Origin of the sequence: Mesorhizobium sp. M1006, from assembly GCF_040318825.1 — a bacterium.
Lineage (GTDB): Bacteria > Pseudomonadota > Alphaproteobacteria > Rhizobiales > Rhizobiaceae > Mesorhizobium.
This window is the reverse complement of record NZ_JAMYMZ010000008.1, coordinates 56,359-112,503: the sequence shown is the minus strand read 5'-3', so window position 1 is coordinate 112,503 and position 56,145 is coordinate 56,359. Positions and strand designations below refer to the sequence as shown.

General features: G+C 62.6%; 54 protein-coding genes and 3 tRNA genes (2 of these 57 cut by a window edge). 22 read left to right on the top strand and 35 right to left on the bottom strand.

The window, feature by feature from the left end; all coding sequences use genetic code 11:
* From NKH60_RS10235 to NKH60_RS10220, 4 genes are all read left to right on the top strand, one after another.
* Positions 1-589, top strand: the 3' portion of a protein-coding gene (locus NKH60_RS10235) for a cytochrome c oxidase subunit 3 (protein WP_352470446.1). The gene continues 116 nt to the left of window position 1, outside the view; 589 of the gene's 705 nt are visible here — the last part of the coding sequence; the start codon falls outside the window, past its left edge; it ends in the stop codon at positions 587-589.
* Positions 590-602: 13 nt separating this feature from the next.
* Entirely contained in the window at positions 603-1,325 is a 723-nt protein-coding gene (locus tag NKH60_RS10230) for a heme-copper oxidase subunit III family protein (protein ID WP_023678903.1), read from the top strand.
* Positions 1,326-1,335: 10 nt separating this feature from the next.
* Positions 1,336-1,740: a cytochrome C oxidase subunit IV family protein gene (locus NKH60_RS10225; protein ID WP_352470444.1), complete on the top strand. Its 405-nt coding sequence runs from the start codon at positions 1,336-1,338 to the stop codon at positions 1,738-1,740.
* A 144-nt stretch (positions 1,741-1,884) separates the two neighbouring features.
* Positions 1,885-2,358, top strand: coding sequence for an aminoacyl-tRNA deacylase (locus NKH60_RS10220; protein ID WP_352577606.1), 474 nt, complete (start codon positions 1,885-1,887; stop codon positions 2,356-2,358).
* Between the two features lie 66 nt (positions 2,359-2,424).
* On the opposite strand, the gene NKH60_RS10215 is transcribed toward NKH60_RS10220, so the two are convergent.
* The 5 genes from NKH60_RS10215 to tig form a co-directional block, all read right to left on the bottom strand.
* Positions 2,425-3,237, bottom strand: coding sequence for a DUF2189 domain-containing protein (locus NKH60_RS10215; protein ID WP_352831546.1), 813 nt, complete (start codon positions 3,235-3,237; stop codon positions 2,425-2,427).
* 315 nt (positions 3,238-3,552) lie between these two features.
* Positions 3,553-4,485 carry a heme o synthase gene (locus NKH60_RS10210; RefSeq protein ID WP_352500859.1) on the bottom strand — a complete coding sequence of 311 codons (933 nt, stop codon included), beginning with the start codon at positions 4,483-4,485 and terminating at the stop codon, positions 3,553-3,555.
* A 147-nt stretch (positions 4,486-4,632) separates the two neighbouring features.
* The gene (locus NKH60_RS10205) at positions 4,633-4,986 is read right to left on the bottom strand and encodes a c-type cytochrome (RefSeq protein WP_502893720.1); all 354 of its coding nucleotides are present in this window, start codon (positions 4,984-4,986) and stop codon (positions 4,633-4,635) included.
* A gap of 212 nt (positions 4,987-5,198) precedes the next feature.
* On the bottom strand, positions 5,199-5,720 hold the full coding sequence (locus NKH60_RS10200) for a hypothetical protein (protein WP_352470439.1): 522 nt from the start codon (positions 5,718-5,720) through the stop codon (positions 5,199-5,201).
* 160 nt (positions 5,721-5,880) lie between these two features.
* Positions 5,881-7,356, bottom strand: a complete 1,476-nt coding sequence (gene tig / locus NKH60_RS10195; RefSeq protein ID WP_352470469.1) for a trigger factor — start codon at positions 7,354-7,356, stop codon at positions 5,881-5,883.
* A gap of 343 nt (positions 7,357-7,699) precedes the next feature.
* Here tig and NKH60_RS10190 point away from each other — a divergent pair.
* Positions 7,700-7,784 (top strand) — tRNA-Leu (locus tag NKH60_RS10190).
* Positions 7,785-7,873: 89 nt separating this feature from the next.
* Here the strand turns inward: NKH60_RS10190 and NKH60_RS10185 are convergent.
* A complete protein-coding gene (locus NKH60_RS10185) occupies positions 7,874-8,458 on the bottom strand; it encodes a GDYXXLXY domain-containing protein (protein WP_352850152.1) in 585 nt (194 codons plus the stop codon).
* On the bottom strand, positions 8,455-9,573 hold the full coding sequence (locus tag NKH60_RS10180) for a DUF2157 domain-containing protein (protein ID WP_352539749.1): 1,119 nt from the start codon (positions 9,571-9,573) through the stop codon (positions 8,455-8,457). Before NKH60_RS10180 ends, NKH60_RS10185 begins: the two co-directional genes overlap by 4 nt.
* A gap of 222 nt (positions 9,574-9,795) precedes the next feature.
* Here NKH60_RS10180 and NKH60_RS10175 point away from each other — a divergent pair, with 222 nt between their 5' ends.
* From NKH60_RS10175 to trmFO, 3 genes are all read left to right on the top strand, one after another.
* Positions 9,796-9,936 (top strand): DUF1127 domain-containing protein, encoded by a 141-nt coding sequence (locus tag NKH60_RS10175; protein ID WP_091596947.1) that lies wholly within the window; start codon positions 9,796-9,798, stop codon positions 9,934-9,936.
* Positions 9,937-9,984: 48 nt separating this feature from the next.
* Positions 9,985-10,125, top strand: coding sequence for a DUF1127 domain-containing protein (locus NKH60_RS10170; RefSeq protein ID WP_023678914.1), 141 nt, complete (start codon positions 9,985-9,987; stop codon positions 10,123-10,125).
* A 363-nt stretch (positions 10,126-10,488) separates the two neighbouring features.
* The gene (trmFO, locus tag NKH60_RS10165) at positions 10,489-11,898 is read left to right on the top strand and encodes a methylenetetrahydrofolate--tRNA-(uracil(54)-C(5))-methyltransferase (FADH(2)-oxidizing) TrmFO (RefSeq protein WP_352831542.1); all 1,410 of its coding nucleotides are present in this window, start codon (positions 10,489-10,491) and stop codon (positions 11,896-11,898) included.
* Positions 11,899-11,924: 26 nt separating this feature from the next.
* Here trmFO and NKH60_RS10160 read toward each other — a convergent pair whose 3' ends face one another.
* From NKH60_RS10160 to yajC, 4 genes are read right to left on the bottom strand one after another with little or no spacing between them, the layout of a single operon-like run.
* The gene (locus tag NKH60_RS10160) at positions 11,925-12,752 is read right to left on the bottom strand and encodes a phytoene/squalene synthase family protein (protein ID WP_502898556.1); all 828 of its coding nucleotides are present in this window, start codon (positions 12,750-12,752) and stop codon (positions 11,925-11,927) included.
* Between the two features lie 25 nt (positions 12,753-12,777).
* On the bottom strand, positions 12,778-13,167 hold the full coding sequence (locus tag NKH60_RS10155; RefSeq protein WP_352470434.1) for an Mth938-like domain-containing protein: 390 nt from the start codon (positions 13,165-13,167) through the stop codon (positions 12,778-12,780).
* A gap of 15 nt (positions 13,168-13,182) precedes the next feature.
* Entirely contained in the window at positions 13,183-15,735 is a 2,553-nt protein-coding gene (gene secDF / locus NKH60_RS10150; protein ID WP_352470433.1) for a protein translocase subunit SecDF, read from the bottom strand.
* Between the two features lie 52 nt (positions 15,736-15,787).
* Positions 15,788-16,129 carry a preprotein translocase subunit YajC gene (yajC, locus tag NKH60_RS10145; protein WP_352451381.1) on the bottom strand — a complete coding sequence of 114 codons (342 nt, stop codon included), beginning with the start codon at positions 16,127-16,129 and terminating at the stop codon, positions 15,788-15,790.
* Positions 16,130-16,422: 293 nt separating this feature from the next.
* Here yajC and NKH60_RS10140 point away from each other — a divergent pair, with 293 nt between their 5' ends.
* A complete protein-coding gene (locus NKH60_RS10140; protein ID WP_352539745.1) occupies positions 16,423-17,298 on the top strand; it encodes an ATP-binding protein in 876 nt (291 codons plus the stop codon).
* A gap of 96 nt (positions 17,299-17,394) precedes the next feature.
* Here NKH60_RS10140 and NKH60_RS10135 read toward each other — a convergent pair whose 3' ends face one another.
* The 13 genes from NKH60_RS10135 to NKH60_RS10075 form a co-directional block, all read right to left on the bottom strand.
* Positions 17,395-18,927: a peptidoglycan DD-metalloendopeptidase family protein gene (locus tag NKH60_RS10135; protein WP_352539744.1), complete on the bottom strand. Its 1,533-nt coding sequence runs from the start codon at positions 18,925-18,927 to the stop codon at positions 17,395-17,397.
* A 189-nt stretch (positions 18,928-19,116) separates the two neighbouring features.
* Complete coding sequence (locus NKH60_RS10130; protein WP_352500868.1) at positions 19,117-19,782, bottom strand: protein-L-isoaspartate(D-aspartate) O-methyltransferase; 666 nt, start codon at positions 19,780-19,782, stop codon at positions 19,117-19,119.
* Positions 19,779-20,537, bottom strand: a complete 759-nt coding sequence (gene surE, locus NKH60_RS10125) for a 5'/3'-nucleotidase SurE (protein ID WP_352539743.1) — start codon at positions 20,535-20,537, stop codon at positions 19,779-19,781. The genes NKH60_RS10130 and surE overlap by 4 nt, the downstream gene beginning before the upstream one ends.
* A complete protein-coding gene (serS, locus tag NKH60_RS10120) occupies positions 20,537-21,841 on the bottom strand; it encodes a serine--tRNA ligase (protein WP_352850151.1) in 1,305 nt (434 codons plus the stop codon). The genes surE and serS overlap by 1 nt, the downstream gene beginning before the upstream one ends.
* Positions 21,842-22,135: 294 nt before the next feature.
* Complete coding sequence (gene tatC, locus NKH60_RS10115; RefSeq protein ID WP_023678927.1) at positions 22,136-22,999, bottom strand: twin-arginine translocase subunit TatC; 864 nt, start codon at positions 22,997-22,999, stop codon at positions 22,136-22,138.
* Positions 22,996-23,673, bottom strand: coding sequence for a Sec-independent protein translocase protein TatB (gene tatB / locus NKH60_RS10110; RefSeq protein WP_352850150.1), 678 nt, complete (start codon positions 23,671-23,673; stop codon positions 22,996-22,998). Before tatB ends, tatC begins: the two co-directional genes overlap by 4 nt.
* A gap of 28 nt (positions 23,674-23,701) precedes the next feature.
* A complete protein-coding gene (locus tag NKH60_RS10105; RefSeq protein WP_352490594.1) occupies positions 23,702-23,923 on the bottom strand; it encodes a twin-arginine translocase TatA/TatE family subunit in 222 nt (73 codons plus the stop codon).
* 178 nt (positions 23,924-24,101) lie between these two features.
* Positions 24,102-24,881 (bottom strand): SMC-Scp complex subunit ScpB, encoded by a 780-nt coding sequence (scpB, locus tag NKH60_RS10100; RefSeq protein ID WP_352831530.1) that lies wholly within the window; start codon positions 24,879-24,881, stop codon positions 24,102-24,104.
* Positions 24,878-25,678, bottom strand: a complete 801-nt coding sequence (locus NKH60_RS10095) for a segregation and condensation protein A (RefSeq protein ID WP_352482297.1) — start codon at positions 25,676-25,678, stop codon at positions 24,878-24,880. The genes scpB and NKH60_RS10095 overlap by 4 nt, the downstream gene beginning before the upstream one ends.
* A 58-nt stretch (positions 25,679-25,736) precedes the next feature.
* Positions 25,737-26,756, bottom strand: coding sequence for a beta-N-acetylhexosaminidase (gene nagZ, locus NKH60_RS10090; RefSeq protein WP_352831528.1), 1,020 nt, complete (start codon positions 26,754-26,756; stop codon positions 25,737-25,739).
* Positions 26,757-26,872: 116 nt separating this feature from the next.
* Positions 26,873-30,535 (bottom strand): SPOR domain-containing protein, encoded by a 3,663-nt coding sequence (locus NKH60_RS10085; protein ID WP_352831526.1) that lies wholly within the window; start codon positions 30,533-30,535, stop codon positions 26,873-26,875.
* A gap of 103 nt (positions 30,536-30,638) precedes the next feature.
* Complete coding sequence (gene argS, locus NKH60_RS10080; protein WP_352850148.1) at positions 30,639-32,396, bottom strand: arginine--tRNA ligase; 1,758 nt, start codon at positions 32,394-32,396, stop codon at positions 30,639-30,641.
* Between the two features lie 61 nt (positions 32,397-32,457).
* Positions 32,458-33,672 (bottom strand): deoxyguanosinetriphosphate triphosphohydrolase, encoded by a 1,215-nt coding sequence (locus tag NKH60_RS10075; RefSeq protein ID WP_352831522.1) that lies wholly within the window; start codon positions 33,670-33,672, stop codon positions 32,458-32,460.
* A gap of 73 nt (positions 33,673-33,745) precedes the next feature.
* On the opposite strand from NKH60_RS10075, the gene erpA reads away from it, so the two are divergent.
* The 4 genes from erpA (at position 33,746) to NKH60_RS10055 (ending at position 35,705) form a co-directional block, all read left to right on the top strand.
* On the top strand, positions 33,746-34,093 hold the full coding sequence (erpA, locus tag NKH60_RS10070) for an iron-sulfur cluster insertion protein ErpA (protein WP_254818314.1): 348 nt from the start codon (positions 33,746-33,748) through the stop codon (positions 34,091-34,093).
* Between the two features lie 2 nt (positions 34,094-34,095).
* Positions 34,096-34,485 (top strand): VOC family protein, encoded by a 390-nt coding sequence (locus tag NKH60_RS10065; protein ID WP_352470415.1) that lies wholly within the window; start codon positions 34,096-34,098, stop codon positions 34,483-34,485.
* A 30-nt stretch (positions 34,486-34,515) separates the two neighbouring features.
* A complete protein-coding gene (xth, locus tag NKH60_RS10060; RefSeq protein WP_023678937.1) occupies positions 34,516-35,310 on the top strand; it encodes an exodeoxyribonuclease III in 795 nt (264 codons plus the stop codon).
* Positions 35,311-35,387: 77 nt separating this feature from the next.
* A complete protein-coding gene (locus NKH60_RS10055) occupies positions 35,388-35,705 on the top strand; it encodes a hypothetical protein (protein WP_023678938.1) in 318 nt (105 codons plus the stop codon).
* A gap of 24 nt (positions 35,706-35,729) precedes the next feature.
* Here NKH60_RS10055 and NKH60_RS10050 read toward each other — a convergent pair whose 3' ends face one another.
* From NKH60_RS10050 to NKH60_RS10015, 8 genes are all read right to left on the bottom strand, one after another.
* On the bottom strand, positions 35,730-36,566 hold the full coding sequence (locus tag NKH60_RS10050) for a tetratricopeptide repeat protein (protein ID WP_023678939.1): 837 nt from the start codon (positions 36,564-36,566) through the stop codon (positions 35,730-35,732).
* Positions 36,553-38,277, bottom strand: a complete 1,725-nt coding sequence (gene ilvD / locus NKH60_RS10045; RefSeq protein ID WP_352816843.1) for a dihydroxy-acid dehydratase — start codon at positions 38,275-38,277, stop codon at positions 36,553-36,555. The genes NKH60_RS10050 and ilvD overlap by 14 nt, the downstream gene beginning before the upstream one ends.
* 280 nt (positions 38,278-38,557) lie before the next feature.
* Entirely contained in the window at positions 38,558-39,778 is a 1,221-nt protein-coding gene (locus NKH60_RS10040) for an OmpP1/FadL family transporter (RefSeq protein WP_352500879.1), read from the bottom strand.
* A gap of 460 nt (positions 39,779-40,238) precedes the next feature.
* Positions 40,239-43,022 carry a valine--tRNA ligase gene (locus tag NKH60_RS10035; RefSeq protein ID WP_352831520.1) on the bottom strand — a complete coding sequence of 928 codons (2,784 nt, stop codon included), beginning with the start codon at positions 43,020-43,022 and terminating at the stop codon, positions 40,239-40,241.
* Positions 43,023-43,414: 392 nt separating this feature from the next.
* The gene (locus NKH60_RS10030; RefSeq protein ID WP_352831518.1) at positions 43,415-44,275 is read right to left on the bottom strand and encodes a DUF2497 domain-containing protein; all 861 of its coding nucleotides are present in this window, start codon (positions 44,273-44,275) and stop codon (positions 43,415-43,417) included.
* A gap of 199 nt (positions 44,276-44,474) precedes the next feature.
* The gene (locus NKH60_RS10025) at positions 44,475-45,866 is read right to left on the bottom strand and encodes a TolC family outer membrane protein (protein ID WP_023676398.1); all 1,392 of its coding nucleotides are present in this window, start codon (positions 45,864-45,866) and stop codon (positions 44,475-44,477) included.
* A gap of 187 nt (positions 45,867-46,053) precedes the next feature.
* Positions 46,054-46,722, bottom strand: coding sequence for a protein-L-isoaspartate O-methyltransferase family protein (locus NKH60_RS10020; protein WP_352500882.1), 669 nt, complete (start codon positions 46,720-46,722; stop codon positions 46,054-46,056).
* Between the two features lie 89 nt (positions 46,723-46,811).
* Positions 46,812-46,885: transfer RNA gene (locus NKH60_RS10015), tRNA-Cys, on the bottom strand.
* A 217-nt stretch (positions 46,886-47,102) separates the two neighbouring features.
* Here NKH60_RS10015 and NKH60_RS10010 point away from each other — a divergent pair.
* Entirely contained in the window at positions 47,103-47,303 is a 201-nt protein-coding gene (locus tag NKH60_RS10010; RefSeq protein ID WP_156937330.1) for a hypothetical protein, read from the top strand.
* 62 nt (positions 47,304-47,365) lie between these two features.
* On the opposite strand, the gene NKH60_RS10005 is transcribed toward NKH60_RS10010, so the two are convergent.
* Positions 47,366-47,626: a hypothetical protein gene (locus tag NKH60_RS10005; RefSeq protein ID WP_023676401.1), complete on the bottom strand. Its 261-nt coding sequence runs from the start codon at positions 47,624-47,626 to the stop codon at positions 47,366-47,368.
* A 220-nt stretch (positions 47,627-47,846) separates the two neighbouring features.
* On the opposite strand from NKH60_RS10005, the gene NKH60_RS10000 reads away from it, so the two are divergent.
* Positions 47,847-47,921 (top strand) — tRNA-Asn (locus NKH60_RS10000).
* A 256-nt stretch (positions 47,922-48,177) separates the two neighbouring features.
* Here NKH60_RS10000 and NKH60_RS09995 read toward each other — a convergent pair.
* Entirely contained in the window at positions 48,178-49,083 is a 906-nt protein-coding gene (locus tag NKH60_RS09995; protein ID WP_352771454.1) for a LysR family transcriptional regulator, read from the bottom strand.
* A gap of 186 nt (positions 49,084-49,269) precedes the next feature.
* Here NKH60_RS09995 and NKH60_RS09990 point away from each other — a divergent pair, with 186 nt between their 5' ends.
* The 7 genes from NKH60_RS09990 to NKH60_RS09960 all read left to right on the top strand — a co-directional run bounded on the left by NKH60_RS09990 (position 49,270) and on the right by NKH60_RS09960 (position 55,435).
* Positions 49,270-49,497 carry a hypothetical protein gene (locus NKH60_RS09990; protein ID WP_352470377.1) on the top strand — a complete coding sequence of 76 codons (228 nt, stop codon included), beginning with the start codon at positions 49,270-49,272 and terminating at the stop codon, positions 49,495-49,497.
* 50 nt (positions 49,498-49,547) lie between these two features.
* Positions 49,548-50,594, top strand: a complete 1,047-nt coding sequence (locus NKH60_RS09985) for an alpha/beta hydrolase (RefSeq protein ID WP_352830969.1) — start codon at positions 49,548-49,550, stop codon at positions 50,592-50,594.
* A gap of 66 nt (positions 50,595-50,660) precedes the next feature.
* Positions 50,661-50,864: a cyclophilin-like fold protein gene (locus NKH60_RS09980; protein ID WP_352470375.1), complete on the top strand. Its 204-nt coding sequence runs from the start codon at positions 50,661-50,663 to the stop codon at positions 50,862-50,864.
* 62 nt (positions 50,865-50,926) lie between these two features.
* Positions 50,927-51,073, top strand: coding sequence for a hypothetical protein (locus NKH60_RS09975; RefSeq protein ID WP_352766966.1), 147 nt, complete (start codon positions 50,927-50,929; stop codon positions 51,071-51,073).
* A gap of 671 nt (positions 51,074-51,744) precedes the next feature.
* Positions 51,745-52,230, top strand: a complete 486-nt coding sequence (locus tag NKH60_RS09970; RefSeq protein WP_352830971.1) for a (2Fe-2S)-binding protein — start codon at positions 51,745-51,747, stop codon at positions 52,228-52,230.
* A complete protein-coding gene (locus tag NKH60_RS09965; RefSeq protein ID WP_352830973.1) occupies positions 52,227-53,216 on the top strand; it encodes an FAD binding domain-containing protein in 990 nt (329 codons plus the stop codon). Before NKH60_RS09970 ends, NKH60_RS09965 begins: the two co-directional genes overlap by 4 nt.
* Positions 53,213-55,435 carry a xanthine dehydrogenase family protein molybdopterin-binding subunit gene (locus NKH60_RS09960; protein WP_352830975.1) on the top strand — a complete coding sequence of 741 codons (2,223 nt, stop codon included), beginning with the start codon at positions 53,213-53,215 and terminating at the stop codon, positions 55,433-55,435. Before NKH60_RS09965 ends, NKH60_RS09960 begins: the two co-directional genes overlap by 4 nt.
* Here NKH60_RS09960 and NKH60_RS09955 read toward each other — a convergent pair.
* Positions 55,413-56,145, bottom strand: the 3' portion of a protein-coding gene (locus NKH60_RS09955; protein WP_352872039.1) for an amidohydrolase. 467 nt of this gene lie beyond the right edge of the window; only the last 733 of its 1,200 coding nucleotides appear in the window; its start codon lies off the right edge, out of view; its stop codon occupies positions 55,413-55,415. The two genes, NKH60_RS09960 and NKH60_RS09955, sit on opposite strands and share 23 nt — an antisense overlap.

Genomic DNA, 56,145 nt, shown 5'->3' with positions numbered 1-56,145 from the left:
CGCTCTGGACCGATCGGCGCTGCCGACCGCAAAGATCGGTCTCGGCGTCTTCCTTGCCGTCGTCGGCTGCCTGTTCGCGCTGTTCACCAGTGCTTACTTCATGCGCATGGCGCTGTCGGATTGGCGGCCGCTGCCCATCCCGCCCCTGCTCTGGCTTAACACCGGCGTACTGGTCTTGAGCAGCATCGCGATACAGTGCGCTTCGCTCGCGGTGCGCAAGGGTCAAGTGGATATGGTCAGGCTCGGCCTCGCCACCGCTGGACTCACGGCACTCGTCTTCCTGATTGGACAGCTTGTGGCATGGCGGGAACTGAGTGCGGATGGCTATTTTCTGGCATCCAATCCGGCCAACAGCTTCTTCTACCTGCTAACGGGAATGCATGGCCTGCATATACTGGGAGGACTGGTCGGGCTGGGCAGAACGAGCGTCGGCGCCTGGAACGGAGCGCAGCCGCAGCGGCTTCGCCTCAGTGTCGAGCTGTGCGCCATGTACTGGCATTTCCTGCTTTTCGTCTGGCTCGCCATCTTTGCGCTTCTGGCCGGCTGGGCTTCGACTTTAATCGACATTTGCCGAGGGTTGCTGACCTAGGAGGAACGGGCGGATGGCAGAGACGACACTGGCCCACATCGGCCGAACAGAGCCGCGGCCCGCAGGCTGGCAAGGCATCGCCGCCGACTGGTCCTCGGATCAGCGGGCGTTCAAAAACGTGTCCTGGGGCAAGGCCATGATGTGGATCTTCCTGCTCAGCGACACGTTCATCTTCGGCTGCTTCCTGCTCTCCTACATGACCGCGCGTATCTCAACACGTGTGCCGTGGCCCAATCCGAGCGAGGTCTTCGCCCTGCGCATCGGTGGCTCCGACATTCCACTGATCCTTATCGCCATCATGACCTTCGTGCTGATCTCGAGCAGCGGAACGATGGCCATGGCGGTCAATTTCGGCTACCGCCGCGACCGCCGCAAAACGGCAGTGCTGATGCTCTTGACCGCAGCACTCGGCGCGACCTTTGTCGGCATGCAGGCCTTCGAATGGACCAAGCTGATCACCGAGGGCGTGCGGCCTTGGGGCAATCCCTGGGGCGCTGCCCAGTTCGGCGCATCCTTTTTCATGATCACCGGCTTCCACGGCACGCACGTGACGATCGGGGTGATCTTCCTGATCATCGTGGCGCGAAAGGTCTGGCGCGGGGATTACGATGTCGGACGGCCCGGCTTCTTCACCAGCCGAAGGGGCCGCTACGAGAACGTCGAAATCATGGGGCTTTACTGGCATTTCGTCGACCTGGTCTGGGTGTTCATTTTCGCATTTTTCTATCTTTGGTGAGAGGCAGGACATGGCTGAAGCAACCGCAAACGGCCTGGGACAACACGCACTGGACAGCGCCCGTACCCATGATGCGACGACGACCGGCGTTACCCCGGCGGAGGTTCATCAGGAGCACCCGATCAAGCTCTATCTGGTGGTCTGGGCGTGGTTGTTCATCCTCAGCACCTGCTCCTATCTGGTCGACTATTTCGGTCTCCACGGCTATCTCAGATGGTCGCTGATCCTGATCTTCATGATCCTCAAGGCAGGACTGATCGTCGCCATCTTCATGCACATGGCCTGGGAACGGCTGGCACTGGCATATGCAATTATTCTGCCGCCGGTGCTGGTTCTGGTGTTCGTGACGATGATGGTCTTCGAAGCGGACTACACGCTTCTCACCCGAATGGCGTTTTTCGGGGCCGGGCCCTGACATGCAATCCGGATCCGGGCCGTCCGGTCCTGGAGCCTTCGCCTTGAAACAATCCACGGCTGGTCCATTTCTGTTGGTATCGGAAACGACAGGCGATGCCGGCGTTTCCACATGCGTCGCGAACACCAGCAAGGGGCGCCCAAGATGACCATCGCAAACAGACTGAAGGACTTCATCGATAGGAAAGGAATTTCCTACGACACCGTCGAGCATCACCGCACGGCGACAAGCAGACAATCCGCCATTGCGGCACATGTGCCTGGCAGCATAATGGCCAAATCGGTGGTCGTTCACCACGACCGTGGCTACGCGCTCGCCGTGGTTCCAAGCACGCACAGGATAGAACTCGCGACATTGCAGGATGTCATGGAGAAGCCTCTTGGACTTGCCTCCGAAGACGAGGTGGTCTCGTTGTTCGGCGATTGCGATGTCGGCGCTGTGCCGCCGATCGGCGCTGCCTATGATGTGCCAGTGGTCCTCGATGAAAGCCTCGGCGACGCTCCCGAAATCTATTTCGAGGGCGGTGACCATAGGACGCTGGTGCATGTGAGCGGCAAGGATTTCCGCGACCTGACAAAGGACGCACGCCAGGCCCGTTTCAGCCACCCGGCCTATTGAAAGCTCTGCCCCACCCTGCCCGCACCGGCACTTTCACCGGTGCGCGCAGGGCAGGTTTTTTTCAGCTCACGGTCTGGTGGCCGGCGGCGATTCTACAACTTTCCGATAGACATGCCAGGTCGCATGACCAAGGATCGGCAGCACGACTGCCAACCCGGCGAACACTGGCAGCGAGCCGACGATCAGGGCGACGGCGACGATAAGGCCCCACACGGCCATCACGATCGGGTTGGCCAGGACAACGCGCACCGAGGTGTGGATGGCTTCGTAGGCGCCGACATCGCGGTCGAGCAACAACGGGAATGCGACGACCGTGGTGCACAACACAACCGCGGCGAACACGAAGCCGATGGCGTGACCCAGGATGATGAGCGTCCAGCCGCGTCCCGTGGCAAATATTTCACCGATGAAACTGGACAGCGATTGCGGCGGCGCCGGGCCGAACAGGGTCTGGTAGAATATCTGGGCCGTCAAAAGCCAGGCGATGAAGATCGCAAGCAGCATGACGCCGACCGCTGCAATAGCCGGCAGTGCTGGAGAACTCCTGACCTCAAAGGCGTGCCTCCACGAGGCGTCGAGCCCGGCTTCCCGTCGCCGGCTGATCTCATAGAGGCCGATCGCCGCGAACGGACCAATCAGTGCAAAGCCGGACACAAGCGGAAACAGCAATGGCAGCGTGTTGTTACCTGATGTCCAGACAGCAAGCACGACACCCGCAATCGGATAGATCAGGCAGAGAAAAACGATGTGCGACGGCTTGACCATGAAATCATCGACGCCACGCCTGAGCGCATCAAAAAGATCGGAGACACCGATTTTTCGAATTCTGGTGTGTTCCAGCGTCTCGCTGGCGCCTGCTATTACGTGAAAGCTTGCCATGACCATTCCTCCAGACCAGGTCCGGTAAGGTCGCGTTTTACGGTGCTGCCGTTCCGCATGATTGGCCCACGCAAACCGCGACCTGCACCATGATCAATATACTCTCATGCGGGGGACTTGTCGCGCTTTGTAGGAAGGCCCGGGAGTAAGAGGTCCCGGGTAGCCTGACTAGCTACGGACGCCGTTCTTCGATATGCTCTTCTAGTCGAAGGTGAAGGTCATGGACGGAAGGACAGTTCTCATACTCGGCCTTGGCGTCGTTATTCTGCTGTTGCTGGGATTTTGTGCTCTGCCAATGTGATGTTTTGAGCCGGGTCAATAGTCGGCTGAAGCGATCACTCGCATTACAATGGTGTCGGCAAGCAACGCTGCAAATATTGCGAAAAGATAGACAATCGAATACGCAAACAGCGCCTTTGCCGGCTTCATCTCCTTGTCGGCGACGAGAACCTTCCAGGCCTGCCAAATGAAACCTGCACCCAACGCGGCTGAAGCAGTGCCGTAATATCCGCTCGCGAAGCCGAGGCCCCAAGGGAGCACGCCGATTGGCGCCAAGAGCAGCGAATAGGCGAAGATTTGTTTTCTGGTCGAGTGCTGGCCGGCCACATTCGGCATCATCGGGACCCCAGCCGCGGCATAGTCACCGACCTTGAAAAGGGCCAGCGCCCAGAAATGAGGCGGCGTCCAGAGGAAAATGATCAGAAACAGGATGAGACTTTCAATGCCGATTGCGCCGGTTGCAGCAACCCACCCGATCACCGGAGGAAGGGCGCCTGCCGCGCCGCCTATGACGATATTCTGTGGCGTCGAGCGCTTCAGCCACATCGTGTAGATAACGACATAGAAAAAGATGGTGAACGCCAACAACGATGCGGCGAGCCACCCCACCAGCACGCCGAGCGTCATGACCGACAGTGCGGAAAGCACCAGACCGAAGCTGAGAGCTTCGCCAGGCGTGACGCGACCGGACGGAATCGGTCGCTTGGACGTGCGAGACATCAAGGCGTCTATGTCTGCGTCGTACCACATATTGAGCGCGCCGGCGGCTCCCGCTCCAACCGCGATTGCGCCGATGGCAATTAAGGCGATAACTGGATTCATCACGCCGGGCGCCATCATCAGGCCGACGAAGGCCGTAAACACGGCAAGTGCCATGACGCGTGGTTTCAAAAGCGCAAAGAAATCACCCGCCGTCGCCTCCGAGAGGCGGATGCCGGTATCCTTGAGACGGCTTTCTTCAGTCGACATTCAGACGACCACCGATGGGAATGGCAGCCTAGCCGGCCAATGTCTTTTTTGCAACGAGTCGCCCTCCCCACCGACACTGCCGGCAGATTGCGGCCGAGGCTATGCCTCGACCTGTTTGCTATACCAAGATCCGGCGGAAGAGCCGGGCTATTTGGAGAATTGCTTCAGATAAGCAATGACATTGGCGACGTCCTCGTCCTTCTTGAGGCCGGGGAATGCCATCTTGGTTCCTTTGACCATCGCCTTGGGATCGTGAAGGTAGGTCGTCAGCGTGGCCTCATCCCATTTGACGCCGGACTTGCCGGCCTCGGTCATGGCCTTGGAATAGCTGAACCCTGGATGCGTGCCGGCCGTTCGGCCGATGACGCCGTTCAAGGACGGGCCGACCTTGTTCTGATCCTTGTCCGCGATATGGCAGACCTTGCATTTGGCGAAGACCTTCTCACCCGCCGCGGCATCCTGTGCCCGCGAGGGGCCGGCAATGACGGTGGCGACGGACATGATGACAAAAAACACAAAGGCACGCATGGCATTTCCTCCCTGATCGCCAATTTGCCCTGGCTGACCTGCACAGGCCGACATTTAGTCCGCTGGCATGCGCTCTTGAATGGCAGAACGGATATCCACTGCCTGGGGTTGCGGCACCTACATACCACGGAACCCGGCCGGCAGATAGAGTTCGGCCGTGCCAAGGTTTAATGCGGACAATCTGCTCAAGGCAATTTGGTGTTGCAGCTGGCGGCGATCCGGCCGATCGCCTCTTCAACTCCGGTGAGGTCAAACTCGGCTTTGCCGCGCCCCGACAGCAGCCCGAACCGCCAGGACAGCAGCAGCCGGTCCGCGGCAATCAGTCGCCTGATGCCGTCGGCACCGTCGCGGACCAGCATCCTGCTGCGCGGGCCGACCGACCAGCTTTCGTTGAGCTTGCCGGATTGGCCGACAGTCACCGACATGGCGATGGTTCGGCTGGCGGAAACGGTGTCGCTCAGCTGCAGCCATTCGCTCCAACGCGGTTCGCCGGCGGTCCGGCACGCGATCGTCAAAACCGGGCTGTAGCTCAATGCGCCGCCGCCGGTGATGAGCTTGTTGGTCGCATAAAGCGAGGCGGTGACAAGGCCATCGCTGCTCTTGTCGAACCGCCAGTTGTCGAGAACCGTATCAGCCTGGGCAATGCCACAGACCGACGCAAGCAGGAACGCCGCCGCCACGCTTCCGATACCGAAGAACTGTCTCAACGATGCCTCCAACAACCGCTGCGGTCAGCAACCCAGCGCAGATAATCATCAAAGCTTCATATCGCTACCTCGAGCGCCAGATGCGTGAAATCCGTTGCGTCTGTGCCACAACGAAAAAGGCCGCCTCGAGAAGGCGGCCTTTCGGAATTCAGCAGGGACGTTATTCAGCGTCCTTGGCGGCCTTCTTCTTCGGCGCGGCCTTTTTCTTCGGCTCTTCAGCGTCGTCGTCGGCCTTCTTGGTGTCCGCTTTTTTCGCAGCCGCCTTCTTCGCCGGCTTGGCCTTGGTTGTATCCGTATCCTCCTCGTCGGCCAGCAGCTCTTCCTTGCTGACCTTGACGTCGGTGACCGAAATCTGGCCGAGCAGATGGTCGACCACCTTCTCTTCGAACATCGGCGCGCGCAACGTGTTCAGCGCTTCGGGATTGTTGCGATAGAATTCGAAGGCTTCCTGCTGCTGGTTGGCCGGATAGCGACGCACCTGCTCGAACAGGCCGCGCTGCAATTCCTCGTCCGTCACCGTGACGCCGGCCTTCTCGCCGATTTCGGCGAGAACCAGACCGAGACGCACACGGCGCTCGGCAAGCCGCATATATTCTGCACGCGCTTCTTCTTCAGTCGTCTCTTCGTCGGCAAAGGTGCGCCCGGCAGCTTCGAGATCGCGATTGACCTGGTTCCAGATGTTGTTGAACTCGGCCTCGACTAGCTTGGACGGCGCCTCGAACGAGTAGGCAGCGTCGAGCTGGTCGAGCAACTGCCGCTTGACTTTCTGGCGCGTTATCGAGCCGAACTGGTTCTCGATCTGACCGCGCACCACCTCGCGCAGGCGCTCCAGCGATTCAAGGCCGAGATTTTTGGCCATCTCGTCGTTGATCTCAAGCGCGCCGGGCTTCGACACTTCCTTGACCGTCACGTCAAAAGTGGCTTCCTTGCCGGCCAGATGCGCCGCCTGGTAGTTTTCCGGGAAGGTAACCGTGACCTGCTTCTCGTCGCCGGCCTTGCTGCCGACCAGCTGGTCCTCGAAGCCGGGGATGAATTCCTTCGAGCCGAGCACCAGCGGCTGATCGGTGCCGGCGCCGCCGCCGAAGGCTTCGCCGTCGATCTTGCCGACATAATCGATGGTCACACGGTCGCCCTCGGCGGCCTTGCCGGTCTTCGGCTCGTAAGTGCGGGCGGATTCAGCGACACGCTTGACCTGCTCGTCGATCTCTTCATCCGGCACGTCGAACACCTGGCGCGTCACCTTGATGTCGGAGAAATCCTTGATCTCGATCGGCGGAATGACCTCATAGTTCAGGCGGAACTCGAAATCGGCACCGCCTGCCAGGATCTTCTCGGCTTCCTTCTCGTCCTCGGTCATGATCACTTCGGGCTGCATGGCGGCCTTTTCGCCGCGCCCGGTGATGATCGAACGGGTCGAATCATTGAGGATCTCGTTGACCACTTCGGCCATGAACGACTTGCCGTAGACTTTGCGCAGATGCTGCACCGGCACCTTGCCGGGGCGGAAGCCGTTGATGCGGACCTTGTTCCTGGCATCGGAGAGCCGCGCCATCAGCTTGGCTTCCATGTCACCGGCCGGCACGGTGATCTTGATCTCGCGCTTGAGACCGGAGTTGAGCGTTTCGGTGACCTGCATCATAAAACCTTTGTTTCCACCAATGAGGCCGTCAAACGGCCCCTGCCGTTTACAGCCTGCCGGTATGATCTTGCCGGGAATGGCTTTTGGTGCGGGACTTGGCGATCTGTCCGCTCAACGCGGCACAAATCCTCCAGAAATACGCTCCAAAATGTGAATAAGTCTTTGTTTTTCCTACTTCTTATCACATTCTGCAGAAGCGGATCGTCGCGTCCCGTCACATTCGACACGCCTTTTGTCACAGGCGACGCTGATTTTCAACCATCTTTGCATTCCGGCCAATGATGCCGATGTGGGCTCTGACATTGACAGAATGATGGCTACATGGGATTGGCCGGGCAATGCGGATGTGGCGGAATTGGTAGACGCCCTGGATTTAGGTTCCAGTGCCGAAAGGCGTGGGGGTTCGAGTCCCTTCATCCGCACCACCCTTCGCTCTTCGAGCTTGGGGTGGCAGGCCACTCGAAGCTCCTCCGAGCCTTGGCGCAGGAGATCATTGCCAAGGCCGTAGCGCGATCTAGTAAAGCGGCTCCTCGAACAGTGTCTTGTCGCCATCCATCAGCGCTTTGATCTGCGCCGTGCCGTTGGCCGCAATCGCCACGCGGATGCCGAACGGCCGCACCCGCATGTCGTTCTGGATCGCCATCCCCTCGCCTTCCGGCAGATAGAAGCGCTCGATGCCGTAATCCGGCGCGATCGTCGTTGCTCCCTGGCTGATATTCCAGCCCTCGGAGACGTGTCCGACGATATCGGCTTCATCGGATGCTGCCGGCGCCGGCGCTTGCCCGAACCAAGCCGCGGTCGACCCCCAATAGCCATCGGCGCCCTGCTTCAGCCTGACCACGATCGACGTTTCCTCGCTGGAAAGCTTGCCGGCCGGAATGTTGCCGATCAGTTTCACCGGTATGCGTGAAATGTCGTAGCCGAGCAGAATGTAGTCACCGCGCAAGAGATCGCGCGGATCGATCGGCTCGACCTTGAGCAGGACCTGCTTGCCATCGCGCAGGATCGCCGCGCGTCCGGCGATGATCCAGCTCAGAAAGCCGATCTGGACGAGCGCCAGGACCAGCGCCGAGATGATCAGTCTTTTGCCGGTCATCATGCCGCCGCTCCTGTCATGTTCGAGGCGTTCATGCGCCTTTCTATGCGGATGATAATGAAAGCAAGAACGGCGAGCAGCACCGCCGCCGCAAGGAAGAAGCCTGCCGTGTCGAGCATTGATTGCAGCATCACCACATAGATGATGGCGAGTTCGAAGGCGAAGCCCGCATAGGCAACCCAGCGCAGTCCCCGGCTCTCGCGGCCGCCCAGCACGATCGCCGCGATGATGCCGGCCAGCGCAACAGCCGAGGCAATGGCAAAGCCGCCATTGTAGCTGCTTTCATCCGCCAGTTCGAATTGGATCATCGCCAGGCCGGTGAGAAAGCCGATCAGCGCGTGCAAGGGCAACCTGCCGCCGAGTTGCAAAACCCTCTCGACCGGCCCGGCAGCAAAGATCGCAGCGGTAAAAAGCAGCACCGACGCGGCAACGAGCGGGATGGCGACTTGCAGCGTGTCGTATTCCATGGCCAACAGCACGAGGTAGAAAAGGACCGACAGGATGATCAGGTGGCGCGCCGCCTGGCTGCGCGTCCAGAACGAAACGGCGAACAGTATTAGCGCCATGACCACGAAGAGATGCGGAAATTCCGTGCGCCGGAAGTAGTCGAACCCTCTCAGGAACAGCCAGGCATCGGCGATGCCGACGGCAGCGACGGTCAGTGGGTTTGAGCGCAGCGCCACCGCCGCCAGCGTCGTGCCGGCGCCCCAGGTGATCAAGGCCGAGGCCTCGTCGCCCGACAAATGATACATCTGGCCGATCAGCGCGATCGAACCGCCGAATGCCGCAGCCGCGACGATCCACAGTGCTTCGCCGATCGCCGCATGGTCGCGCATCTTCAACATCGCGCCGCCGACATAGCCGGCAAGGATAACGGCAAAAAGTGCCGCGACCCGCACCAGCCGCGGAATGACTTCCCAGTTGGCGGCGATGAAGATCAGGATAGCCGCGCCGAACAGCAGCGCCGCCATCATCGCCAGGATCGAGCCGAAACTCAGCGATTTGCGTTCGTTTGCCTCGACGTCGCGCGTTAGAGCCTCGGCTGTCGGCGCGTCGATCAGGCCGGCCTGCTGCCATCGCGCGATATCCGACCTGACCCGTGACGAATAGCTCGCCATGCCCCTCCCCCTTTCCTTGGTTCTTTTAGCTCGTCCGGCCAAGCGTTTGACCTAACGGCATTTTCCGATCTGGGCGGAAAACTGGACGCGCGTTAATGCTGCATTGCACAATTTGCATTGCTGCCATGCACCAATAGCGCTTTTAAATCGATATGACCCCACCTATTTTCACGGTGCACACAAAGACGGAATGATCCGAAAGAAAGACGAAACGAGACTACCATGAACCTGATCCGCAACTATCGCAACTGGCGCCGCTATAGGGACACCGTGTCCGAGCTGAGCCGCCTGAGCACCCGTGAACTGACCGATCTCGGCATCAGCCGCAGCGACATTCACTACGTCGCCCGCAAGGCGGTCTAATCCTTCGGGCCGCAAATGGCCCGAACCAGTTTTGAAAAGAGAACGACAATGAACCTGATCCGCAACTATCGTAACTGGCGCGTCTACCGCGAGACGGTTACCGAGCTGGGTCGCCTGTCGAACCGCCAGCTCAACGATCTCGGCATCGTCCGCGACGAGATCAAGATGGTCGCTCGCAGGGCGATCTAACCACAAGAATTTCGCCAGGGTCGACCTCCTCCCCGACCCTGACGGATACGGTCAGCCTTCACCTCCTCCCGAGGGTTGACCACAAAAACGGCGCCCGCCGGACCTCCTCCCCCGGCGGGCGCTGTTTCTAAAAAGGGTTTCGCACCCTTTCAAATGGCGAAAGGAATTTCGTCAAAGCCGACCTCCTCCCCGGCGATGACGAATACGGTCGATCTTCACCTCCTCCCGAGGATCGACCAACAAAACGACACCCGCCGGACCTCCTCCCCCGGCGGGTGTTGTTGTTTTGGGGCGGCTTCCCCCGTCAGCCATTCTCCCGCGTGGCAATTGCAATCCTTGCGCCAAGCGACTATTTCGGCGCTCATGGACAAGAACCCCATTCACGTTATCGGCGGCGGTCTCGCCGGCTCCGAAGCCGCCTGGCAGGCGGCCGAAGCCGGCATTCCCGTTGTCCTGCATGAAATGCGTCCCGTCCGCGGTACCGACGCGCACAAGACCGACGGGCTGGCCGAACTCGTCTGTTCCAACTCCTTCCGCTCCGACGATGCGCAAACCAATGCCGTCGGCCTGCTGCACGCCGAAATGCGGCTGGCCGGTTCGCTGATCATGAGCGCCGGCGACGCGCATCAGGTGCCGGCCGGCGGAGCGCTGGCCGTCGACCGCGACGGATTTTCCGAAGCGGTCACCAGAAAGCTCGAAGCGCACCCGCTCATCACCATTCGTCGCGAGGAAGTGCCCGGCCTGCCGTCGGCGGAGTGGGACCAGGCGATCGTTGCCACCGGCCCGCTGACGGCGCCTTCGCTCGCCCAATCGATCGCCGAAGTGACCGGCGCCGACGCGCTCGCCTTCTTCGATGCCATCGCGCCGATCGTCCATTTCGACACGATCGACATGGATATCTGCTGGTTCCAGTCGCGCTACGACAAGGTCGGTCCCGGCGGCACCGGCAAGGATTACATCAACTGCCCGATGGACAAGGAGCAGTACCTTGCCTTCGTGCAGGCGCTGGTCGACGGCCAGAAGACCGAATTCAAGCAATGGGAAGGCACGCCCTATTTCGACGGCTGCCTGCCGATTGAGGTGATGGCCGAGCGCGGCGTCGAGACATTGCGCTACGGGCCGATGAAGCCGATGGGGCTGACCAATGCGCATGATCCGTCTGTAAAGGCGTATGCCGTCGTCCAGCTCCGGCAGGACAACGCGCTGGGTACGCTCTACAACATGGTCGGCTTCCAGACCAAGCTGAAGCACGCCGAGCAGGTGCGCATATTCCGCACCATCCCCGGGCTGGAACACGCCGAATTTGCCCGCCTAGGCGGCCTGCACCGCAACACCTACATCAATTCGCCGACGCTGCTCGACGCGTCGCTGCAGTTGAAGTCGCGACCCGGCCTGCGCTTTGCCGGCCAGATCACTGGCTGCGAGGGCTACGTCGAGAGCGCCGCCATCGGCTTGCTCGCCGGGCGCTTTGCAGCCGCCGAAAGGCTTGGCCATGCGCCGTCGCTGCCGCCCTTGACCACCGCCTTCGGCGCCTTGCTCAACCACATCACCGGCGGCCATATCGTTTCAGACGATGAGCCGGGAAAGCGCTCCTTCCAGCCGATGAACGTCAATTTCGGCCTGTTCCCGCCGGTGGACGCGCCGAAGATCGAAGGCAAGCGGCTGCGCGGCAAGGACAAGACGGTCGCCAAGCGGCACGCGGTAACGTCGCGCGCGCTCGCCGACTGCCGCGAATGGCTGGGGCTGCCTTTTCGGGCGGAAGCGGCGGAATAACGATCGGGTTGGCTACGCGGCAGCCTCTATGCGACTGGCCAGCCCCGCGTCACGCGCCGGAACAAGAGCCAATGCCGGCGCAAGACAGAGAGCCGCGCCACCTCCTTGACAGGCGAGCGACGGGCGCGCTCCATCTTGTCGAGATAGGCGCCCGAAAGAGCCAGCGGCAGAAACGCCGGGCGCAATGAAACCGGCAAAACGGACGCCCCCTGCTCGAAGGCGGAAAGATGTTCCCGTGCCAGCGCGATCATCGCGGCAACGGCGCGTTCCGCGCCCGGCCCGCCGTCACCTGTAACAAACTCTTGCGGCGACGATCCCGCCGCCGCCAAAATATCTGCCGGGACAAAGCACTGTCCCCGCTTGCGATGCAGCGGCAGCAGAAGCAGGAGACCGGTCATCGCCTGCGCACAACCTGCCCTGCCGGCAAGTTCGGCAAAGCGTGGTGCTTGGACCGGATCGAGCACGATCGCCGCAAGCTGGATAAGTGCTGCGGCAGTCTCGCCGCAATAGCCTTCGAGGTCGGTGCGCGACGGCATCGGGTCGTCATAGAGATCGAAGATGCGCGCTTCGAGCATGTTGTCGAAGGCGGCCTTGGGCAGATGGTGGGCGGAAATAGTCGCCTTCAGCGCGTCCGCCACGGGATGGCCGACCTCAGCCCCATCCTCTTCGGCGGCGATGACGTCGCGCCACCATTGCAGCCGCACCTCGCCCGGCAGCGCCTCGTGGATGCGGTCGCGTATGCCGGCAATTTCGGCGTTGAAGGCATAGAGCGAAAACAGCGCGTCCCGCTTGTCTTCGGGCGCGTAGAGCGCGGTCAGGTAGCGGTCATGATCAGCGGCGCGCACCGTCTCCATGACGAGTTTGGTGTTTTCGGCCACGTCAGTCGACGGCGATGAGTGCTGCGGCCACCGCGCGGTCTTCAGCCAGCAGCACATTGTAGGTCCGCACAGCCGCCCCGGTCGACATCGGATCGGCGGATATGCCGGCATCCTTCAGCGCGGCACGCAGCGCGGCCGGCAACGGCCTCAGATCCTTGCCGCTGCCGACCAGCAGGATCTCGACCTTGTCTGCCTCGTTGAACAGCTTGGCGAAATCCGCTGCCGTGAGCGCCAGCGGATCGGCCGGCTCCCAGCCATAGATGCCCGAAGGCAGGCACAGCAGCGAGCCGCGATGCGACATGTCGGCAAAGCGGAAACCGCCATTGCCGTAAGCCTCGACCGGTGCGCGGCCGGGGAAATGCGCCTCGCGGATGACGATGCCCTTGGCCACTTTTGAGGCAAGCCGTCAGGTGGCTATGGCTTTGCCGCCGCCCACCGGCTTTTCCTCGTCCGACGCTGTGGCCTGCGGCCGCAGCTTGAACAGGATAAGCAGTGGCGCGGCGATAAAGATCGACGAATAGGTGCCGAACACGACGCCGAACAGCATGGCCATGGTGAACGAGCGGATCACCTCGCCGCCGAACAGCACCAGCGCCAGCAGCGCCAGGATCGTCGTCACCGAGGTCAGCGTCGTCCTCGACAGCGTCTCGTTGATGGCGTTGTTCAGCAATTGCGGCAGCGGCATTCGCTTGTATTTTCGCAGATCCTCGCGAACGCGGTCATAGACGACAATCGTATCGTTGAGCGAATAACCGATGATGGTAAGGATCGCCGCCAGCGACGACTGGTTGAATTCGAGGCCGGTGAGGACGAAGAAGCCGATCGTCATGACCACGTCGTGAACGGTCGCAACGATGGCGCCGACCGCGAACTGCCATTCGAAGCGGAACCAGACATAGATCAGGATGCCGAGCAGCGCGACCAGCATGGCAATGGTGCCTTGCTTGGCAAGCTCGCCCGAGACCGTCGGCCCGACCACTTCGACGCGGCGAAAATCATACTGGTCCTGCAGCTCGCCGCGCACCTTGTCGATGACGGTCTGCTCGGCATTCTCGCCGCCCTCCTGGGTACCGACGCGGATCAGCACGTCGTTCGGCTCGCCGAATTGCTGAACCTGCACCTCGCCGATATTGAGTTCCGTCAGCCTGCCGCGGATGTCGGCCAGATCGGCATTGCCGGCCTTCGACTGCACCTCGATCAGCGAGCCGCCCTTGAAATCGATGCCGTAATTGATGTCGATGGTCATGAAGCCGATGACCGACAGCACCGAAAGCACGCTCGACAGTGTGAACGTCCAGCGGCGGATGCCCATGAACGGAATTTTCGTTCCCGGCGGAATGAAGGTCACCGGCGCGCGTGGCAACTCCTTCGGACGGGCCCGGCGAAGCCAGATCGACACCAGCAGGCGGGTGAAGGTGAAGGCGGTGAAGACCGTGGTCAGGATGCCGATGGCATAGGTGACGGCAAAACCCTTCACCGGCCCGGTGCCGAGGTAGAACAGGACCACGGTGGCAATCAGCGAAGTGACGTTGGAATCGACGATGGTCGCCAGCGCCTTGCTGAAGCCGGTATCGATCGCCTGGATCACCGAGCGGCCGGCACGTCGCTCCTCGCGAATACGCTCATAGATCAGCACGTTCGAATCGACCGCCATGCCGATGGTCAGCACGATACCGGCGATACCCGGCAAGGTCAGCGTCGCGCCAAGCAGCGACAGCAGCCCGACGATCATCGCGACATGCACCGCCAGCGCGATGTTGGCGAGGAAGCCGAGGAAACCGTAGGCGACGAACATGAACGCCACGACCAGGATCGAGCCGATGATGCCGGCGACCTTGCCGGCATGGATGGAGTCCTGGCCGAGGCCAGGGCCAACCGTGCGCTCCTCGATCACGGTGAGCGTCGCCGGCAAGGCGCCGGCGCGCAGCAGCACGGCGAGATCGTTGGCGCTCTCGGCAGTGAAATTCCCCGATATCTGACCGGAACCGCCAGGGATCGGTTCGTTGATCCGCGGCGCCGAAATCACCTGATTGTCGAGGATGATGGCAAACAGCTTGCCGACATTCTGCGCTGTCGCCTGGCCGAACCGCTGCGCCCCCTTGGAATCGAAGCGGAACGAAACCACCGGCTCATTGGTCTGCGAGTTGAACGTCGCCTGGGCATCGACGAGGTTTTCACCCGAAACGATGACGCGGTTCTCGATCAGATACGGAACCGGCGGATCGTCCTGCGAATACAGCACCGAGGATCCCGGCGGCGGACGGCCGTTCAGCGCATCCTGCACCGGCATCGATTGGTCGACCATCTGGAAGGTCAGCTTGGCGGTCTGGCCGAGAATTTCCTTCAGCCGTTGCGGGTCCTGCAAACCAGGCACCTGCACAAGGATGCGGTCGTCGCCTTGCCGCTGCACGATCGGCTCGGTCGTTCCCAGTTCGTTGACACGACGGCTGACAACCTCGATCGACTGGGTCAGCGCCGTCGACGTACGGTATTTGATGCCGGCATCGGTGACGGTGAATTTAAGCAGGCCGGCCTCGGAATCATCCAGGGTCATCTCCTGGATGGACCCGCCGCTGAACAGGCCGGCCGCCACCGGATTGGTCAACGGCTTCAGTGCGTTCTTGGCGGCGTCGATCTGTGCGGGATCGGTGATGCGGACCTGCACCGTGCGCCCCGACCCGGCAAGGCCGGTATAGCCGATCTTGGCATCGCGCAGCAGCGTCCTGATTTCGTCGCGCGTCGTCTCAAGCCGATCCTTGATCAGATCGTTCGGATCCATCCTGAGCAGGATGTGCGAGCCGCCCTGCAGGTCGAGGCCGAGCGTCATCTGCCGCTTCGGCACCCAACTGGGCAGTTGGGCCAACGTGCTTGCCGAGAAAAGATTGGGCGCAGCGAGGACCACCGTGGCGGCTACGGCCAGCCAGATCAGGATCATCTTGAAGCGCGAGAAATAGAGCATTGGTTATCGTCCGTTCAGGCGTACAAGCGGCTGCGTTCCGCCTTCAATTCGGTTATTTCTTGGCGTTCTGGTTTGCCACCGGCTCGCCCTTGACGCGCACGTCGGCGATCGTCGAGCGCAGCGCCGTCACCTTGGTGCCGCCGCCAAGGTCGATCTCCAGCTCGTTATCGTCGATCACCTTGGTCACCTTGCCGACCAAGCCGCCGCCGGTGACAACGGTATCGCCGCGACGAACCGCCGCCAGCATCTCGCCGCGCTTCTTCAGCTGCGTGCGCTGCGGCCGGATGATCAGAAAATACATGATCACGAAAATCAGAGCAAACGGCACGATCTGGATAAACATTGCGGACGAGTCCCCGCCGATGCCTTGGGCGTATGCCGGTGTCACGAACATCGAGGTACTCCTGAATTTTAAAAACAGCCGCCTTAACCGTTCTGGGAATTTGACGGCCCCGCCAAATTTGGCCGGAATATAGTCGGTAACGTTGCCAATGCAACTGCGCCGCCGGGCAAATCGGCTGCTTTTCCAGCCTGGTGAGCCGTGTTAGAGGGTGATCCCCAAAAGCGACGCTCGGTTTCCGCAAAAGATCATGCCCGAACAAATGCTTGGGACGAGTTTCGAAACCGCTGAAATCAGGTAGGTTGGCCTGCCGCACCATCCTGAACGCGAGACAAAAAAGACAAGAGATGACCGACAGCACCATCGATACCCTGAGCCAGAAGCTCGACCGCCTGATCGAGGCGGTCGCCCGCCTCGCCCCGCCGCCGGTGCCGCAAACCGACCTGGGCGAGGCCGATTGCTTCGTCTGGCAGGCCGATCCCGGCTATCTGGAGCCGGTGCTCAAGGTCAACCGCGTCGACATCGGCCTGATCCGCGGGGTCGACCGCGTCCGCGACATATTGGTCGACAACACCGAGCGCTTCGCGTCAGGCTATGCCGCCAACAACGTGCTGTTGTGGGGCGCGCGCGGCATGGGCAAATCGTCGCTGGTCAAGGCGGTGCACGCCGCGGTCAACGCTTCGGCCAAGCTCGATCTGCCGCTCAAGCTTATCGAGATCCATCGCGAAGACATCGACACGCTGCCGAAGCTGATGGGCCTGCTGAAGGCAGCACCCTTCCGCTTCATCCTGTTCTGCGACGACCTGTCATTCGACCATGACGACACGTCCTATAAATCGCTGAAGGCAGCGCTTGAGGGCGGCGTCGAGGGCCGCCCGGCCAACGTCATCTTCTACGCCACCTCGAACCGGCGGCATCTGTTGCCGCGCGACATGATCGACAATGAGCGCTCGACGGCGATCAATCCGTCCGAAGCGGTCGAGGAAAAGGTTTCGCTGTCGGACCGTTTCGGCCTGTGGCTTGGCTTCCACAAATGTTCGCAGGACGAATATCTCGATATGATCGACGGCTATGTCCGCCATCACGATCTCGCCATCGATCCCGAGATGCTGCGCGCCGAGGCGCTGGAATGGGCGACGACGCGCGGCAGCCGTTCGGGCCGCGTCGCCTGGCAGTTCACCCAGGATCTGGCAGGCCGGCTCGGCAAGCCGCTCAAGGATTAGCCGCTCAACGACTAACAACAGAAGAAGCCCGCACCTTGCGGAGCGGACTTCCTCGCCGGGCTGAAGGTCAGGTGGCCCGCAAATCGCTTTCGTCGTCTATTCGAGATAGGTCGAAGGATCGACCGGCGCCGAGTTCTTGCGCACTTCGAAATGCAGTTTCGGCGAGTCGGTGGTGCCGCTCATGCCGGACAGGGCGATTTCCTGGCCGCGCTTGACCTTCTGGCCGCGCTGCACCTCGATCGAGCTGGTGTGGCCGTAGACGGTGACCAGACCGTTTTCGTGCCGCACCAGCACCGTGTTGCCGAATTCCTTGAGGCCGTCACCGGCATAGATGACGACGCCGTTTTCAGCTGCCTTGACCGGCGTCCCCTCGGGCACGGCAATGTCGACGCCGTCCTTGCCGCCGCCGAAGCTTGAGATCACGCGGCCGCGCACCGGCCAGCGCATCTTGCCGATGCCCGTTGCGTCCGGCGCCACCGCATCGTCGTCCTCGGCCTGCTGGATGACTTTCGCGTCCTTCTTTGGCGGCGTGTAGGAGGCGAGCGTCTGCGTCGGCGTGGCCTTGGCAGGCGGCTGGGTGGTGGCCGTCGTCACCGGATCGACCTTTGCCGGCTTCGCACCGGCGACAACAGCGGTTCCGCCTGCCGGCACTTTCAGGGTCTGGCCGATCTTGAGCAGTCCATCCTGCATGCCGTTCGCCTGCTTCAACGCGACGACGCCGACGCCGGTCTTTCTGGCGATGGCCGACAGCGTATCGCCTTGCTGAACCGTGTAGGTGCCGCCGGCACCGGCTGGCTTGGCCGTCGCCGAAGCCACTTTGGGCGCGGCCTTTCCATCCTTCGGCTGGCTCGCGGCAGCCGAGGCGTCCACCTGCGCGGCAGACTTGCCTTCCCTGAGCTTCGGTTGCTGCGGCAGCACGGCCACCTTCTCCGGCGCGTCGGCCGGCTGGTCGTGCCTGGTGCCGTTCGCGGGCTTGGCGTCGGCGACTTTCGGCGTGGCGCCGTTGCTCGAATACGCATAGGCCGGGATGACGAGCTTCTGGCCGGTCTTCAGCCCCTTGGTCGCGCTCAGCCCGTTGACTTTCATGATGGCATCGGCCGGCACGCCGTAGCGCCGAGACAGGCCGGAAATGGTCTCGCCGTCCTTGACGACGATCTCGGTTGCATGCGGTGCGCCGGCGGCCGTCGCCATGCGCGGCGCGTCGGGCTCGGCGTTCTTGAACGGCCTTGCCGCCGGAGCGACGGTGCCGGTTGCCGTCCTGTCGACACGAGGAGCGGCAGGCGCCATCGCCGGCGCGGCAGCGGTACGCACCGGGCGGGCGGCGGGTGCCAGGGCGGGAGCCGGCGGTGGCAACTGCTGCGCCGTAACCGGTTCGAGGCTTGAGCGGCTGACCGACTGGGTGTGGCTGCCGTCGACCGGCGCGGCCGCAACATCGCCCGGATAGGGCTGGGCAGCATCCTGCTTGTCGATGATGGCGCGCTGGTTGTTGGTCGAGGCGGTGAACACGTCATCGACGCTGTTGAACCGCGCCACCTGGGAACTACACCCCGTCGCAGCGCCTGCGATCATGAGGACGGCGCAGCCACGCGCCAGATTGCGTCCGTTTGCCTTCAAAACACTGAATTGCATCGCACTAACCCGCACAGACCCGGTACAACTGAGTGTGATTAAAGCGCGTTAATGTTACCGGTCGGTTAAACCTGTAGAATCAGACGCAAATTTTCTTAAAATATTCGAGGAAGGCTCTCAACTTCGTCGTCCTAGGATGACGAAACGACAGGCTTCGGCTGATCCCCAAGCGGCGCGATGTACCCGGAATCAGATCACCGCGGCGACACCGTGCAGGATCGGCTGCAGGCGCACCAGGCCGATATCCTCGCGTTCGAAGCGGCTGCCGACCTTGGTCAGCTTGGCCAGCACCTGCTCGCCTTCGTCGGGTCCGATCGGCGCGATGACGATGCCGCCGCTCGACAATTGGTCGAGCAGGAAGCGCGGTAGGCTGTCGAAGGCCGCCCAGGCGACGATGCGGTCGAACGGCGCTTCGTTGGCCAGCCCGTTGGAACCGTCCGCCTGGCGCACGATGACATTGCCGATGGCGAGCGCCTCGAGCCGCTGCCGGGCTTGTTCGGCCAGCGTCTTGTAACGGTCGATGGTGACGATCCGCGCGGCAAGCCGCGACATCACCGCCGCCGTGTAGCCGGACCCGGTGCCGATCTCGAGCACCCGGTTGCCCGGCTCGATGGCAAGTGCCGCGATCACCGCCGCCTGCAGGTCGGCGCCTTCGATGGCCTCGCCGCATTCGATCGGCAGCATACGGTCCGACCAGGCTATCGAGTGGAAATGCGGAGACAGAAAGCCGCGCCGCGGCGTCGCCTCGAAGGCGGCGATAAGCGCCTTCGGCACCGTCCCCCTGCCGCGCAGGCGAAGCAGGAAGGCAGCGAAACCTTCGCGCTCGTCGACCGTTGCAGCGTGGTTCAAGTTCATGCGAGCGCCTTGGCCAGTTGATCGCGGATTTCATGCGCGGTGAGATCGAGCTGCAGCGGCGTCACCGACACCAGCCGATTGCGCAAGGCATTGAGGTCGGTGCCTTGCTTGCCCTCGACTGGCTCGCGGCCGAAGCGCAGCCAGTAGTAAGGCAGGCCGCGCCCGTCGCGCCGCTCGTCGACCCACAGGCTGTGGACCAGCTTGCCCTGCGAAGTGACTACAGTTCCGGCGATCTCTTCCGGCGCACAGTTCGGAAAATTGACGTTGAGCAGCACGCCGTCCGGCAACGGCATGGCGACGAGCTTTTCGAGCAGGGCCGGCGCCAGCGCTTCGGTGGTCTCGTAGGGAACGACGCGGTCCTCGCCGACATAGGAATAGGCCTGGCTGATGGCGATCGATCGCACGCCGAGCAGCGCGCCTTCCATGGCGCCGGCGACCGTGCCCGAATAGGTGACGTCGTCGGCGATGTTGGCGCCGGAATTGACGCCGGACAGGATCAGGTCAGGCGCTGCGGGCAGGATCTTCTTCACGCCCATGATGACACAGTCGGTCGGCGTTCCGCGCACCGCAAAGTGCTTTTCGCCGATTTTCCTGAGCCGCAGCGGCTCCGAGATCGACAGCGAATGCGCATAGCCGGACTGATCCTGTTCCGGTGCCACCACCCAGACGTCGTCCGACAGCGTGCGCGCGATGCGTTCGAGTGATGCAAGGCCCTCGGCATGGATGCCGTCGTCGTTGGTCAGAAGGATGCGCATTATTTCGATTCGATCTTTTCCAGACCGCCCATGTAAGGCCGAAGCGCTTCAGGAATGGTTACGCTGCCGTCCTCGTTCTGATAATTTTCGATGACGGCAATGAGCGCACGGCCGACGGCGGTGCCCGAACCGTTCAGCGTGTGGACGAAGCGGTTGCCCTTGCCGTCCTTGTCCTTGTAGCGGGCGTCCATGCGCCGCGCCTGGAAATCGCCGCATACCGAGCACGACGATATCTCGCGATAGGCATTCTGGCCGGGCAGCCAGACCTCGATGTCGTAGGTCTTGCGCGCGCCAAAGCCCATGTCGCCGGTGCACAGCGTCATGGTGCGGAACGGCAGGCCGAGCCGCGTCAGCACCTCCTCGGCGCATTCGGTCATGCGCTCATGCTCGGCAACCGAAGTCTCCTGGTCGGTGATCGACACCAGCTCGACCTTGTAGAACTGGTGCTGGCGCAGCATGCCGCGCGTGTCGCGCCCGGCCGAGCCCGCCTCGGAGCGGAAGCACGGCGTCAGCGCCGTATAGCGCAGCGGCAGTTGTTCGTGCGGCGTGATCTCGTCGCGAACGAGATTGGTGAGCGGCACTTCGGCGGTTGGGATTAGGCCAAGCCTGCCGTCCCCGTGCCGAACGAAGAACAAATCCTCCTCGAATTTCGGCAGTTGCCCGGTCCCGAAAAGCACCTCGTCGCGCACCATCAACGGCGGCTGGATCTCTACATAGCCGTGCTCGGTGGTGTGCAGATCCAGCATGAACTGGCCGAGCGCGCGTTCCATCCGCGCCAGGCCGCTTTTGAGCACGATGAAGCGCGAGCCGGAAAGCCGTGCTGCCCGCTCGAAATCCATCATGCCGAGCGCTTCGCCGATCTCGAAATGCTCCTTCACCCAATTCGGCCGCGTCGGCACCTCGCCGACGACGCGTTTGACGACGTTGTCGTGCTCGTCCTTGCCGACCGGCACATCGTCGAACGGCACGTTTGGCAGCACTGCCAACGCATCGTTCAGCGCCTTGTCGAGCTCGCGCTCGCGCGCCTCGCCATTCTGGATGAAGGCCTTGATCTCGCCGACCTCGGCCTTCAGCCTTTCGGCAAGAGCTGCATCGCCCGAGCGCATGGCATTGCCGATCTCCTTCGATGCGGCGTTGCGGCGTTCCTGCCTGGTCTGCAGCTCGGTCAGATGCTCGCGCCGCGCCTCATCCGCGGCGATCAGGTCGTCGACCGTGGACTGCGCATCCTCAGCCGACCACGAGCGCTTCTTCAGCGCTTCGACAAGGGCCTTCGGGTTGTCGCGAATCCATTTGATGTCAAGCATGGTCTGTTCGTCCTCGGCACGGCGGTTTCGGGGCAAGGAAATGCCCAAAACAAAGACCAGAGGGCGTAAACCGCATCGATACAAGACGTCAAGGCAGAGTTCCTTCGCGCCGACCTCAGGTAGGCAGCACGCGCAACGTTCGATCGAAAGAACCCTGGAAACAAAAACCCGCCTCGAGAGGCGGGTTTTTGGAGCCAATTGGCACCATACTTAAATTAGTAGCATAGCTGCCGGCACAAAGCAAGAACAAAGTTGCTATGGCCGGCAAAAAAATGCTGCCCGCTTCAACCGAACCTATGTCGAAGACGCGTCCGCCGGCTTTTCGGCCACCTCTTCGGTGGCGTCCTGCTTTTCGCGGGCCACACGGTCGCGCTCCTTGCTGCGTTCGATCAGCCGGGCCGACCAGATCGAGACCTCGTAGAGCAGGATCGTCGGAATGGCGAGGCCGATCTGGCTCATCGGGTCGGGCGGCGTCAGCACCGCCGCCACCACAAAGGCGATGACGATCGCCCATTTGCGCTTCTCGGCCAGGGCCGTTGACGACAGCATGCCGACCCGCGTCATCAGGCTTGTCACCACCGGCAGCTGGAACACCAGGCCGAAGGAGAAGATCAGCGTCATGATCAGGCTGAGATATTCGGACACTTTCGGCAGCAGCGAAATCTGCACCTGGTCGTTGGTGCCGGTCTGCTGCATGGCGAGGAAGAACCACATCACCATCGGCGTGAAGAAGAAATAGACCAGCGATGCGCCCATCAGGAACAGGATCGGCGAGGCGATCAGGAACGGCAGGAAGGCGTTGCGCTCGTTTTTGTAGAGGCCGGGCGCGATGAATTTGTAGATCTGCGTGGCGATCAGCGGAAAGGCGATGACCATGCCGCCGAACATGGCGAGCTTGACCTGGGTAAAGAAGAACTCCTGTGGCGCCGTATAGATCAGCTCGACCTTGTGCGGGTCGAGCCCGGCCCATTGCGTCGCCCATCTGAACGGAATGACCAGAAGGTTGAACAGCCGCTTGGCGAAAAAGAAGCAGACCAGGAAGGCAACAAAAAAACCGCCGATCGACCAGATCAGCCGCCGGCGCAACTCGATCAGGTGCTCCATCAGCGGAGCCGACGATTTTTCTATCTCGTCCTTTTCCTTGTCCGAAACGCTCACTTGGCGGCTCCCGCCGTTTTCCTGGCGGCCGGCTTCTTCGTTGCTGACGCCGGCTTCTTCGCTGCTGACGACTGCGCTTTTTGCTCAGCTTTTGCGGCAGCCTTTGGCGCAGCAGTCTTTGCCGGCTTGGCCGGCGCGGCGGCCGCGGCTTTTGCGGGCGCTGGCTTCTTCTTTGCCGCAGGTGCTTCTTTCGGCACGGCCGCTGCAGCCGTTTGCGCCTGCACTGCCGGCGCTACGACGGACTCGTCCGTCATCGCCGGAAAGATCGGCGTCGGCTCCGGCGGGCTGACGCCCGGCGACGTTGTTGCGCCGTTCTTAAGCGGCTCGGCCGCCTGCTCCGTCGCAGCGGCGGCATCGACGGCCGGCTTGGGTTTCATCACTGCGTCGACGCCGGAACGGACGTCGGCGGCGGCCTGCTCGAATGGATTGAGCTGCTTCCTGATCTCGGCTGCCGGATTGAGGCTTCTCAGCGAATCGACCGACTTCTTGACGTCGTCGAGCTCGGCTTCCTTCAACGCATCGTTGAACTGCCGCTGGAAATCGGACGCCATGGCGCGCAGCTTCGCCGTTGTGCGGCCGAAGGTGCGCAGCATGTTGGGCAAATCCTTGGGCCCGACGACCACGATCATGACGATCGCGATCACCAGCATCTCGGTCCAGCCGACTTCGAACATGGCTATACGTTCCGACTAAAGTTTGGGCTCAGCTTTTGCTGGCCTTTTCCTTCGGTACCGAAACGGTTTCGTCGGCACGGTGTTCAACGGTACGCTTGTCCTCGGCAGTCTCGTCGTCCGCCATGCCCTTCTTGAAGCTCTTGATGCCCTTGGCCATGTCGCCCATCAACTCGGGAATCTTGCCGCGGCCGAACACCAGCAGCACGATCACCAGAACGATCATCCAGTGCCAAATCGAAAATGAACCCATAGCAAATCTCTCTCGAACGGTTTCCCAGACGCTGATCTATGCGCTTTCGGGTTCGGATTCAAACAGAACTGCGACAGAGTTCATGAATGAGTCGCCGAAGTCACGCACTTTCGGCACGGCGGCCCGCTACCAATCGGCGCAGTTCCATCCTGCCTGTGGCTTTAAGATGGCGCTCGGCTCAATCTTCCGTGACGCGCGGCGTCAAAAGGCCGAGTTCTTCGAGGTCGATGTCGGTCAGCGGATCCTCGTCGTCGGTGAGCGCATCGGGGTCGGCCGGCGGCAGCGGCACCGAGAAATTCGACGGCATGCGGCCGGACAGCAGCCCGGCACCCTTCAATTCCTCCATGCCGGGGAGATCACGTATCTCCTCCAGTGCGAAATGGTCGAGGAAAATGTGGGTCGTGCCATAAGTGACGGGACGGCCGGGCGTGCGGCGCCGGCCGCGCATCCTCACCCATTCGGTCTCCATCAGCGTGTCGAGCGTCCCCTTTGACGTCTCGACGCCGCGGATGTCCTCGATCTCGGCGCGCGTTACCGGCTGGTGGTAGGCGATGATCGCCAGCACTTCGAGGGCGGCGCGGGACAGCTTGCGCTGCTGCACCGTGTCACGGCTCATCAGGAAGGCGAGGTCGCCGGCGGTGCGAAACGCCCAGGCATCGCCGACGCGCACCAGATTGACGCCGCGCCGCGCATAGATCTGCTGCAGTTCGGCCATTGCCGCGGCAATGTTGATGCCGTCGGGCAGTCGCGAAGTGAGCTGTTTTTCGCTGACCGGCTCGGCGCTGGCGAATACGATCGCCTCGGCCATCCGTACGGCCTCCGCCATATGCAGCCGCTCGCCGGGATTCCGCGACAAATTCTGCCCCTGATTTTGTGCCGGGTTTTCGGCGACCGCGCCTTGCTCGGCGTCGTCGTCGACCTTGAACGGAATGACCGAAGCGTTGGCGCGTTCGTTCATGGTGTTACCTCGACTATCTTGATGGCCTGGGCGCGGCCGCGCAGATAAAGCGGCGCGAACACCTGGTCCTGCCGCATTTCCATCTTGCCTTCGCGCACCAGTTCCAGCGTCGCCGCAAACGAGCTGGCAACCGCGGTGCGCCGCTCTTCCGGGCCGGCCAGATATTCGACCAGGAAACTGTCGAGCGCCGTCCAGTCGCGCAGCGACCCGATCAGCCTGATCAGCACGTCGCGCGCATCCTTGAGCGACCACACGCCGCGCCTGGCGATCGTCACATTGGTTATCGCCTGCTTCTGGCGCTGCTGGGCATAGGCGGTCAACAGGTCGTAGAGCGAGGCCGAATAAGCATTGCGCTTCTCGACGATGACCATTTCCGGCATGCCGCGTGCAAACACGTCGCGTCCGAGCCGGTTGCGGTTGACCAGCCGTGCCGCCGCGTCGCGCATCGCCTCCAGCCGCTTCAGCCGGAACTGCAGCACCGCCGCCAGTTCCTCGCCGCTTTCGCCTTCGTCGCCGGGCTGCTTGGGGATCAGGAGCTTCGACTTGAGAAACGCCAGCCATGCCGCCATCACCAGGTAGTCGGCGGCAAGCTCCAGTCTCAGAGCCCTCACCTTCTCGACGAAGGCCAGATACTGTTCGGCCAGCGCCAGGATCGAGATGCGCGACAGGTCGACCTTCTGATTGCGGGCAAGATGCAGCAGAAGATCGAGAGGACCTTCGAAGCCGGCCACATCGACGACCAACGCCGGATCGCCGGTCAGCCGGGAATCGTCGTTCTCGGCCCACAAGCGGTCCATCGGTGCGGCCTTGCCGGCCTTCAGGTCCAATGTCTCCGCCACTTCGCTTCCTTTGATGCTAGGCCACGGCGTCGAAATAACTGGCAAATTCGGCCCGAATCTCGGTCTCGTCCGCCACGTCGCGGTTCCTGATATAGGTCAGCGCCCGCTCCGCGCGCTCAAACGACTTGCCTTCCAGCCCGGTCGTGCGCGATGCAATGCCGGCCATCTCCTCGAACACGCCGTTGCAGTGAAGGACCAGATCGCAGCCCGCCGCAAGGATCGCCGCCGCCTTTGACGGGAAATCCCCAGAAAGTGCCTTCATCGAGGTGTCGTCGCTCATCAACAGGCCGTCGAAGCCGATTTCGCCGCGGATGATCTCTTCGATGACCTTGCCGGACGTGGTGGCCGGGTTCTTGGGGTCGATCGCGCTATAGACGACATGCGCCGTCATCGCCATCGGCAAATGGTTGAGCTCCCTGAACGGGGCAAAATCATGCCGCTGCAAATCGCCGATCGAGGCGTCGACGGTCGGCAGTTCGAAATGCGTATCGGCGAAGGCCCTTCCATGACCGGGAATATGCTTCATCACCGGCAGCACGCCGCCCGCCATCAGGCCTTCCGCCGCGGCGCGACCCAATTCGATGACGGCGCGCGGCTCCTTGCCATAGGCGCGCGCGCCGATGACGTCGCTGGCGCCCTCGATCGGCACATCGAGCACCGGCAGGCAATCCGCCGTGATGCCGTAGCGCAGCAGGTCGAAGGCATGCAGCCGCGCCATCAGCCAGGCGGCACGGGTGCCGGCGTCATGGTCGTCGCGCCACAAGGCGCCGAGTGCACCGGCAGCCGGATAGTTCGGCGCCAGCGGCGGCCGCAGGCGCTGCACGCGGCCGCCCTCCTGGTCGATGAATACCGGCGCGTCCGCACGCTCGACGCAGTCGCGCATGGCGGCGACCAGATCGCGGATCTGCTCGGTCTCGCCGATATTGCGCGCAAACAGGATGAAGCCCCACGGGCATTCGTTGCGATAGAAACGGATCTCGTTGCGGGTCAGTGATTTCCCGGCGCAGCCGAGGATCATGGATTTTGATTCGGTCATGCGGAACAGTTTAGAGCTTCGCGCCGACAAAGGGAATCGCCCTTAATTGCCTTCAGAGGTTTCCGTTCACGCAAAAAAGCCGGCGCGGACGCCGGCTTTTCGAGGGGCCTTGATGCCTAGTGGGACACGAAGCAATTGCCGCCGGCAGCCTTGTAGCTGGTGCACAGTTTGATCGCCTCGTTGCGAGACTGCGCCGGAACGCGGACGCGGTAGAAGGTGCCCTTGCCGGCGATCTCGGCCTTGACGATGTTGGCGGTGCGGCCGGAAAGCACGCTGCCGTAGCGGCGCTGCAGATCCTGGTAAGTCGCCTGGGCGCTTTCGACTGTCGGCTGCGAAGCGATCTGTATCGACCACGAACCAGCCCCGGCCGCGGCCGGATCGATGGAAGCGACCTGATCGGGCTTGACCTCGCCAACCACATCGACCGGCTGGTCGGACGGGCGCTGCGGCGCCACCGGAACCGTGGCCGGGGTGCTGGCGGACTGCTTGCTGGCTGACGCCTGGGCCTTGGCTTCAGCCTTTGTGTCGGGCTTGGGCGCCGGCTGCAGCTTGGAGGTTTCGGCCTGATCGCCGCTCGCCTGGTCGCCACTCGGCTGGTCATCAATCTTCGGATCGCTTGTTATTTGGTCGATCAGGGGCACGGTGCCGGTCTGCGCGGCGGCGTCGGCCTGGGCCGACGGAGCCACGTGCTGCGGCGCCGGATCGGCCGGCTCGGCAGCAGCCATCTGCGGGGCGGCAGGCGCCGGATCCTCGCGCGCCACCAGCGAGCCGTCAGGTTTCACGACCATCGTCCGTACCTTGCGCGGCGCAACGGCGACGATCTCGGGGGTTGCACCCTTCTCGGCCTCCTGCAGAACCTGCGCGATGCGATCCTCGGACTTGGGCGCCGGTGCGGCGGCGGTTTCGGCAGCGCCAGCCGCACTGGCGCCAAGCGTGCTGGAGTCAGACGCGCTGGTGCCGGGCGCATTGGTGCCAGACCCGCCGGTGTCGGACGCCGCGGTGCCGGGCGCGTCGATATCGTCCGCGGCATCGGGGTCATTGGGCGAAAGATCGACGACGCGGCTCTCCGGTTCGTTGGCCTTCAGGTCCACAGGCTCTTCGGTGTTGGTGACCAGCTTCTGCTGAACCGGCTCGGCGGGCTTGGTGCCCTTGACCACAGCGTCATAAACCTTGTTGTCCTGGTTCGGCACGACGGTGCCGCCTGGATTTTCCGGCTTGATCTTGATCGGCCTGTTGTCGGCCTTGACGATAACCGGCGCATCGCCGCCGCTCTTGCCGCCGAGGGTCAACGCAAAGGCGCCAAGGCCTCCGGCGATCGCCACGGCGCCGACCACCGCACCTATCAGCAGCCCGCGCCGGCGCGGCTGCCTTTCGGCCCCGCGTTCGGCAAGGCCCGGAACCGACATCTCCTCGTCCAGTTCGGGATCGTAGTCGAGCTCATCGAAGGTGAAATCGTCGGCCTGCGAAACCGGCTGGCCACCGGGCAATGGGCCCAGATCGAAACCGTCCGCTGCATCGGCATAGGAAGCGGCTGCCGCGCTGACGGGCGCTTCCGCAGGCTTGGCGCCATAGGCGCGCGTCTCGCTACGATCTTGCTTATACCCAGACACGAAGCCGGCATCGTATTCATCGTCATAGCCAGCACTGCGCACCGGGGCAGGCGCTATATCCGTTGCATTCATTTCGGTGAGAAGGCTGGCAAAATCGGCATCGAGATCGTCGTAGGCGGGCGCCACCGGCTCGTCATCGTCGAAGTTGAGCTCCGGAATGTCGAGATCGTCCGCCAGCGCCACGACGCGCTCGGGTACGTCGACCGTCTCGACATCGGGCATCTCGTCATAGGCGGAAGGCTGTTGATGCGAGGTTGGTGCAGCTTCCACGTAGGCGGGCCGATCTTCATAGGATGACCTATCTTCACGGGATGCCTGGCCTTCATAGGACGGCCTCTCTTCGACCGGTGCGGCCCGATAGGACGGCGTTGCAGCCGGCTGCGGCGGTGGTGCCGGACGCGCCGAAGCCACCGGCTGGCTTGCAAAAGCGGGTTGAGGCTGTGCGACCGGTGTCACGCGGCTCCACGAGCGGGCCGGCTCGGGCGGTGTGGCGCGTGTCGTCAGCCAGTTCAGCGCATCGAGCGGGTCTTCCTCGGCAGCAGCTGCCGCACTCTTGTCGGCCGAGTCGTGATCCAGGCCGATATTCCTGGCGAAGTCGGCATCGAGCGCATCGCTGTCGAGATCATCCGCGGGTCCGGCAGCGGCTTCAACACCGAAATCCTCGCCTTCAAGCTCATCGAGGAGGACACTGCCGAGATCGGCGTCATCGGCGGCACTGGACTGCTGCGGCTCAGCGGGCTCGTGCTCGTCGAGTTCCCAATCCAGCTCGTCGACAGCATGCACCGGCTCGTTGGCGACGTCTTTGACCGCCGCCATTGGCTGTTCAGCGGCCACTGCTGGCTTCTGAATTACCGGCGCGATAGGCTGCTGAACAGCCATCACGGGCTTCTGGGCAGTCTGCGGGCTTGTCTGAGGTTCGTTGACCACTTGTGCCGGCCGTGTGCTCATCGCACCGAGCAGCGCGTTCAGTTCGTCTTCCAGGCTGCGTTCCTCAGCCACTGGGGCCGTCGGGACGACAGCGGCCGGCGCCGCTGGTTCGGCCGCAACCTGCGCCACGGGCTCTTCGGCTTCCTCGGCAGGCGCATCGTCGAAGCTCAGATCGAAATCGTCGTCGAACGCCGCTTCAGCGGCCGTGCCGGAAAGCCGGGCGGCCTCTGGCTCTTCGATCGACTGCTCTTCGATAAACTCTGGTTCTTCGATTTCGGCAGGCCCGTCCGAGCGAACGTCGAAGTCCATCTCGACATCGGCCATGGCATCATCGAAATGGCCGGCAAGATCCTCATCGGCCGAAACCGCATCAACCGGCGATGCCGGGGCGGCGACGTTTTCCGCCGGCTCATGCTCGTCGAACATCAGCTCGTCTTCGAGCGAGCTTGCAACGGCATCGTCGAACTCGTCATCGAACGCAGGCGCGGCCGCTTGCGCGGCGGTTTCAACGGCGACGGTCTGCTCCATCGGCTCATGCTCTTCGAGCATCAGCTCGTCTTCGAGCGAACTTGCCACGGCGCTGTCGAACTCATCGTCGAAGGCGGGCTCGTCGACCGGCTCGATCGCCTCGGCTGCGGCCCTGGGTTCATCCTCGCCGGTCACCGCGATCTTGGCCGTCACATCGTCGTGCCGAAAATCCTGGTCGAGCGAGGCGGCAAGTTCGTCGTCACTCGAAAGGTCGTCCTCGAACGGCGACACGTCTTCGAGCGAGCCGGCGATGCCGTTATCGAACTCGTCGTCGAGCTCCGGCTCGACGGAGGGAGCGAACGCCCTTTCGGGGGCGGAGGCAATTTCGTCGGCGGCAACAGGAGCGGCCGCAACAGGAGCAGCATCATCCGCCGCACTGTCGTCGAACGCGAAATCCTGTTCGAACGAGGCAGCAAGCGCGTCCTCCATTTCGTCGGCGGCGGCCGGTTCGGGTGTCGGCTCGCGAAGCTTGGCAGGGGAAGCATTGTCATTGGCGTCGGCGCCGAATTCGCCCATCAACTCCTTCTCGAGATCGATCTCGAAATCGCCCTCGTCCACCGACGGTTCGGCGGCAGCGGTTTTCGGCTGTGCCGGCGTTTGCGGTTTGACCGGCTGGCGCGGGTCGAACCCCATGATCCTGGTCAGTTCCGCGAACGGATCATCGTTGGCGATGTCGTTGTGGTCGGCTGCTCTCAGCTGGGTTCTGTCTGCCATTATTGTTCCCGAACTCGCACTCATTCGGACGCCATGGACGTCGCGTAGGGTTGGCCCTTACCAGCGCAATGTGGGCAAAAGGTGACAGGTTTTTTACTCAAACCTAACGCATTTCGGTGGGCGCATTGGCTCCGATCAGCGTCAGGCCGGACGTCAAAACGTCCGAAACAGCCTGCACCAGCCCTAGTCTGGCATGCGTCAATTGTCGGTCGTTAACCTTAACAAAACGTAAGTCGGGATTATCGGTGCCCCGGTTCCAGTGTCCGTGGAAGCTGGAAGCGAGTTCGTAGAGGTAAAATGCCAGCCGGTGGGGCTCGAGCGCGAGCGCCGCGGCTTCGATCAGCCGAGGATATTCGGCGAGCTTCCTGATCAGGCCGATCTCGCCCTCGTCGGTCAGCAAAGCCACTTCGGCGGCCAGCTGGTTGCGGTCGAACATGGCCTCGCCCAATTGCTCGCTCGCCTGCCGGAACACCGAATGGCAGCGCGCCGAGGCATACTGCACGTAGAACACCGGATTGTCCTTCGACTGCTCGGTCACCTTGGCGAAGTCGAAGTCGAGCGGCGCGTCGTTCTTGCGGTAGAGCATCATGAAGCGAACTGCATCTCGTCCAACTTCTTCGATGACCTCCCGAAGAGTGACGAAATTCCCAGTTCGCTTTCCCATCCGCACCGGCTCGCCGGCGCGAAACAGCCTCACCAGCTGGCAAAGCAGCACGGTAAGCTTGACCTCGTCGCCGGCAATCGCCCGGGCAAGCGCTTCCAGCCGTTTCACGTAGCCGCCGTGATCGGCGCCAAGCACATAGATCAGGTTGACGAAGCCGCGATCGACCTTGTCCTTGAGGTAGGCGACATCGGCGGCGAAATAGGTGAAGGTGCCGTCCGACTTGACCAGCGCCCGGTCCATGTCGTCGCCGACCGCGGTCGAGCGGAACAGCGTCTGCTCGCGGTCCTCCCAGTCCTCCGGCTTCTCGCCCTTGGGCGGCGGCAGCTTGCCCTTGTAGATGTGGCCCTTCAGCGTCAGGTCGCTGATCGCCGAGCGAATCTTCTTGGCATTGTTGGCATGCAATGTGCGCTCTGAGAAAAAGACGTCGTGATGCACGTTGAGCAGCGCCAGATCCTCACGGATCATCGCCATCATCGCATCGATCGTCCTGTCCTTGACGATGGCAAGCGCCTCTTCGTCCGGCATCTGCAGCAGGGAGCGGCCGAATTCGCTGGCCAGCGCCTGACCAACGGGGATCAGATAGTCGCCTGGATAAAGCCCGGCCGGAATGTCGCCGATCTCATCGCCGAGCGCTTCGCGGTAGCGCAGCATGACTGAGCGTCCGAGCACGTCGATCTGCGAACCGGCATCGTTGATGACGTATTCCTTGGTCACGTCGTAACCGGCGAAGGCCATCAGATTGGCCAGCGCGTCGCCGACCACAGCACCCCGGCAATGGCCGACATGCATCGGGCCGGTCGGGTTGGCCGAGACATATTCGACATTGGTTTTCTTGCCGCCGCCGATAGTCGAGCGGCCGTAGTTGCGGCCTTCTTCGAGCAGCGCCGTCAGATGCGCCTGCCAGAAGCCGTCCTTGAGCCTGAGATTGACGAAGCCCGGGCCGGCGATCTCGGCGGCCGCGATATCCTCGTCGGCGCGCAGCGCCTCAGCCAGCCTTTCGGCCAGCGCACGCGGGTTCTGGCCGGTCGGCTTGGCCAACACCATGGCAGCGTTGGTCGCGAGATCGCCATGGCTGGCATCGCGCGGCGGCTCGACGGCGATGCGCGACAGGTCCGGCGACACGCCATCCTTGTCTTTCAAATCAAGCGCTTCGACGGCCTTTATGATTCGCGCGTTGAAATCGGCGAAGATGTTCATTGCTGTGGCTCTGACGGTTTTGCAGGGATCCGGCTCGTTGGCCGGCAAAATCGCGCCCGCCCTAGCTCAAATCCGGCGTATGGTCAAACAAACGCCTGTGTTCCTTGAGTGCATAAGTGTCCGTCATGCCAGCCAGGAAATCGGCAACGCTGCGCGCCTTGACGCGGTCCTCTGCCCGGTCGAGCCCTTCGCGCCAGCCATCCGGCATGGCGCGCGGATCGGCGAAATAGACGTCGAACAGGTCCCTGACGATCTGGTCGGCATCGGCGCGCACCCGCATGACCTCCGCATGCCGGTAGAGGTGCTTGTAGAGAAAGGCCTTCAGCTCCTTTTCCAATACGGCCGTCTCGGCGGAGAAGCTCACCATCGGCTCGCCGGCCGCCCTTACCGCTTCGGCGCTGTCAGGCTTGATGCGCGCCAGATTGGCCGTCGTCGAGACGATCACGTCCTCGACCATGATGGTGATCTGCCGGCGCATCAGCTCGTGGCCGGTGCGTACGTCATCGAGCGCCGGATAGCGCTGACGCACGCCCTTGAGGATCGACCCCGGCAGCGAGACGCCTTCCAGCATATCGAGCGTCAACAGCCCTGCCCTCAAGCCGTCATCGATGTCGTGGGTGTTGTAGGCGATGTCGTCGGCAATCGCCGCGCACTGCGCCTCGATACCAGCGAAGCGGTCGAGCTCGAGGTCGTGCAGTTCGGAATAGTCGCGGATAGCCTGCGGCACCGGCCCCTTCAGCCCTTTCCCCTTGGCATCGGTCAGCGGGCCATTGTGCTTGACCAGCCCCTCCAGCGTTTCCCAGGTGAGGTTCAGCCCATCGAACTCGGCATAGCGCCGCTCCAGCCGCGTCACCACACGCAGCGACTGTGCATTGTGGTCGAAGCCGCCCCAGGCGGCCATCTTGTCGTTCAGCGCGTCCTCGCCGGTATGGCCGAAGGGCGTGTGGCCGAAGTCGTGCACCAGGGCCACCGCCTCGGCCAGGTCCTCGTCGCCGCGCAGCGCCCGCGCCAGAGCGCGTGCGATTTGCGCGACCTCGATCGAATGCGTCAGCCTGGTGCGGTAATGATCGCCTTCGTGTGCGACGAACACTTGCGTCTTGTGCTTCAGCCGGCGGAACGCCGTCGAATGGATGATGCGGTCGCGGTCGCGCTGGAAGGGCGTGCGCGTCGGGCTTTCCACCTCGTCGAACAGCCGCCCGCGCGACTTCGCCGGGTCGCTGGCATAGGCCGCGCGCGGCCGATAGCCGAATCCGATGTCGCCCAACTCATTGGTCATAGCGTATGCCGCAGTTGACTTGCCCCGTCGCGCTTCATACCTATCATACGAAACCGAAAGCAAGGTGACGCCCATGGGCGCTGATGCCAAGACCGCCATGAAAGTCGAGATGACCGACGCCGCCGCCAGGCGGATCGCCAAGATTGTGGCGAGCGAAGCCGGCAAGACGGCGCTGCGCGTTTCGGTCGAGGGCGGCGGCTGTTCCGGCTTCTCCTACAAGTTCGACCTGGTCGACAGGCGCAATGACGACGACGTCGCCATCGAGAAGGACGGCGCCACCGTGCTGATCGACGACCTGTCGCTGGTCTATATGGGCGGCTCGGTGATCGATTTCGTCGACGATCTGATGGGCCAGTCGTTCCAGATCAGAAACCCCAATGCGGTCGCCTCCTGCGGCTGCGGCACCAGCTTCTCGATCTAGAAATGCCCGACATCGGCGCGGTCCGTCAGGTCGCGCTTTCCGCCGGGCGCGACCTCGATGCGACGCTGGCGTTCTGGCGCGAGGTGCTCGGCATGAACCTGCATGCGCGTTTCGATCCGCCGGGCATCGCCTTTATCATGGCCGGTGACGTGCGCCTGCTTTTCACCGACGGCCTGCCTGCCGGCACCGTCTATCTCGACATATCGGGCCTCGACGAGTTCCACGCTTCGGCAAGGGCCGCGGGTGTTCCCTTCACCGCGCCGCCGGCGCTCGTCCATCGCGACACCGAAGGCCTGTTCGGCCAGGCGGGGGAAAGCGAATGGATGGCCTTCCTAAAGGACCCGGCAGGCAATACGATCGGCCTTGTCGAACGTCATCCACCGGATCGCTAGTCTCCGGACCACCAGCCTATCGAGGCCGTCATGAAAATCGTCACCTGGAACATCAACGGCGTTCGCGCCCGCATCGGCAACTTGACCCATTGGCTGACGGAAAGCGCGCCCGACATCGCCTGCCTGCAGGAGATCAAGACGGTCGACGAGCAGTTTCCCCGCGCCGAGATCGAGGCGCTCGGCTACAATGTCGAGACTTACGGCCAAAAAGGCTTCAACGGCGTCGCCATCCTGTCGAAGCTGCGTTTCGACGAGGTCAATCGCGGCTTGCCGGGCGACGATGCCGACGAGCAGGCGCGTTTCATCGAGGGCGTGTTCTCGACCGACAAGGGCGCCTTGCGCGTTGCCTCGATCTATCTGCCGAACGGCAACCCGATCGACGACGAGAAGAAGTTCTCCTACAAGCTTTCCTGGATGGCGCGACTTGAGCGCTGGGCCGAGGAGCGGCTTGCTCTGGAAGAGCCGCTGGTCCTGGCCGGCGACTACAATGTCATTCCCGAGCCGATCGACGCGAAGTATCCGGAAAACTGGCTAAGCGATGCACTGTTCCAGCCCGCGACGCGGCAAGCGTTCCGGCGGCTGAAGAATCTCGGCTTCACCGAAGCCGTGCGTGCCGTCACCGACGCCCCGGACATTTTTACGTTCTGGGACTATCAGGCCGGCGCCTGGCAGAAGAACAACGGCATCCGCATTGACCACCTGCTTCTGTCGCCCGAAGCCGCCAACTGGTTTTCCTCGGCTTCGATCGAAAAACAGGTGCGCGCCTGGGAAAAACCCTCCGACCACGTGCCGGTGGCGATCGATCTGGCGCTGCAGCCGGCCTGACCGGAGCTGCTGTCCGGCGGCACAATGATAAGTTGACCTCTTATCGCCACAAATCGCGCGCTTAATGAGAAATCATCATGGTGGCTGGGGTTCCCATGACTACTCGATTTGCACTTTGCCCGATCGGCTGCGCGCTTGCGATGGCGGTGGCGACGCCGGCTTTTGCCGATGCAGAGTGCCTGGCTAACGGCAAATCATTCCAGATCGGCCGGGTCGCCTGCCTGACGCTTGCCGGCCAAAGCTACCTCGCCCGTTGCGAGATGGTGCTCAACAACACATCCTGGACAAAGCAGCGGGATGGCTGCCCGGAGAACACGCTGGCCCCACATCTGCAGGGCACGCCGATCTCAACACCGGCGCCCAGCGGCATGCCGGCGGAACCGACCGACAATTGATCTCAAAACGGAAATTCTGCCGACCTATTGGTCGCCGCCACCCTTGGTGAGGATGTCGTCGGCCAGCGAGATCGCGGTGCGGCGGTCGGCTTCGCCGGCGGCCGCAAACGCTTCTTCCTGCATGCCGCGGATCCATGGCTGGTCGGCGGGTGAGGCCCGTTCGAGCGCCGCGGTCATCATCGCCAGCCCCCGCACGATCTTGCCGCTTTGGAAAAGCAGGTTGCCGAGCGTCGCCTGCGCGCCCGCATGGCCCTTTTCGGCCGCCAGCTGGAACCAGCGTCCGGCCTGCTTGACGCTGGCCTTGACGCCGCCCTCACCCTTGAGGAACATCTGGCCCATCTCGAACTGGGCGTTCGGGTTGCGGTAGTTGGCGGCGGCACGCATGTAATATTCCTGGGCCGCCACCTCGTTCTCCTCGACGGGGCTGCCGGGAATGCCCTTCCTCAGATAGTCGCCGAGCGCCACCAGCGCGTCCGAAACATAGCTTTCCTCGGGCGAACCGGGCTCGACATCCTGGTCGACGATCTCGCTGAAGAACTTGAACGCCGCGTAGTCGTCTCGCGCCACGCCATCGCCTTCGGCATACATGCGCGCAAGCTTCCAGGTGGCGCCGATCTGGCCGTTCTCGGCGGCATATTTATAGGCTTCCGCGGCCTGCTCCTTATGGCCGTTCTTGTAGGCGGAAAAGCCGAACTGGAACACCGCCCACGGGCTCGACTGCGGCTTCACGCCGGTCTTGTCGTCGAACACCTTGTCGTCGAAGGCCATGGCCTGGCCGACGGCGCCCAAGGTCGCGCCAAACGTGGCGAGCGCAACCAGTGCCGAAAGGACAGACGACCTCAACAACTCAGATGTCCGCATAGCAGTGTGTTTCTTTGGCACCGCCGGGATGGGTGACCGCGCCGTCGCGGGCAGGTCCGACCGTCTGTGCGTATTTCCAGATCGCGCCCGACTGATAGTCGGTCGTGCGCGCCTTCCATGATTTTGCCCTCGCCGCCAGTTCGGCCTTGGACAATGCAACCTCGATCGTGCCGTTCACCGCATCGATCGAAATCAAGTCGCCATCCCTAAGCAGCCCGATCGGGCCGCCCACTGCCGCTTCCGGCCCGACATGGCCGATGCAGAAACCGCGCGTTGCGCCCGAAAAACGCCCGTCGGTGATGAGCGCTACCTTGCCGCCCATGCCCTGGCCGTAGAGAGCCGCCGTCGTCGACAGCATTTCGCGCATGCCCGGGCCGCCGCGCGGACCCTCGTAACGGATGACGAGAACCTCGCCTTCGCTATAGTTACGGTGCGTAACAGCCTCGAAACATTCCTCTTCCGAATCGAAGCAGCGTGCCGGACCCGAGAATTTGAGTTCCGCCATGCCTGCGACCTTCACGATCGCGCCTTCGGGGGCAAGGTTACCCTTCAAGCCCACGACCCCGCCGGTCTGGGTAATCGGCCTATTGGCGGGACGGACCACATCCTGGCTGTCATTCCAGGAAACATGTTCCATATTTTCGGCCAAAGTGCGGCCGGTCACCGTCAGGCAATCGCCGTGAAGATAGCCATGGTCGAGCAGCGTCTTCATCAAGAGCGGAATGCCGCCGGCCTCGAACATGTCCTTGGCGACGTATTTGCCGCCCGGCTTGAGGTCGGCGATATAGGGTGTTTTCTCGAATATCTTGGCCACGTCGAAAAGATCGAACTTTATCCCGGCCTCGTGCGCGATCGCCGGCAGATGCAGCGCCGCGTTGGTCGAGCCGCCGGTGGCCGAGACCACGGTCGCGGCATTTTCCAACGCTTCTATAGTAACGATGTCGCGCGGGCGGATGTTCCTTGCGATCAGCTCCATGATCTTTTCGCCGGAAGCGAAATTGAAGCGGTCTCGCATCTCGTAGGGTGCCGGCGCGCCGCAGGAATAGGGCAGCGCCAGGCCGATCGCCTCAGCGACGGTGGCCATGGTATTGGCGGTGAACTGGGCGCCGCAGGAGCCGGCCGACGGACAGGCGGCTTGCTCGATCTCGAGCAGCTCGGCGTCGCCGATCGTGCCGACCGAATGCTGGCCGACCGCCTCGAACACGTCCTGCACGGTGATCTGCCGGCCACGGTAGCTGCCGGGCAGTATCGAGCCGCCATAGATGAAGATCGACGGTACGTTGAGGCGCACCATGGCCATCATCATGCCGGGCAGCGACTTGTCGCAACCGGCCAATCCAACCAGCGCATCGTAGCAATGGCCGCGCATGGTGAGCTCGACCGAGTCGGCGATGACCTCGCGCGACACCAGCGACGACTTCATGCCCTGATGACCCATGGCGATGCCGTCGGTGACGGTGATGGTGCAGAATTCGCGTGGCGTGCCGTTGGCGGCCGCCACGCCCTTCTTGACCACTTGCGCCTGGCGCATCAGCGAGATGTTGCAGGGGGCGGCCTCGTTCCAGCAGCTGGCGACACCGACCAGAGGCTGCGCGATCTCGGCCGCCGACAGCCCCATTGCATAAAGGTAGGAGCGATGCGGCGCCCGCTCGGGACCAACGGTCACGTGGCGGCTCGGCAGCTTGGCCTTGGAGATCGCTCTGGCGTCCATACTCGTCCTTGCCGCGGGCGGTGCGGCCTGCCTCTTCGCCTAGCCTTTTGGCGCATGTCCCGAGACAGGTTCGAGGTGCGCCGGGTTTATGGCGGGAAATAGGCAATGTTCTCGGGCGGCCGGGCGACGCGAGGGTTGTTCAGAAACTGTTGCCAAAACGTCACAATTATCGGAGCGAACATCATGGGGGGCAATTTGTTGCATTGGCCGAATGCCGGATGACGCACCGAACAAAACGGCCGGGCAGCGCCCGGCCGTTTTGTCGTTTAAAATTCAATAGTTAGAACTTGATCTTGACGGAAGCCGAACCAGCGAGAAGCAGGTCGTTGCCGTAGGTGTAGGTAACGGCATTTGCCACGTCGCCGACACCGCTGAAAGTCGATGACCCGCTCGTCAGCACACCGATCGAGCCGCCGAGCCTGACCTCGACCTGGTCGTTCGGCGAATAGGAGACGCCGCTGGCGACGGCCCAGGTATCCGACTGATAGCCGGAGGTCGTCGAGGTGCCGCGATCCCAGGTCAGCGAAACCACGCCCGACAATTGATCGGTGAACTTGTGCCCGATACCGCCCGTGACCGTCCAGCCGTCGCGATAAAGCAGGTCGAATGAAACGGGCGAGGGCAAACCGGTTACCGGACTGCGCACGCCATTGATGGCAATGACGCCAAGCTTGCTCCACTCCTGCCAGCGGATGGAACCAAAGGCCAGCCAGCCAGGAGCTATGCCGCTCTGCAGCTTGAATTCCAGAGCCTGAGGTATCTCAGCCGACGCCGAGACTGGGTACACGCCGGTAGAGCCGGGAATCAGATCCGCTGGAAAGGCGCCCCTGAAGCCGGTCGTGTCGACGGTTCCCGACAGCCCGTCATATTTGTAGCTCGAAGAGTACATCAGGCTGGCGCGCAGAGCGATCTCGGGGATCTCATAGGCTGCGCCCGCACGCCAACCCCATGCCTCGTCGGATAGCTTGAAGACACCGAGGCCGGTATTGCCGAAGGCGAGCAGTGTCTGACGGGAAAGAAACGCGTCTACCTGCTGGTAGGAGACACCGCCGATGAATCGTACGGAGCCCTTGCCGACGTTCACCTTATAGGAGCAGGTGAGACCGAAATCGTCTGTGTCGACGGCGTATTTGACCGCTGTCGGCGAATAGGCGTTGTTCATGCCGAAATTCGCGTCCGCACCATACGGTCTCGTATAGGTGGCAAGACAGTCTACGGGCTCAAAGATGTTGGCCTTGATGCCGACATGCGGCACCGCATAATCGCCACCAACGTCCACCGCCGATGTCGACAAACCCGAGCCATCGAGACGCTGCACATTCTTGAGTTTGCGCTGTGGCGAAACATAGGTGACGCCTGCGTCGAACGAATATGGCGCCGCGTCGAACAGCTGGTCGATGTTGACGCCGCCCCGGTCAAAGCCCCCGGCCTGCACCGTCCCAGCCAAAGCCAGCGAAAAAGCCCCCGCGCCCAGCAGCACTTTCAGACGCGAATAACACATGAATCTCCTCCCCGAAATATCCTTGCATCAAGCTAGAACCAATTCAGGTTAACGGCGCAACAACGAATTCGCCGTGCGTACATGTACAGCTTGGCTGAACGCATTTCCGACAAGGTGTCGGCCTTCTTACCGAGGCGGGAAAATGGCCGCCACAATACAGATCGACGAGAAAACTCGGGAAAAACCCCTAAATCACTACAAAACAGGGCATTTTGCGTGCCCAATTAGCCATTGTTACATTACGGCAACAATGGGGCAAAAACATTCAGTTTGCCTCAAGATTTACGCTGCGGAATGCCCGTTTTCGTGGCAGGCGGCCTGTCTGGAAGGCAGATTCGTGACCGGCGAATCTATTGCGGCCAGCAGGCCCAATTTGTTTGATCAGCCGGCCCAATCTGTTCGATCAACTTGTTTGATCAGCCGGCCCAATCTGTTCGATCAACCGGCCCAATCTATTCGATCAACCGGCATCGCGCACCCGCGCCAATGCCACCGAAAGCTTCTCTTGCGCCTCGCGATATTCGGCGAGTTTTTCACGCTCGGCCTCCACCACCTCTTCCGGCGCGTTGGCGACGAATTTCTCGTTGGACAGCTTCTTGTAGAGCCGCGCTATTTCCTCGGTCACCTTCGCAAGCTCCTTGTGCAGGCGCGCTGCCTCGGCGGCAAGGTCGATCAGGCTGCCGAGCGGCAGGCAGATCGTCGCCTCGTTGACGACGATCTGGGCGGATCCCCTGGGTGGCGCCTCGGCGAGCGAGATGTCGCCGACCCGCGCCAGACGCTTGATAGCCGAGCTCTGACGCTCGAGCCTTTCGTGTGTCGCGTCGTTGGCGCCGATCACCACGAGCGGTGCGATAGCCGCCGGCGGCACGTTCATCTCCGAACGCACCGAGCGGATGCCGGAGACAAGGTCGATCAGCCAGTTGATATCGGCGGCGGCCGCCTCGTCCTCGAAGTCGGGCGACGGCCATGCCGCATGACAAAGCAGCGATTGCCGTTGCCTGCCCTCGCCGGCGGTTTCGGCCCACAGTTCCTCGGTCATGAACGGCATCATCGGATGCAGCAGCTTGTAGATCTCGTCGAGCACGAAGGCGACGCAGGCCCTGCTCTCGGCCTTGGCGGCCTCGTCGGTGCCCATGAACACCGGCTTCAGCAGTTCCAGGTACCAGTCGCAGAACTGGTTCCAGACGAAGCGGTAGGCGGCACCCGCCGCCTCGTTGAAGCGGTATGAGGTGATGCCGTCCGTTATGTCGCGCGCGGCTCGCGTCAGCTCCGTCAGGATCCAGCGGTTGACCGCCAGCTTGGCGTCCTGCAGCCAGAAATCGTCGTCGCGCGCCACTTCGTTCATCTCGGCGAAGCGCGTCGCGTTCCACAGCTTGGTGCCGAAATTGCGATAACCGGCAATGCGGGCCGGATCGAGCTTAACATCGCGGCCTTGCGCTGCCATCACAGTCAAGGTGAAGCGCAGCGCATCGGCGCCGTATTCGTCGATGAGCTCGAGCGGATCGATGACGTTGCCTTTCGACTTCGACATCTTCTGCCCGTTCTTGTCACGAACCAGCGCGTGGACGTAGACCGTATGGAACGGCTCCTGGTCCATAAAATGCAGGCCCATCATCATCATGCGGGCGACCCAGAAGAAGATGATGTCGAAACCGGTCACCAGCACGTCGGTCGGGTAATAGGTCTTCAGCTCCGGCGTCTGGTCCGGCCAGCCAAGCGTCGAGAACGGCCACAGCGCCGACGAGAACCATGTATCGAGCACGTCCTCGTCGCGGGTCAGGATCTCGCCAGGCTGGAAATTCTCAAGCTTGTCCTCGACCCAGGCCTTCCACGGCCCTTCCAGCGCCAGATAGTATTCGACGGCGGCACCGAGCGCCTCTTCCTCGGTCTTTTCGACAAAGACATGCCCGTCCGGCCCGTACCAGGCCGGGATCTGGTGGCCCCACCAGAGCTGGCGCGAAATGCACCAGGGCTGGATGTTTTCCATCCAGTCGAAATAGGTCTTTTCCCAGTTTTTGGGCACGAAATTGGTACGGCCCTCGCGCACCGAGGCGATCGCCGGCTTGGCCAGTTCCGCCGTATTGACATACCACTGGTCGGTCAGAAACGGCTCGATCGGCACGCCGCCGCGGTCGCCGTGCGGCACCGTGTGGCGATGCGGCTCGACCTTCTCGAGAAAGCCGCCCGCCTGCATCAGCTCGACGATCTTCTTGCGCGCATCGAAACGGTCGAGGCCGTCGAGGCTGTCCCAGACGGCCTGGCGCTCCGGCGTCACTTCCAGTCCGGCGAGAAAGTCCTCATTGTCCTTGAGGCTCACCGCCGCATTGACGGTGAGGATGTTGACCGCCGGCAGCCGGTGGCGCTTGCCGACCTCGAAATCATTGAAGTCATGCGCCGGCGTGATCTTGACCGCACCACTGCCTTTTTCGGGATCGGAATACTCGTCCGCCACCACCGGGATCCTGCGGCCGACGATCGGCAGGATGAGGTTCTTGCCGACGAGATGCCGGAAACGTTCGTCGTCGGGGTGGACGGCGACAGCCGTATCACCCAGCATCGTCTCCGGGCGGGTCGTCGCAACGGTGATGAAGGTCTTCGGATTTTCCGGATCGAAGGTCATGCCTTCGACCGGATAGCGGAAGTGCCAGAGGTTGCCGTTGACTTCCTGCTGCTCGACCTCGAGATCCGAGATGGCGGTCAACAGCTTCGGGTCCCAATTCACAAGGCGCTTGTCCTTGTAGATCAGCCCTTCCTTGTAGAGCGTCACGAACACTTCGAGCACGGCCTTGGACAGGCCCTCGTCCATGGTGAAGCGCTCCCGGCTCCAGTCGGCCGAGGCCCCGAGCCGCTTCAGCTGGTTGAGGATGGCGCCGCCGGATTCTGCCTTCCATTCCCACACCTTGTCGATGAACTCATCGCGCGTCAGGTCGCGGCGGTGAATCTGCTTTTCTATAAGCTGGCGCTCGACCACCATCTGCGTGGCGATGCCGGCATGGTCCATCCCCGGCTGCCACAGCACGTTCTTGCCGCGCATGCGCTCGAAGCGCACCAGAATGTCCTGCAGCGTGTTGTTGAGCGCATGACCCATATGCAGCGAGCCGGTGACGTTCGGCGGCGGGATGACGATGGTGAAGGCTTCAGCCCCCTCCTCGGCCCCGGCACCGGCCCGAAACGCGTCGGCCTCTTCCCAGATCCTGGCAATCTTCGGCTCGACGGCTTTGGCGTCGTAGGTCTTTTCGAGCATGGGAAAACGGTCCGCGCTGTCCGGAATTTGTGGTCCGGTGTAAATCGGAAGGTTGTTGCCAAGTCAACCGCAAGGGCGGCATGGCCAATAGATAGCGCCGGGATGGTTCGGTGCAACTCGCGGGACTGAATGTTGCAAGGCAATCGCTTCAGGTTTGCGCTGACTGTGCGAATGCCGCTGCCGGGCATTTCTCCCCGTATAGTGACGGGGAGAAAAACGCCTGCACTGAAGCTTTCGCCAGTCACGAACGTTGCGGAAAAGGCGCCTAAATTGCGGTCAACCCCTTCTCCCCGTCACTATACGGGGAGAAGGTGCCGGCAGGCGGATGAGGGGCAGCGCCGACTTCGACAATTCGCCGGTCCAGCGCCGCCCATTGGCGGCTCTCCGAATTGCTACTGCGCGCCGCGCGCGACGCGCTCGATTTCCTCGCGCACCAGCCGCTCGACCAGCGTCGGCAGGTTGTTGTCCAGCCAGTCCTGCAGCATCGGCCGCAGCATCTCCTCGGCCATCTCGTCGAAGGTCTTCTTGCTGCGGCTGGCAAACGCGTCTGAAAGCTCACCGAAGGCGGCGGCAACCTGCCGGCCCGTATGCTCCGAAAGGATCGCCGGCCGAAGGGACGGCGCCTCGCTGGCCGCCGGACGCGCCAATCCGATTCTAGAAGATTCCGGGCCGATTTTAGAACGTTCCGGGCCGCTTTCCGAAGGCTCCGGCCCAATTTCCGAAGGCTCCGGCACAGGTTCAGCAGTCGCCTCGTTCTCGAAAACCTCGGCTTTCGGCTCGGCGTCCGGCGTCCGGCGTGGCTCGGCGCGCTCCGGCTTGGCCATCGCGTCGCCGACCGCCGCGATCTCGCGCCGCCAATCGGCGATGATGGTGTCGGTCGTCTCGGCAGCCTTGGCTGTCGCAGGCCGATCCGGCTTTGCGGGAGCGGTGTTCACCTCAGCCAGCGTCACCGCTGCCTTTTCCGGGCCGGCGCGCAGCGGCGTTTCCAGGGGCTCAATGACCGGCGCGGCCGTTGGCTGCACCTCGGCGCGCGTGGCCGGCTTGGCGATCTCCAGTCCGCCGCGCAGTTCGGAGCGGAACGCATCCCCCTCCGCTGCCAGTCCGGCTGCCGGCGCCGGTTGCAGATCCTGGCGCAGCTCGTCGGCGTCGCCCGGCTGCTTGCGGCCGGTATCGCTGTCCTCGATGATCCTTCTGATGGAAGCTAGTATTTCTTCCATGGAAGGTTCGCGCTGTACGCTGCTTGCCGTCGCCATCGTCACATCCGCCGCCCTTGTGACTCGTTCTCAGATTTCCTGTCCGGCAATGCCGGATTCGAATCATGGCAACAGCGTAACCGACGGAACGGCTTGCGAGAATCCCCAATCTGGCGACATCTCGGATTTCAACAGATTAGGGTCGGGAGTTGAAAGCCCGCGCGTCGTTCGAGCGCGGGCTGAAAACACGGCCTGGCGATCAGCGGCCGTCCGGCGTGCGCAGACCGATCCACTTGTCCTTGACGGCGTTGTAATGCTCTTCGGGCCTGTACTTCGTCACGTTGAGCGCAAGGCGGTCTGCCGACAAATGGCCAACCGCCGAGAGGATGGCATAGCTCGCCACCACCACGTCGCGTTCGGCGCTGACAAGATTGATCTTGGCGGTGATGAGGGTCGCCTGCGCGTTGAGCACGTCGAGCGTGGTGCGCTGGCCGACATTGCGCTCTTCGATGACGCCGTTCAGGGCAAGCTGCGCGGCGGCGACCACCTGCCGGTTGGCCGTGACGCTTTGCTGCGCGGCGGTGTATTGCGACCATGCCGAGGTAACGGCCTGGCGCACCTGGTCGCGACTCACGTCGACTTCGATCCGCGCCTGGCTGAGCGATTCCTTGTTCTGGCGCACGGTCGCCGAGGTCCGTCCGCCGGAATAGATCGGCACGGTCAGTGTCGCGCCGATGTTCGCCGACGTCCTTGTGCCATCCTGCGATGCCCCAAGAACGCCCGGAACCGTGTTGCGATAGTCGCCGGAAACGCCGGCGCTAGCCGAAAGCTGCGGCAGCAGCGCGCCTTCGGCCGATTTAACCGAAAACGCCGCCGCGTCGACCAGGTGCTCGGTGGCGAGGATGGCCGGATGTTCGGCCGATGCGATCGCGATCGCTGCATCGAGGCTCGACGGCAACAGCTTCGACAGCGGCGAAGCCGGCCTGAGACGGCCGGGCTCATCGCCGACGATCTGGCGATAGGTCGCGGCACTTGCCAGCGCCGTGGCGCGGGCGGCGCTCAACTGCGCCACCGCGGAGGCACGCTGCGCGTCGGCTTGCGCGACGTCGGTGCGGGTACCTTCGCCGACCTCGAAGCGCGAACGCGCCGCACGCGCCTGCTCGGTCAGGAATTGCAGGTTCTGTTCGGTCAGCACCGCGATCTGGCGGTCGCGGATGACGTCCATATAGGCACTTGCCGCGTTGAAAAGGGTGTTTTCTTCGGTGTTGCGCAGGCTCTCGACCGAGGCGCTGACCCGCGCTTCGGCGGCCGCGACGTTGTTCCTGGTCTGAAAGCCGTCGAACAGGGTTTGATTGATCTGGACGCCAAAGTTGCCGGTAGTTATGCGCGCGGTTCGACTAGTACCATTGATATGGGTGCTGGTGTAGTCGATGTCCGCGGAACCGGTGATGGTCGGGCGCCAGCCGGACTTTGCGATTGCAACGCCCTCGTCGGTGACGCGAACGCCGGCGCGTGTCGAATTAAGCGAGGAATTGTTCTGATAGGCTTTTGAAAGGGCCCCGAGAATGGTTTCGGCCGAGGCGGCCATTGGAGAAAGCGCGGTCGCCGAAACGAGGACAGCGGTAAAAAGCAACTTGCGTACAGACGGCACGTTATATTCCCTCATTCGTTTTGCACGGGAACTGCGCCACGCTGGCTTCTCCTTCTGATCAGCCGGCGCCGCGTTTTTTATCGTTCCCCCGCTGAAAGCCCCCAAGAAACACCCGGTTATGCAGATCAGCAACGATTGTTCAAACGCAAGCGATCATGACAGCGCCTTCGCTGCAAGGCAAAATCACTCAGAATTCGAAGGCGGGAATGCGTTCGAATCCCGGTAGTGGCTTAATTGCCGCATTAAATGCGCGTCTTCCCGTTACAACCCCTCCAGTCTTAAAAAAAAGCCGGGCTACGCCCGAATTGCCCTGCCCCTCCACGGCGACGAGTCGGCCGCCTTCGGCAAGCTGGTCGAACAGCGCCGCCGGCACCTCGCCGACGCTGCCGCCGATCAGGATGACGTCGTAAGGCGCCTTATCTGCGTGGCCTTGCGGCAGCGGCCCCTGGACCACGGTGACATTGCCGCAACCGAGTGCCGCAAGCGTCGAAGTGGCGGTCTCGGCCAGCGCCGCATCGCTTTCCAGCGCGACCACGGACCTTGCCAGCCGCGACAGGATCGCCGCCGCATAGCCGGTGCCGCAGCCGACATCGAGTGCCGAATCGCTTGGGCCGATATCGGCCAGCTGCATCAGCTTGGCCAATGGCGACGGTTCCATCAGATAGCGCGGGCCATCGGCCGTATCGGCAATGCGGATGTCCTCGTCGATATAGGCAAGATCGCGCTGGCCGGGGGCAACAAAGGCCTCGCGCGGCACCACAAGCATCGCCTCGAGCAACGGCGCGCTGGTCACGTCGGTGGTGCGGATCTGGCCGTCGACCATCTTCACCCGGCGTTCGGCAAAATCAGCGCTCATGTTCCAACCATCCGCTTGCCGCGCAAAGGCCGCGGCTGTTTCGACCGGAACTGAAGCCCCCTGGCGCTGACGCGCGGGAGCTCGGGCATTGGAGGCCTCGCCCGGAATCGAACCGGGGTGCAAGGATTTGCAGTCCTCTGCGTAACCACTCCGCCACGAGGCCTCATTGCTCCCGGCGTTCCACCCGGCTCCAATAGGTTGCGGCGAAAATGCCGTCAAGCGGCCACCATGCATTCCCAACGGTTCCTCGACATTCCATGCCCTGCCTTATCAACGCAATGCCCATCTTAGCAATAACATATTAGCTTATCGTTAAGCATGATTCTGGGCGACGGGAACCCGAAACCGGCGGCCACGTTGGGCAAAGAGGAGGCTCCGCCATGCGTCGAGCAGCTACGAAGGACGGCACGTCGCGCGGATTGTCGCAGTCTGCAGAGCTTGTGCGCTATGCCATCGACCGCCTCAGCATAGAAGGCGCAAACAGCCTGCCGCCGCGCGACCGGGCGCGGCTGGCATCGGCTACCGCCGTTCTCAAGGAGCTTTGCGAACGCCTGGAAAGCTGTTTCGACCAGCCTCGGTGAGGCCTGGACGACCACGCCGCTCTCAAACAATTGCCGGATACCGGCCTGTCAGCAGGGCAGTCTCAATCCGGCCGGCGCCGTCGCTCCCACCAGACGACGAAGCGGCGCCGGTGACGGCGCACCAATGCGAATTCGTAGGAGAGCACCAGCAATCCGATCGGCACCATCCAGAAACCCAGGATCGGCAGGAAGCCGAGAATGCCGCCGATGATCAGCACGACGCCGATCGCAATCCTGAGGCCGCGCGAGCGCGGCATGGTGAACTGGCGGCCGAAGACCGAGATTTTCCGGGCCGGTGGCTGTTCGTCGCTCATTGCCGTCATGTGAAATGTCGATCCGTTTGCATCAGTAGCACCATCAGCCGGAGAAAGCCGCAACGGCCTTTTCTGTTCCTTGACAGGCGAGAGACAGCTCATATGAGGGCGCTCGCCGGCCATTGCCAGCAAGCCTCGCGCCAAAAAGCATCGAAAAAATGCGAAATGCTTCTTTGCAAAGCCGAAACGGGTTTGCTATAGGCTGCCCCACTCACGCAAGAGCCTCTGTTCCCCGGTAGCTCAGTGGTAGAGCAACCGGCTGTTAACCGGTTGGTCGCTGGTTCGAATCCGGCCCGGGGAGCCAACATCTACGCTGCGGTGCGATGCGGCCGCGGACCTATTCAATTTCCCTGTAGGATCATGCGCTTCGCTCCAGCCGGCGCGATGGGGAAGAAAGTTGTGGCCAACCTTCGCGCAAGCATCGACGCGATGTTCTGGTTATAACTAACGCTTCGAGTTGGATACCGGACCTCGACCTATGCCTTTCCTGCTGCGCCTATCGAGATTCAGGAATGAGCCGCTATCGACCACGCCCCTGAGTGCAATATGACGAAGGGACATCACGATCCCGACGGATCCCTATGCCGCAACGCGTCGACAATGATCTTGAACGCAGGAAGGTTTTGGCGGCGGCTCGGATAATAGAGGAAATAGCCATCGAAGAAGGGTGACCAGTCGTCGAGGACCTTCACCAGCAATCCTGAGACGACGTGCCGCTCCACGATGTTCTCGGGAACATAGGCGATGCCATAGCCACTCGCTGCCGCGTCGATCATGGCGTAGGAGTTGTTGAAGGTAAGTTGACCGTCCACACGGACACGCAGCGCCTGTCCATCCTGCTCGAACTCCCATGCGTACAGACCACCGGCGGTTTCGTGACGCATGTTGATGCAGACGTGCCGGACCAGATCCTGCGGATGCACAGGCACGCCGTGCGCCGCGAAGTATCGCGGCGAAGCCACGGCGACTAAGCGCCAGTCCGGGCCGATGCGGACCGCGATCATGTCTTTCTCGACGCTCTCTCCAAGCCGGACACCGGCATCAAAGCCTTCCTCGACAATGTTGCGGAAGGTGCTGTCCAGGATCAGTTCGACGCCAATGTCGGGATAGCCGCTGAGGACCGGCTTAAGCTTCGGCCAGACCACGCTTTCGAGCGCGTGGTCGGACAGGGTCAACCTGATCGAGCCTGACGGCTTTTCGCGGAGCGCCATCAGCGCTGTGATCTCGTCTTCGATTTCACCAATGCGCGGGGTGATCGTCTGTAGCAGCCTTTCGCCCGCAACGGTCGTCGCGACATTACGCGTCGTGCGGGTCAGAAGGCGTATGCCCATGCGTGTTTCGAGCTGCTTGATCGTGTGACTGAGCGTCGATTGCGCGACGCCGAGCTTTGCCGCAGCCTTGGTGAAGCTGCGCTCTTCTGCGACAGCCTGAAACCACGTCAATTGGTTGAGATCGGTTCTGGCCATGAAGTTTCTCTCTCCGTCGCTTGCAGCGAATTATTCGATATAGTCGATAGGTTCATGCCGATTTATACGGGTAATCGCTTTATGGCAAAACCATTAGGTTTGCACTGCAACAATGCATTACCGCGATGTCGGTGATTTGGATGACATGGATGTCGCAAAATGCGGCCGAGGCCGCCGGCAGGCCTGATGGTCGCGGCGATCCAGGCTTCGATCCTTCTGGGCGCGGTAGTCGGAGGGGTGCTGCTGTATGGTCTGACGATCTCCGCGATCTTCATCGGCAGCTTGGTTCTGGCCGGCTTCGCAATCGCGCTGATCGGCAACGGTCGGCGTCTGCTCAAACTCGAAGAGGACTGGCCAAAGTGGCGAGTGGTTCAATTCCAACCCAAACTTACAGGAGATCGGAAATGCCTTTGAATACCCCTGATACGAAAATACCAGCGCGTGAAATCCACCGGCGGGAGCTTTTGAAGCTGACCGGCTCCGGCATCGCCGCCTTCAGTGGGGCGTCACTCTTCAACTTTCCCTTCGCAAAGGCTCAAGATATGTCAAACGGTGCAAACAATTTCTATACAAGCGGTCAGGTGACGCTGGAGAAAGTGACCTTCAAGAGCCAATACCAGATGAATGTTGCGGGAAATCTGCTCGTTCCCAAGAACCTCGACCGCAATGCACGTCATCCGGCCATCGTCGTCGGCCATCCAATGGGCGCGGTGAAAGAGCAAAGCGCGACCCTCTATGCCACCAAGATGGCCGAGCAGGGCTTCATCGCCATGGCGATCGACCTGCCATTCTGGGGCGAGAGCGGGGGCGAAGCCCGACAGATCGTTTCGCCGGATGTCTATGCCGAGGCGTTCAGCGCGGCGGTGGACTTCCTCGGGACACACGCGTTCGTGGACCGCAACCGCATTGGCGCGATTGGTGTCTGCGGCAGCGGCAGCTTCGTCATCAGCGCCGCCAAGATCGACCCGCGCATGCGCGCCATCGCCACGGTCAGCATGTATGACATGGGCGCGGCGAACCGAAACGCACTCAATCACTCGCTAAGCGTCGAGCAACGGAAGCAGATCATCGCGGCGGCCGCCGAACAGCGCTACTCCGAATTCGAAGGCGGCCAAATCCAGTATACGGGCGGCACTGATCTCGAACTGACCGCGTCGACGCATCCCATCCAGCGCGAGTTCTACGATTTCTATCGGACACCCCGCGGAGAGTTTACCCCGGCGGGTGTCTCCGACCAGATAACGACTAAGCCGACGCTGACCAGCAACGTCAAATTCATGAACTTCTACCCGTTCAATGACATCGAGACGATCTCGCCGCGCCCAATGCTGTTCATCAGCGGCGATCAGGCGCATTCGAGAGAATTCAGCGAGGAAGCCTACAGACTGGCAGCCGAGCCCAAGGAACTGGTTTGGGTCCAGGGCGCCGGTCACGTCGATCTCTACGACCGTGTGGACCTGATTCCGTTCGACAGGCTTACCAGCTTCTTCAATCAGCACCTCTCCGCGTGACTGACGAGATGGAGCCTGTGTTTGCTGGGGCGGGCTCCATCTGCCTAGAAAACGGAGGAATGACCCGTGCTGAAATCACTGCTGAGCGCTGGCGTTATTGCATTTGGAATGGTTGGACCCAGGATGGCTCAAGAACGTATTCGCATTTCATCAGACTGGGGCGAGGTCACGGCCGATCTTGCCGATAACGAAGCCGCAAAATCTCTTGCTCAGATGTTGCCGCTTACCATTGAGATGAGCGACCACCTTCGCCAGGAAGAAGACCGGTAAATCTACCGGCTCCATTTCCGGAACAGACACGGCAGCGCGACTTCTCGGTCGGCACGCTCGGGCTGTGGAGTTCCGATCATTTCGTGATCTACTATCGGAATGGTCGCGTCCCGTCGTCCGGCATCGTTGTGCTCGGGAAGGTCGCCGGCGATGTTTCGATCTTTGATCGTCCCGGTTCCGTCACGGTGAGAATTGAACGTGCTGGCTGAGGCGTGTGCAGCGCGGTGGCATCACGGGAAACAGCGGCATGAGCCGGGTGCGGATTTCGACAGCGCCTGCCCCTGCGGTCACAGACGCCACGACCGGCATGGAGCACCTCCTTGCCACCGCGGCGATCCGCTCCCTGATTTCCCTCGTGATCGTACTGATCCCCAGGCCGCGTTCAACACTGCCGCGCGATACCGTCCCTAGCCGACCGTCACGAGCAATCCTCCTCGGCCCGCCGGCAACGAGTAGCGCCTCAGTGCGATCACGGTCACGGTTCGTTTCCTGTGCGCTTGCGGCGAATCCTGGCGTCGTCCGATCGCGAACTCGTAGTTCTCAGCTTCATCTTTCATTTGCCGGACGACATTGCCAGTCGCAAGGCCGACCTGCCATGGAAAGCCGCCTGCCCTAGATTGGACAGCGGCGCGGCAATGTTCTCAATGTAGGCCGCCCAAGCCAATCTGAATTACGGGAATTACGGAATTACGGTGACACTTTTTGCGGCGGCATTCAGGGCCTTTCCGCCGCAAATCTCAAATGCGCTTTTTTAGCCTTCCCTGACCGGCGGCGCCTTTTCACCGGAATCGACCGCCCTATTTTCGCCTCGACAGGTGGGTGGCTGCTTGCTGGACGAGTCCCTGCGACGAGTACGGCATGTGCTTCGAGGTAACCCCCAATGGACTTCCACGATCGGCACCTATTGCGGTTGCGGGTGAACGGAGAGGACCACAGCCTTTCCGATCTCGATCCCCGCGTCACGCTGCTCGACCTGCTGCGCGAGCGGCTTCATCTTACCGGAACGAAAAAGGGATGCAATTTCGGCGAGTGCGGCGCCTGCACCGTGCATCTCGACGAACGGCGTGTGAATGCCTGCATGATACTTGCCGTGTCCTGCGAGGGACGCGAGGTCACGACGATCGAAGGGCTGGCAGACGGCGACGCGCTTCATCCCGTGCAGCAGGCGTTCATCGATCATGATGGTTTCCAGTGCGGATTCTGCACGCCCGGCCAGGTGATGTCGGCGGCGGCGCTGATCGAGGAGGGACATACCGGCTCCGATGCCGAGATCCGCGAATGGATGAGCGGCAATCTGTGCCGCTGCTCCGCCTATCCGCAAATCGCCGAGGCGGTGCGCGCGGCGGCCGGGAGGGTGAGCCAATGACCCCATTCGTCTACGCGCGCGCCGACAGCCTGGGCGACACGATCGCGGCCGGTGCCGCGCCGGACAGCGCCTTTCTCGCCGGCGGCACCGAATTGCTCAATTGGCTGCGCCTTGGAATTGCCGGGCCGGCGCGGATCATCGATATCTCCCGCCTCGATGGGCTGGATCAGATCGAGGCACTGCCCGGCGGCGGCTTGACGATCGGCGCGCTGACGCATCTCAACGATGTCGCGCAGCATCCGCTGGTGATGCGCGATTATCCCGTATTGAGCCAGGCGATCCTCAACGCGGCGTCGCCGCAACTGAGAAATCTCGCAACGATAGGCGGCAATCTGCTGCAGAAGACGCGCTGCGCCTATTTCCGTGCCGAAGAGCAGCTGCCATGCAATAAACGTGAGCTCGGCTCCGGCTGCTCGGCATTGCATGGCATCAACGACAATCACGCAATCTTCGGCTGGACCGAGGATTGCGTCGCCACCCAGCCATCCGACCCGGCGGTGGCGCTGGCAGCACTTGATGCGGTCATCGTCACCGCGCACCGCAGCGGCGGCCGGCGCATTCCGGCAACGGAATTCCACCTGCTTCCCGACACGCGGCCCGAGGCGGACAATGTGTTGCAGCAAGGCGAACTGATTACGGCAATCGAGCTGCCGGCGCCGGCGCCGCGATCTGCCTACCTCAAGGTGCGCGAGCGCGAATCCTACGAATACGCCATCGTCTCCGCCGCCGCTGTACTGGAGATGGACGGCCAAACCATTCGTCGGGCTGCCCTGGCGCTGGGGTCCGTCGCGCTGCGGCCGTGGCGGCTGAGCGCCGCCGAGGAGCAGCTCGCCGGCGCCGAAATCGGCGATCGCGAGGCGTTGAGCACCGCTATCGAGCAATCCTTCGCCGAAGCGCGTCCCTTGTCGCAGAACGCCTACAAGATCGAACTGGCCAAGACCGCCGCTTTGCGGGCGATCGAAAGAGCAGCGAGGATGCCGTCATGATGATCAGCCAGCCTGTTGCCCGCCCTGACGGCGGCGCCAAGGTGACCGGCCGCGCCCGCTATGCGGCCGACTATTTCGCCCCCGACCTGCTCTATGCGGTACTCGTGACCGCGCCCGTTCCGGCCGGCCGCGTGACGTCGATCATGGTCGACGACGCGCTCGCCGAGAAGGGCGTCGTGCGTGTGCTCACGCATGAGGACATGCCAAAATTCGGCCGGTTCGCATCGCCAAGGGCCGAGCCGGATACGCAGATGCAGCAAGCCGAAGGCCCGCCGGCCGCGCAGAGCTTCATGCCCATGCAGGGCAACGAGATACGTCACGAGGGCCAGCCGCTTGCCATTGTGCTGGGCGAGACGCTGGAGGCGGCGGAAGCCGGCGCTCGCCGCGTCGCGTTGCGCTACGAGTTCGCCGAGCCGGAGTTGCCGGCACCGCCGGAGTGGACCGCCATCGACAAGGCTGCTGTCTCGCCGAGGGAGAGCGGCTTCCTGTTCCTGGAGCCGACGTTTACGAAGGGCGAGGTCGACCGCGGGCTTGCTGACGCCGCCGCCACGGTCGAAGCCGTCTATTTGCAGCCGTCGCGTCATCACAACGCGATGGAGCCCTCGGCGACGCTCGCTGAGTGGAATGACGGAGAGCTGACGCTGCACGATGCCACGCAGCACGTCTACGGTGTCCGCCAGGTGCTTGCCGCCCGCATGAATGTCCCGGCCGAGAAGGTCCGCGTGATTTCCCGCCATACCGGCGGCGGCTTCGGCGGCAAGGGCTGGATCTGGCCGCATCAGGTGCTGGCCGCCGCCGCCGCGCGCATCATGCAGCGCCCGGTCAGGCTGGCGCTAAGCCGCGCCAACGCCTATTCCTGTCTCGGCTATCAGCCGCGCATGGCGCAGAAGATCGTGCTGGCGGCGGACAGCTCGGGCAAGCTGACCGCCGTGCAACAGGACGTGATCAACCTGACCACCGTGAGCGACGATTTCGTCGAGTTCGCCACCGAAGCCTCGAAGGGTCTCTACGCCACGCCGGCGATGCGTCTCAGCCAGCGCGTCGAGCGCGCGAACGTCGCCATGCCGACGGCGCTGCGCGCGCCGGTCGAGGGTCCAGGCACCTGGGCCCTCGAAAGCGCGATGGACGAGCTCGCCCACCGCCTGGGCGTCGATCCGCTCGACCTGCGTCTGATCAACCATGCGGACACGGATCCGGCCACCGGCCAGCCCTGGTCATCGAAGAAGCTGCGCGAGGCCTATGAGGAAGGCGCCCGCCTGTTCGGCTGGCGCGAGCGCCCGCGCAAGCCGCAACGCGACGGCGATTGGCTGATCGGCTACGGCATGGCGACCTGTACCATGGGTTGTTTCCGCCACCCGACGCCTGCAGCCGAGGTCAGGCTGCACAGGGACGGCACGGTGCTCATCCGCACCGGCACGCAGGACATAGGGACCGGAACACTCACCATCTTTCCGCAGATCGCAGCCGACGTGCTGGGCCTGCCGATGGAGAAGATCGAGTTGGAAATGGGCGATACGCAGCTGCCGGAGGCGGGACCGACCTATGGTTCGTCATCGACCATGGGGGTGGGCGCGGCGGTGCTTGCCGCCGCCGAAGATGCGCGTTCGCAGCTTGCCCGTCTTGCCAATCTGCTGCCAGACGAGGTGGAGATGCAGGACGGCAAGATTCGCCGCAGGGGCGCTGCCGGCGGTCAGACGATCGCCGATGTGATGAGCCATACCGACATCGGCGAGATCGTCGGCTCCGGCTCGTTCGATCCGGCGCAGCATGGCAAAGGCCTCGCCATGCGCACTTTCGGCGCGATTTTCATGGAGGTCGGCGTCGATCCGGGGCTCGGCCTGCTCAGGCTCCGTCGCGCCGTCGGCAGCTACAGCGCCGGCCGCATCGTCAATCCCCGCACCGCACGCAGCCAGATGACGGGCGGCATCATCTGGGGCTGGGGCATGGCGGCAATGGAGCAGAGCAGGCACGAACCGGTGCTAGGGCGGTTCCTGTCGAAGAACCTTTCCGGGGTCGCCATTCCGGTCAACGCCGACATTCCCGGCGACATCATAATCCACTTCGTCGATGAGGTGGACGAGCATGCCAGCCCGATCGGCGGCAAAGGCATCGGCGAACTCGGCGCCACCGGCGTTGCCGCTGCTGTTGCCAACGCCGTCTTCGACGCCACAGGCAAGCGGATCCGGGGGTTGCCGATCACGCCGGAAAAACTGCTGTAGAAGGATCGGCCCGCGGAAGCGTCTGCTCGACGAGGTTGACGTAATAGCGCATCACCGTCGGCACGATTTCGTCGTTGAAAACGTAGCGGTCGCCGTGCAGGCCTTCGCCCGGGCCGACCTCGCCGGCACCGATCCACGCATAACAGCCGCCGGCGTCGCGGATCATGAAAGCGAAATCCTCGCAGCCGAGACTGGGGCTGAACTCGGTCAAGACATTCTCCCGGCCGACGACGGAGGCGGCGGCCACGACGGCGCGGGCCGTCGCATCGGCCGTATTGATCAGCGGCGGATAGCCCTTCCTGTAGTCGAGCCTGGCCTTGAGCGAATGCGCGGCGGCAATACCTTGTGCGATCTCGCCGATCAGCCTCTCGCAATGGTCGGAAAGGCCGTGCTCGAAGAAGCGGCAGGTGCCTTGCAGCCAGACCTTGCCCGGCACGATGTTGCCGACATTGCCGCCATGGATCTGCGTAATGCTGACGACAAGCGCGCTCTGCGGGTCGACCGAGCGGCTGACGATGCGCTGGACGGCTTGCACGAAGGCGCCGGCGGCCAGGATCGGGTCGTCGCCGAGCTGCGGCATCGCGGCATGCGCGCCAAGACCCTCGAAGGTCAGTTCGAAATTATCGACGGCCGCCATTTGCGCACCAGCGCGGGCGGCGATCGTCCCCAACCTGAAGCCCGGCCAGTTGTGGACCGCATAGACCGCCTTG

Excerpts from the sequence above, each read along its gene's own strand:
- NKH60_RS10220 (WP_352577606.1), top strand. The coding sequence starts at position 1,885 with ATGACCATCGCAAACAGACTGAAGGACTTCATCGATAGGAAAGGAATT.
- xth (WP_023678937.1), top strand. The coding sequence starts at position 34,516 with ATGAAAATCGTCACCTGGAACATCAACGGCGTTCGCGCCCGCATCGGC.
- NKH60_RS10075 (WP_352831522.1), bottom strand. The coding sequence starts at position 33,672 with ATGACCAATGAGTTGGGCGACATCGGATTCGGCTATCGGCCGCGCGCG.
- NKH60_RS10030 (WP_352831518.1), bottom strand. The coding sequence starts at position 44,275 with ATGGCGACGGCAAGCAGCGTACAGCGCGAACCTTCCATGGAAGAAATA.
- NKH60_RS09970 (WP_352830971.1), top strand. The coding sequence starts at position 51,745 with ATGGACTTCCACGATCGGCACCTATTGCGGTTGCGGGTGAACGGAGAG.
- argS (WP_352850148.1), bottom strand. The coding sequence starts at position 32,396 with ATGAACATCTTCGCCGATTTCAACGCGCGAATCATAAAGGCCGTCGAA.
- NKH60_RS09965 (WP_352830973.1), top strand. The coding sequence starts at position 52,227 with ATGACCCCATTCGTCTACGCGCGCGCCGACAGCCTGGGCGACACGATC.
- NKH60_RS10040 (WP_352500879.1), bottom strand. The coding sequence starts at position 39,778 with ATGTGTTATTCGCGTCTGAAAGTGCTGCTGGGCGCGGGGGCTTTTTCG.
- NKH60_RS10020 (WP_352500882.1), bottom strand. The coding sequence starts at position 46,722 with ATGAGCGCTGATTTTGCCGAACGCCGGGTGAAGATGGTCGACGGCCAG.
- NKH60_RS10050 (WP_023678939.1), bottom strand. The coding sequence starts at position 36,566 with ATGCGGACATCTGAGTTGTTGAGGTCGTCTGTCCTTTCGGCACTGGTT.
- ilvD (WP_352816843.1), bottom strand. The coding sequence starts at position 38,277 with ATGGACGCCAGAGCGATCTCCAAGGCCAAGCTGCCGAGCCGCCACGTG.
- NKH60_RS10205 (WP_502893720.1), bottom strand. The coding sequence starts at position 4,986 with ATGTCCGTCGCCACCGTCATTGCCGGCCCCTCGCGGGCACAGGATGCC.
- NKH60_RS10170 (WP_023678914.1), top strand. The coding sequence starts at position 9,985 with ATGAACCTGATCCGCAACTATCGTAACTGGCGCGTCTACCGCGAGACG.
- NKH60_RS10130 (WP_352500868.1), bottom strand. The coding sequence starts at position 19,782 with ATGAACTTGAACCACGCTGCAACGGTCGACGAGCGCGAAGGTTTCGCT.
- serS (WP_352850151.1), bottom strand. The coding sequence starts at position 21,841 with ATGCTTGACATCAAATGGATTCGCGACAACCCGAAGGCCCTTGTCGAA.
- erpA (WP_254818314.1), top strand. The coding sequence starts at position 33,746 with ATGGGCGCTGATGCCAAGACCGCCATGAAAGTCGAGATGACCGACGCC.
- surE (WP_352539743.1), bottom strand. The coding sequence starts at position 20,537 with ATGCGCATCCTTCTGACCAACGACGACGGCATCCATGCCGAGGGCCTT.
- NKH60_RS10210 (WP_352500859.1), bottom strand. The coding sequence starts at position 4,485 with ATGTCGACTGAAGAAAGCCGTCTCAAGGATACCGGCATCCGCCTCTCG.
- NKH60_RS10180 (WP_352539749.1), bottom strand. The coding sequence starts at position 9,573 with ATGGCGAGCTATTCGTCACGGGTCAGGTCGGATATCGCGCGATGGCAG.
- NKH60_RS10105 (WP_352490594.1), bottom strand. The coding sequence starts at position 23,923 with ATGGGTTCATTTTCGATTTGGCACTGGATGATCGTTCTGGTGATCGTG.
- NKH60_RS10055 (WP_023678938.1), top strand. The coding sequence starts at position 35,388 with ATGGTGGCTGGGGTTCCCATGACTACTCGATTTGCACTTTGCCCGATC.
- NKH60_RS10185 (WP_352850152.1), bottom strand. The coding sequence starts at position 8,458 with ATGATGACCGGCAAAAGACTGATCATCTCGGCGCTGGTCCTGGCGCTC.
- NKH60_RS10005 (WP_023676401.1), bottom strand. The coding sequence starts at position 47,626 with ATGACGGCAATGAGCGACGAACAGCCACCGGCCCGGAAAATCTCGGTC.
- NKH60_RS10175 (WP_091596947.1), top strand. The coding sequence starts at position 9,796 with ATGAACCTGATCCGCAACTATCGCAACTGGCGCCGCTATAGGGACACC.
- NKH60_RS09995 (WP_352771454.1), bottom strand. The coding sequence starts at position 49,083 with ATGGCCAGAACCGATCTCAACCAATTGACGTGGTTTCAGGCTGTCGCA.
- tig (WP_352470469.1), bottom strand. The coding sequence starts at position 7,356 with ATGCAGGTCACCGAAACGCTCAACTCCGGTCTCAAGCGCGAGATCAAG.
- tatB (WP_352850150.1), bottom strand. The coding sequence starts at position 23,673 with ATGTTCGAAGTCGGCTGGACCGAGATGCTGGTGATCGCGATCGTCATG.
- NKH60_RS10065 (WP_352470415.1), top strand. The coding sequence starts at position 34,096 with ATGCCCGACATCGGCGCGGTCCGTCAGGTCGCGCTTTCCGCCGGGCGC.
- NKH60_RS10215 (WP_352831546.1), bottom strand. The coding sequence starts at position 3,237 with ATGGCAAGCTTTCACGTAATAGCAGGCGCCAGCGAGACGCTGGAACAC.
- trmFO (WP_352831542.1), top strand. The coding sequence starts at position 10,489 with ATGGACAAGAACCCCATTCACGTTATCGGCGGCGGTCTCGCCGGCTCC.
- NKH60_RS09990 (WP_352470377.1), top strand. The coding sequence starts at position 49,270 with ATGGTCGCGGCGATCCAGGCTTCGATCCTTCTGGGCGCGGTAGTCGGA.
- NKH60_RS10135 (WP_352539744.1), bottom strand. The coding sequence starts at position 18,927 with ATGCAATTCAGTGTTTTGAAGGCAAACGGACGCAATCTGGCGCGTGGC.
- NKH60_RS10010 (WP_156937330.1), top strand. The coding sequence starts at position 47,103 with ATGCGTCGAGCAGCTACGAAGGACGGCACGTCGCGCGGATTGTCGCAG.
- NKH60_RS10160 (WP_502898556.1), bottom strand. The coding sequence starts at position 12,752 with ATGGAGACGGTGCGCGCCGCTGATCATGACCGCTACCTGACCGCGCTC.
- yajC (WP_352451381.1), bottom strand. The coding sequence starts at position 16,129 with ATGTTCGTGACACCGGCATACGCCCAAGGCATCGGCGGGGACTCGTCC.
- NKH60_RS10095 (WP_352482297.1), bottom strand. The coding sequence starts at position 25,678 with ATGGACCGCTTGTGGGCCGAGAACGACGATTCCCGGCTGACCGGCGAT.
- NKH60_RS10140 (WP_352539745.1), top strand. The coding sequence starts at position 16,423 with ATGACCGACAGCACCATCGATACCCTGAGCCAGAAGCTCGACCGCCTG.
- scpB (WP_352831530.1), bottom strand. The coding sequence starts at position 24,881 with ATGAACGAACGCGCCAACGCTTCGGTCATTCCGTTCAAGGTCGACGAC.
- NKH60_RS10225 (WP_352470444.1), top strand. The coding sequence starts at position 1,336 with ATGGCTGAAGCAACCGCAAACGGCCTGGGACAACACGCACTGGACAGC.
- NKH60_RS10085 (WP_352831526.1), bottom strand. The coding sequence starts at position 30,535 with ATGGCAGACAGAACCCAGCTGAGAGCAGCCGACCACAACGACATCGCC.
- NKH60_RS10035 (WP_352831520.1), bottom strand. The coding sequence starts at position 43,022 with ATGCTCGAAAAGACCTACGACGCCAAAGCCGTCGAGCCGAAGATTGCC.
- secDF (WP_352470433.1), bottom strand. The coding sequence starts at position 15,735 with ATGCTCTATTTCTCGCGCTTCAAGATGATCCTGATCTGGCTGGCCGTA.
- NKH60_RS09960 (WP_352830975.1), top strand. The coding sequence starts at position 53,213 with ATGATGATCAGCCAGCCTGTTGCCCGCCCTGACGGCGGCGCCAAGGTG.
- NKH60_RS10230 (WP_023678903.1), top strand. The coding sequence starts at position 603 with ATGGCAGAGACGACACTGGCCCACATCGGCCGAACAGAGCCGCGGCCC.
- nagZ (WP_352831528.1), bottom strand. The coding sequence starts at position 26,756 with ATGACCGAATCAAAATCCATGATCCTCGGCTGCGCCGGGAAATCACTG.